The sequence below is a fragment of the Clostridium sp. CTA-1 genome, from assembly GCF_054768215.1.
The window spans coordinates 1-54,149 of record NZ_BAAAAP010000025.1; the positions used below are offsets into that span (position 1 = coordinate 1).

46 protein-coding genes and 1 pseudogene are annotated in these 54,149 nt (G+C 26.5%); 33 read left to right on the top strand and 14 right to left on the bottom strand.

Features of this window, described 5'->3' with window-relative positions; translation table 11 throughout:
- Positions 1-137 precede the first annotated feature (137 nt).
- The 7 genes from ACYUEW_RS15885 (at position 138) to ACYUEW_RS15915 (ending at position 7,131) form a co-directional block, all read left to right on the top strand.
- Positions 138-869 carry a polysaccharide deacetylase family protein gene (locus tag ACYUEW_RS15885; RefSeq protein WP_163201544.1) on the top strand — a complete coding sequence of 244 codons (732 nt, stop codon included), beginning with the start codon at positions 138-140 and terminating at the stop codon, positions 867-869.
- 358 nt (positions 870-1,227) lie between these two features.
- Positions 1,228-2,100 (top strand): pyridoxal 5'-phosphate synthase lyase subunit PdxS, encoded by an 873-nt coding sequence (pdxS, locus tag ACYUEW_RS15890; protein WP_003484240.1) that lies wholly within the window; start codon positions 1,228-1,230, stop codon positions 2,098-2,100.
- Positions 2,101-2,104: 4 nt separating this feature from the next.
- Positions 2,105-2,683: a pyridoxal 5'-phosphate synthase glutaminase subunit PdxT gene (pdxT, locus tag ACYUEW_RS15895; RefSeq protein WP_460277297.1), complete on the top strand. Its 579-nt coding sequence runs from the start codon at positions 2,105-2,107 to the stop codon at positions 2,681-2,683.
- A 260-nt stretch (positions 2,684-2,943) separates the two neighbouring features.
- A complete protein-coding gene (locus ACYUEW_RS15900; RefSeq protein ID WP_003484243.1) occupies positions 2,944-3,153 on the top strand; it encodes a hypothetical protein in 210 nt (69 codons plus the stop codon).
- Positions 3,154-3,421: 268 nt separating this feature from the next.
- Positions 3,422-4,909 (top strand): spore germination protein, encoded by a 1,488-nt coding sequence (locus ACYUEW_RS15905; protein ID WP_003484246.1) that lies wholly within the window; start codon positions 3,422-3,424, stop codon positions 4,907-4,909.
- Complete coding sequence (locus tag ACYUEW_RS15910) at positions 4,899-6,032, top strand: endospore germination permease (RefSeq protein WP_163201547.1); 1,134 nt, start codon at positions 4,899-4,901, stop codon at positions 6,030-6,032. The genes ACYUEW_RS15905 and ACYUEW_RS15910 overlap by 11 nt, the downstream gene beginning before the upstream one ends.
- Positions 5,986-7,131, top strand: coding sequence for a Ger(x)C family spore germination C-terminal domain-containing protein (locus ACYUEW_RS15915; RefSeq protein WP_052500390.1), 1,146 nt, complete (start codon positions 5,986-5,988; stop codon positions 7,129-7,131). The genes ACYUEW_RS15910 and ACYUEW_RS15915 overlap by 47 nt, the downstream gene beginning before the upstream one ends.
- A 379-nt stretch (positions 7,132-7,510) precedes the next feature.
- Here the strand turns inward: ACYUEW_RS15915 and ACYUEW_RS15920 are convergent, their stop codons facing one another.
- Positions 7,511-8,743 carry an aminopeptidase gene (locus tag ACYUEW_RS15920; RefSeq protein WP_460277265.1) on the bottom strand — a complete coding sequence of 411 codons (1,233 nt, stop codon included), beginning with the start codon at positions 8,741-8,743 and terminating at the stop codon, positions 7,511-7,513.
- Positions 8,744-9,072: 329 nt separating this feature from the next.
- Here ACYUEW_RS15920 and ACYUEW_RS15925 point away from each other — a divergent pair, with 329 nt between their 5' ends.
- The 4 genes and pseudogenes from ACYUEW_RS15925 to ACYUEW_RS15940 all read left to right on the top strand — a co-directional run.
- Positions 9,073-9,213, top strand: a complete 141-nt coding sequence (locus tag ACYUEW_RS15925; protein ID WP_242651466.1) for an MCP four helix bundle domain-containing protein — start codon at positions 9,073-9,075, stop codon at positions 9,211-9,213.
- Positions 9,200-9,355, top strand: coding sequence for a hypothetical protein (locus ACYUEW_RS15930; protein ID WP_003484257.1), 156 nt, complete (start codon positions 9,200-9,202; stop codon positions 9,353-9,355). The genes ACYUEW_RS15925 and ACYUEW_RS15930 overlap by 14 nt, the downstream gene beginning before the upstream one ends.
- A 60-nt stretch (positions 9,356-9,415) precedes the next feature.
- Entirely contained in the window at positions 9,416-9,637 is a 222-nt protein-coding gene (locus tag ACYUEW_RS15935; RefSeq protein WP_003484259.1) for a methyl-accepting chemotaxis protein, read from the top strand.
- A gap of 296 nt (positions 9,638-9,933) precedes the next feature.
- Positions 9,934-10,086: pseudogene (locus tag ACYUEW_RS15940) on the top strand (methyl-accepting chemotaxis protein); the annotation flags it as partial.
- 358 nt (positions 10,087-10,444) lie between these two features.
- Here ACYUEW_RS15940 and ACYUEW_RS15945 read toward each other — a convergent pair.
- Positions 10,445-11,035: a hypothetical protein gene (locus tag ACYUEW_RS15945; protein WP_042384493.1), complete on the bottom strand. Its 591-nt coding sequence runs from the start codon at positions 11,033-11,035 to the stop codon at positions 10,445-10,447.
- 257 nt (positions 11,036-11,292) lie between these two features.
- Here ACYUEW_RS15945 and ACYUEW_RS15950 point away from each other — a divergent pair, with 257 nt between their 5' ends.
- Positions 11,293-13,011 (top strand): methyl-accepting chemotaxis protein, encoded by a 1,719-nt coding sequence (locus tag ACYUEW_RS15950; protein ID WP_003484265.1) that lies wholly within the window; start codon positions 11,293-11,295, stop codon positions 13,009-13,011.
- 296 nt (positions 13,012-13,307) lie between these two features.
- Here the strand turns inward: ACYUEW_RS15950 and hcp are convergent, their stop codons facing one another.
- The gene (gene hcp, locus ACYUEW_RS15955; protein ID WP_045515573.1) at positions 13,308-15,020 is read right to left on the bottom strand and encodes a hydroxylamine reductase; all 1,713 of its coding nucleotides are present in this window, start codon (positions 15,018-15,020) and stop codon (positions 13,308-13,310) included.
- Between the two features lie 443 nt (positions 15,021-15,463).
- Here hcp and ACYUEW_RS15960 point away from each other — a divergent pair, with 443 nt between their 5' ends.
- The 5 genes from ACYUEW_RS15960 to ACYUEW_RS15980 all read left to right on the top strand — a co-directional run bounded on the left by ACYUEW_RS15960 (position 15,464) and on the right by ACYUEW_RS15980 (position 19,316).
- Entirely contained in the window at positions 15,464-15,979 is a 516-nt protein-coding gene (locus ACYUEW_RS15960) for a VanZ family protein (protein WP_003484270.1), read from the top strand.
- 173 nt (positions 15,980-16,152) lie between these two features.
- Positions 16,153-16,533, top strand: a complete 381-nt coding sequence (locus ACYUEW_RS15965; protein WP_003361249.1) for a GntR family transcriptional regulator — start codon at positions 16,153-16,155, stop codon at positions 16,531-16,533.
- A 5-nt stretch (positions 16,534-16,538) separates the two neighbouring features.
- Positions 16,539-17,435: an ABC transporter ATP-binding protein gene (locus tag ACYUEW_RS15970; RefSeq protein ID WP_042384504.1), complete on the top strand. Its 897-nt coding sequence runs from the start codon at positions 16,539-16,541 to the stop codon at positions 17,433-17,435.
- On the top strand, positions 17,419-18,495 hold the full coding sequence (locus tag ACYUEW_RS15975; protein WP_460277269.1) for an ABC transporter permease subunit: 1,077 nt from the start codon (positions 17,419-17,421) through the stop codon (positions 18,493-18,495). Before ACYUEW_RS15970 ends, ACYUEW_RS15975 begins: the two co-directional genes overlap by 17 nt.
- 134 nt (positions 18,496-18,629) lie before the next feature.
- A complete protein-coding gene (locus tag ACYUEW_RS15980; RefSeq protein WP_003484276.1) occupies positions 18,630-19,316 on the top strand; it encodes a VanZ family protein in 687 nt (228 codons plus the stop codon).
- 112 nt (positions 19,317-19,428) lie between these two features.
- On the opposite strand, the gene ACYUEW_RS15985 is transcribed toward ACYUEW_RS15980, so the two are convergent.
- Positions 19,429-19,749: a YbjQ family protein gene (locus tag ACYUEW_RS15985; protein ID WP_003484279.1), complete on the bottom strand. Its 321-nt coding sequence runs from the start codon at positions 19,747-19,749 to the stop codon at positions 19,429-19,431.
- A 543-nt stretch (positions 19,750-20,292) separates the two neighbouring features.
- On the opposite strand from ACYUEW_RS15985, the gene ACYUEW_RS15990 reads away from it, so the two are divergent.
- Positions 20,293-20,997, top strand: coding sequence for an MIP/aquaporin family protein (locus ACYUEW_RS15990; protein ID WP_042384507.1), 705 nt, complete (start codon positions 20,293-20,295; stop codon positions 20,995-20,997).
- 291 nt (positions 20,998-21,288) lie between these two features.
- Positions 21,289-22,785, top strand: coding sequence for a glycerol kinase GlpK (gene glpK, locus ACYUEW_RS15995; RefSeq protein WP_460277272.1), 1,497 nt, complete (start codon positions 21,289-21,291; stop codon positions 22,783-22,785).
- Between the two features lie 274 nt (positions 22,786-23,059).
- Here glpK and ACYUEW_RS16000 read toward each other — a convergent pair whose 3' ends face one another.
- Positions 23,060-24,097, bottom strand: a complete 1,038-nt coding sequence (locus tag ACYUEW_RS16000) for a S66 family peptidase (RefSeq protein ID WP_460277274.1) — start codon at positions 24,095-24,097, stop codon at positions 23,060-23,062.
- Between the two features lie 400 nt (positions 24,098-24,497).
- On the opposite strand from ACYUEW_RS16000, the gene ACYUEW_RS16005 reads away from it, so the two are divergent.
- From ACYUEW_RS16005 to ACYUEW_RS16030, 6 genes are all read left to right on the top strand, one after another.
- Positions 24,498-26,564: a helix-turn-helix domain-containing protein gene (locus ACYUEW_RS16005; RefSeq protein ID WP_003484289.1), complete on the top strand. Its 2,067-nt coding sequence runs from the start codon at positions 24,498-24,500 to the stop codon at positions 26,562-26,564.
- Positions 26,565-27,204: 640 nt separating this feature from the next.
- Positions 27,205-28,626, top strand: a complete 1,422-nt coding sequence (locus ACYUEW_RS16010) for an MATE family efflux transporter (protein WP_003484291.1) — start codon at positions 27,205-27,207, stop codon at positions 28,624-28,626.
- 263 nt (positions 28,627-28,889) lie between these two features.
- A complete protein-coding gene (locus tag ACYUEW_RS16015; RefSeq protein ID WP_003484293.1) occupies positions 28,890-29,306 on the top strand; it encodes a flavodoxin in 417 nt (138 codons plus the stop codon).
- 363 nt (positions 29,307-29,669) lie between these two features.
- Positions 29,670-30,650, top strand: coding sequence for a UDP-glucose 4-epimerase GalE (gene galE, locus ACYUEW_RS16020; protein WP_460277278.1), 981 nt, complete (start codon positions 29,670-29,672; stop codon positions 30,648-30,650).
- Between the two features lie 37 nt (positions 30,651-30,687).
- Entirely contained in the window at positions 30,688-31,977 is a 1,290-nt protein-coding gene (locus tag ACYUEW_RS16025) for a DUF5050 domain-containing protein (RefSeq protein ID WP_003484297.1), read from the top strand.
- A gap of 20 nt (positions 31,978-31,997) precedes the next feature.
- Positions 31,998-32,123: a hypothetical protein gene (locus ACYUEW_RS16030; protein WP_265203001.1), complete on the top strand. Its 126-nt coding sequence runs from the start codon at positions 31,998-32,000 to the stop codon at positions 32,121-32,123.
- A gap of 66 nt (positions 32,124-32,189) precedes the next feature.
- On the opposite strand, the gene ACYUEW_RS16035 is transcribed toward ACYUEW_RS16030, so the two are convergent.
- The 4 genes from ACYUEW_RS16035 to ACYUEW_RS16050 form a co-directional block, all read right to left on the bottom strand.
- Positions 32,190-33,083 (bottom strand): polysaccharide deacetylase family protein, encoded by an 894-nt coding sequence (locus ACYUEW_RS16035; protein ID WP_003484301.1) that lies wholly within the window; start codon positions 33,081-33,083, stop codon positions 32,190-32,192.
- A 19-nt stretch (positions 33,084-33,102) separates the two neighbouring features.
- Positions 33,103-33,339: a hypothetical protein gene (locus tag ACYUEW_RS16040; protein WP_042384512.1), complete on the bottom strand. Its 237-nt coding sequence runs from the start codon at positions 33,337-33,339 to the stop codon at positions 33,103-33,105.
- 263 nt (positions 33,340-33,602) lie between these two features.
- A complete protein-coding gene (locus tag ACYUEW_RS16045; protein WP_460277281.1) occupies positions 33,603-33,953 on the bottom strand; it encodes a hypothetical protein in 351 nt (116 codons plus the stop codon).
- 12 nt (positions 33,954-33,965) lie between these two features.
- On the bottom strand, positions 33,966-35,138 hold the full coding sequence (locus tag ACYUEW_RS16050) for a cation:proton antiporter (RefSeq protein ID WP_460277283.1): 1,173 nt from the start codon (positions 35,136-35,138) through the stop codon (positions 33,966-33,968).
- Positions 35,139-35,324: 186 nt separating this feature from the next.
- Here ACYUEW_RS16050 and ACYUEW_RS16055 point away from each other — a divergent pair, with 186 nt between their 5' ends.
- The 4 genes from ACYUEW_RS16055 to ACYUEW_RS16070 all read left to right on the top strand — a co-directional run bounded on the left by ACYUEW_RS16055 (position 35,325) and on the right by ACYUEW_RS16070 (position 41,828).
- Positions 35,325-35,702, top strand: coding sequence for a hypothetical protein (locus ACYUEW_RS16055; protein ID WP_460277285.1), 378 nt, complete (start codon positions 35,325-35,327; stop codon positions 35,700-35,702).
- A 612-nt stretch (positions 35,703-36,314) separates the two neighbouring features.
- Complete coding sequence (locus ACYUEW_RS16060) at positions 36,315-38,270, top strand: DNA gyrase/topoisomerase IV subunit B (protein WP_045517881.1); 1,956 nt, start codon at positions 36,315-36,317, stop codon at positions 38,268-38,270.
- 75 nt (positions 38,271-38,345) lie between these two features.
- Positions 38,346-41,216 carry a DNA topoisomerase IV subunit A gene (locus ACYUEW_RS16065; RefSeq protein WP_460277288.1) on the top strand — a complete coding sequence of 957 codons (2,871 nt, stop codon included), beginning with the start codon at positions 38,346-38,348 and terminating at the stop codon, positions 41,214-41,216.
- 48 nt (positions 41,217-41,264) lie between these two features.
- Positions 41,265-41,828 (top strand): glycerol-3-phosphate responsive antiterminator, encoded by a 564-nt coding sequence (locus ACYUEW_RS16070; RefSeq protein ID WP_003484313.1) that lies wholly within the window; start codon positions 41,265-41,267, stop codon positions 41,826-41,828.
- Between the two features lie 282 nt (positions 41,829-42,110).
- On the opposite strand, the gene ACYUEW_RS16075 is transcribed toward ACYUEW_RS16070, so the two are convergent.
- Positions 42,111-42,662, bottom strand: a complete 552-nt coding sequence (locus tag ACYUEW_RS16075) for a DJ-1 family glyoxalase III (RefSeq protein ID WP_265204050.1) — start codon at positions 42,660-42,662, stop codon at positions 42,111-42,113.
- 67 nt (positions 42,663-42,729) lie between these two features.
- Positions 42,730-43,140 (bottom strand): GtrA family protein, encoded by a 411-nt coding sequence (locus ACYUEW_RS16080; protein ID WP_043032219.1) that lies wholly within the window; start codon positions 43,138-43,140, stop codon positions 42,730-42,732.
- Between the two features lie 425 nt (positions 43,141-43,565).
- On the opposite strand from ACYUEW_RS16080, the gene ACYUEW_RS16085 reads away from it, so the two are divergent.
- The gene (locus tag ACYUEW_RS16085; protein ID WP_043032218.1) at positions 43,566-44,783 is read left to right on the top strand and encodes a M16 family metallopeptidase; all 1,218 of its coding nucleotides are present in this window, start codon (positions 43,566-43,568) and stop codon (positions 44,781-44,783) included.
- Positions 44,784-44,926: 143 nt separating this feature from the next.
- On the opposite strand, the gene uvsE is transcribed toward ACYUEW_RS16085, so the two are convergent.
- Entirely contained in the window at positions 44,927-46,198 is a 1,272-nt protein-coding gene (uvsE, locus tag ACYUEW_RS16090) for a UV DNA damage repair endonuclease UvsE (protein WP_460277292.1), read from the bottom strand.
- 486 nt (positions 46,199-46,684) lie between these two features.
- Between uvsE and ACYUEW_RS16095 the strand changes: the two genes are divergently transcribed.
- Positions 46,685-48,088, top strand: coding sequence for a thioredoxin-like domain-containing protein (locus ACYUEW_RS16095; protein WP_003484318.1), 1,404 nt, complete (start codon positions 46,685-46,687; stop codon positions 48,086-48,088).
- A gap of 21 nt (positions 48,089-48,109) precedes the next feature.
- Here the strand turns inward: ACYUEW_RS16095 and ACYUEW_RS16100 are convergent, their stop codons facing one another.
- Entirely contained in the window at positions 48,110-48,928 is an 819-nt protein-coding gene (locus ACYUEW_RS16100) for a TIM barrel protein (protein ID WP_042384514.1), read from the bottom strand.
- 190 nt (positions 48,929-49,118) lie between these two features.
- On the opposite strand from ACYUEW_RS16100, the gene recJ reads away from it, so the two are divergent.
- Together recJ and ACYUEW_RS16110 are read left to right on the top strand one after the other, a co-directional pair.
- Positions 49,119-50,900, top strand: coding sequence for a single-stranded-DNA-specific exonuclease RecJ (gene recJ, locus ACYUEW_RS16105; protein ID WP_265204047.1), 1,782 nt, complete (start codon positions 49,119-49,121; stop codon positions 50,898-50,900).
- Positions 50,901-51,708: 808 nt separating this feature from the next.
- Positions 51,709-53,817 (top strand): PAS domain-containing sensor histidine kinase, encoded by a 2,109-nt coding sequence (locus ACYUEW_RS16110; RefSeq protein ID WP_460277295.1) that lies wholly within the window; start codon positions 51,709-51,711, stop codon positions 53,815-53,817.
- A 113-nt stretch (positions 53,818-53,930) separates the two neighbouring features.
- Here the strand turns inward: ACYUEW_RS16110 and ACYUEW_RS16115 are convergent, their stop codons facing one another.
- Entirely contained in the window at positions 53,931-54,095 is a 165-nt protein-coding gene (locus ACYUEW_RS16115) for a hypothetical protein (RefSeq protein ID WP_003484322.1), read from the bottom strand.
- Between the last annotated feature and the right edge of the window lie 54 nt (positions 54,096-54,149).

A 54,149-nucleotide genomic window follows, 5' to 3' on the forward strand; every position in this document is an offset into this window, starting at 1 on the left:
ACATTTTACATAATATATAAGTTTTTTATTTATAATGAAAAATTAAAAGGGAATAATTTAATTAATAATACTAATACTAAAAAATAGAGTAATCCTAAATAACTAATATAACAAAAATTTAGGAGGTATATGTTTAAATGAATACTAAACTTAAAAGATCTATTTATTTACTCTTATTTTTAACTTTAATTTTTAGTGGATTCATTGCATTTAACTATAAAGTTAAGGCTGATAAGAAAGAAGATATAAGTGATAAAAAAGAAATTTATCTAACATTTGATGATGGTCCCAGTGATAAAACCACAGAAAATATACTTGACGTTTTAAAGGAAAATGATGTAAAAGCTACTTTTTTTATAATAGGAAAATATATTGAGGGTAGAGAGGATGTTCTAAAAAAAATAGTTAAAGAAGGCCATAGTTTAGGGTTACATACTTATAGTCATAATTACAAAACTATCTATGAGAATAATAAAATTTTTATAGATGAAATGTTAAAATGCCAAAATGAAATTTATAGAGCCACAGGAGTTAAAACTAATATAATTAGATTTCCTGGGGGAAGTGTAAAAAGGTTAGATGAAGAATTTAAACAGGAATTAGAAGAGAAAGGTTTTAAAATATACGACTGGAATATGGCATTAACAGATGGTATAAATCCTAAGGCACCTGTAAGTAAATTTTATAAAGAGGGAACTAAAAGAAAAAAACCATTATCTAAAATTATATTACTCATGCATTGTGATTATCTGAATAAAAATACTTGTAGAGCTTTACCAGATATAATTAATTTTTATAAAAATCAAGGCTATGAATTTAAAATTATTGATAAGAGTACTCCAGAATTCATATTTCCTTATAAAAAATAGAAATGTTTAGGTTTATCCATGTTTTATTTTTTGCAATTAATATTAATATGTATACTCAAGGTGTTAAAAAATAAATTTATTATGGATTCTAAATAATTATTTAAAAATACTTTTAGAAATTGATATAATTTCTAAAAGTATTTTTTATGTACACCTAGTAGTGAGAGGAATTTGGAGGTGAAATTCTATTTTGAATCTAGTAGTGAAAGATCCATAAGGGAAATCGTAAGAATAGTTTTAGCACTAAGTAGAAAAAAATAATCTCTATTTTAAATGTATGGATACAATTGAGGTGTTGCTAATCTTATGAAATAATGATATTGATTAATTTGAAAATGCATAAAAGGGGGATATATTTATGGAAAAGAGACATGAATTAAACAAAAATTTAGCTCAAATGCTTAAGGGTGGAGTTATAATGGATGTTGTGAACCCAGAGCAAGCAAAAATTGCAGAAGAAGCTGGGGCTGTAGCTGTTATGGCATTAGAAAGGGTTCCATCAGACATTAGAAAACAAGGGGGAGTAGCTAGAACTTCCGATCCTAAGATGATAAAAGAAATAATAAATGCAGTTTCAATACCGGTTATGGCAAAGGTTAGAATAGGTCATTTTGTAGAAGCTCAAATATTAGAAGCTATAGGAGTAGATTATATAGATGAAAGTGAAGTTTTAACACCAGCAGATGATTTGTTCCATATAAATAAAAAAGATTTTAAAGTTCCTTTTGTTTGTGGCGCAAGAAATTTGGGAGAAGCTTTAAGAAGAATAGGAGAAGGAGCTTCTATGATAAGAACTAAAGGGGAAGCAGGTACAGGAAATGTAGTGGAAGCGGTAAGACATATGAGAACTATAAGCTCAGAAATGAGAAAACTGCAACTTACGCCAAAAGAAGAGTTAATGACTGCAGCTAAAGAAATGGGAGCACCATTTAATTTAGTAGAATATGTGGCAGAAAAGGGTAAACTTCCAGTAATAAATTTTGCAGCAGGTGGTATAGCAACACCAGCAGATGCAGCTTTAATGATGCAGTTAGGGTGTGATGGAATATTTGTAGGTTCTGGAATATTTAAATCAGATAATCCAGAAAAAAGAGCAAAAGCTATAGTTAAAGCAACAGCTTATTTTAAAGATCCAGAGGTTTTAGCTAAGGTTTCAGAGAACTTAGGAGGAGCAATGTCAGGTTTAGAAATTAGTAAGCTAGAAACAGAATTTGCTGAAAGAGGCTGGTAAAATGATAAAAGTAGGGGTGTTAGACTTACAGGGCTCTGTGGCGGAACATATGAAAATATTAGAAAAAATAGAGAATGTAGAGCCTGTTAGAGTGAAGTATAAAGAGGATTTAGATGATATTCAAGGAATAATATTACCAGGGGGAGAAAGTATAACATTAGGTAAGCTTTTAAAAGATTTTAATATATATGATACGTTAAAAGAAAAAATAGAAAAGGGCTTGCCAGTTTGGGGAACCTGTGCAGGTATGATATTATTAGCAAAAGATATACAAGGACAAAAAGAGTCATACTTTAAAGTTATTGATATAAAAGTGAAGAGAAATGCCTATGGTAGTCAATTAAATAGTTTTTCTATAGAAGAAATGTTAGAAGATATAGATAAAGAACCTGTAGAATTGGTGTTTATAAGAGCACCTTATATAACAACCGTTGGTTCTAATGTAACTATATTAAAAAGGGTAAGAAAGAATATAGTTGCGGCGAAAGAGAAAAATGTTTTAGTAACATCTTTTCATCCAGAACTTACAGAGGATACAAGATTTCATAAATATTTTATAGATAAATTTATAAAAAATAAATAAAGTATTTTTTATACTTATTAGTATGTATTTTAAATAAATATAATTATATAAAATAAACTTATTTAAATATAAAAAACTCTTTTTAAGTGTGTACATCAAATATGCAACTTAAAAAGAGTTTCTTACTTGGAAAATTCCATAGCAATTTCAATAAAATTATTATAAAATGCATAATTAATTATAAATAATTGAAAAAAATTACCAAAAGATGTATAATATAAATATGATTTGGAATTTTATTCAAATGGAGGGTGTGCATTATGCTAGACAGGGGATTTATACAAAATGGATACGTTTATAATGAATACGGGGATAGAATGTATTTTATAGAAGATATTTATATTTATAATTTAAATAATATGCTTTGCGAATTTTATATTAAAGATAATTTAATTTGTGAAATGGAAGGCTCAGGGAAATACTGGTTAAATAATAACTCTATATATTTTTTAGGTAAACAAGCTATATAATAAAAGAACATGTTAAAAGAAAAATATTAAAGGATTTCTAATTCTAGATATGGTAGAATGCTTTACATTAAGTTTACTAGAATTTATAAAGTATAAAAGCACTATGAAAATTTAWTATTTAAATAAATTTTCATAGTGTTTTTTAGTAGAAATTTATTTAAATAATTATTTAAATAAATAGGTATTTTATGAATAATATAATTAAATTTGGTGATTCTGCACATAATATATGATAAGTATATACAAATCATATAAGAAAGGATAAAAAATGAGAGATAAATTAGATGATAAAATAAAACCTATTTTAGATAAACTTAATGCTCCGGATAAATTTAATGTAAAAAAAATAAATTTAGGTAAAGGAAACAATATAAAAATAGCATTAGTTTATGATAAGGATTTAATAGATAGAAATATAATAAGTGATTACATATTAAAACCATTAATGCTTCATGTGGAGGAAAGTTTTACAGGTAAAGAAAATATTACAGAAATTTTAATGGAAAAATATATATGTGTAGATGATACTATTTTAAAAACAGATAATGAAGAAATAACAGATCTTATAAAGAAGGGATCTACAGCAGTCTTTGTTCCTAATAGTGAAAATACTATAATTATTAACACTGTTAAAAAAGATTATAAACCTATACTTCCACCAGAAATAGAGACTTCTATAAGAGGGCCTAAGGAGGCTTTTACAGAAAGTATAGAAAGTAATTTATCTGTAATTAATAGAAGAATAAAAGACAAAAATTTAAGAATTGAAAGGTTTATAGTTGGAGAAAGATCACAAACAGAAGTAGCAATTATATATATAGAGGATATAGCAGATGAGAAATTAGTAAATAAGATAATGGAAAGAGTAAATTTAATAAAAGTAGATCATATAAAAAACGCAGGGTATATAGAGGAATATATAGAAAATAATTCCTATACTGTATTTCCCCAGTCTTTTACTACAGAAAGACCAGATGTAATGGCAGTTAATATCATGGAGGGGAAAATAGGCATATTAATGGAAGGATCTCAGCAAGGGATAACTTTACCAGCTATTTTTATAGAATTTTTTCAAACTGTAGAAGATTATAACCAAAAATTCATGTTATCCACAGTTATAAGATTTTTTAGAGTAATAGCTGTAGTTTTAGTATTAAGTTTAACCTCTATATATTTAACTCTCGTAAAATTCAATGTGGAATTACTGCCAGATAAATTATTGCAACCTATTGTTCAATCTAGGGTTGGGATTGCTTTCAGTCCAGTAATGGAGATAGTTTCAATGGAACTTATAATAGAATTTTTAAGAGAAGGAGGATTAAGATTACCTTCAAAGATAGGGCAAACTTTAAGCGTAGTTGGTGGTATTATAATTGGAGATGCGGCTATAAAATCTCATTTTGTAAGTTCTACCACCCTTTTAATGGTAGGTATTTCTACGGTGGCTACCTTTCTTATTCCAAATTTTGAAATGTCGTTGGCCATTAGGATATTAAAATTTCCTATATTGTTTCTTACTAATGCCTTAGGAATAATAGGAGTTTCCATAGGGTGGTTTTTTATATTGGTTGAATTATGTTCTTTAGATAGTATGGGGGTTCCATATCTTCAGTTTAAGAAATCTGATATGAAGGATACATTTATGAGAGCTCCTTTATGGAAAATGAATAAAAGACCAAAGGCTATACCAAATAAAAATCCTGTACGGCAAAAGGATTTTAGGAAAAAATTTAGGGGGAATGATAATGGAAAATAATAGAAATGATGTTTTAACTACGAGTCAAACTATGGTTATGATAGCGGGATCTATGATAGGGATAGGAATATTATCTCTTCCAGCTAATTTAACTAAGGTAGCTCACAATGATGGTTGGATCGGAGTAATTATAGGAAGCTTATATCCATTTTATATGGTGTTTTGTGCCCTTATAATATTTAAAGATAATTCTTACAAAAATACTAATATAATAGAAATAAGTAAAACATATTTTGGAAAGTTTTTTGGAAACTTGCTAGGACTTATATTCACTATTCAATTTTTAGCTTATATAATCATTACTGCTGCTAATATAAGCAATATGTTAAGAGTTTATTTAATTTTATTTTTAGAGCAATATAAATTAGCAATTCCAATACTATTAATTTCAGTATACACTGCTTCTAAGGGAATAAGAGCCTTAGGAAGAATAAATGAGGTTATTTTTTATGCATCCATTCCACTAATATTATTAACTGTATTGGCATTAAAACAAGGAAATATATTAAATATTAAACCTATATTGGGTACTCCTATTTCCACTATTTTAAAAGCTAGTATAGAACCTATATATTCTTTTGTAGGCATAGAGATTATTTTTTTAATAGTTCCCTTAATGAAGGATAAAACTAAGATAAAGAGCTCATTTTTAGAAGCCACTGCAATTATAGTTTTTTTGTATATATGGTTAAGTTTTGTATCTATATATTATTTAGGAGCAGATGTAGCAAAAAATTTATATTGGCCTACGTTATCTATTGCAGAAACAATTTCTATACCAGGCATAAGTAATTTTAAATTTGTATTTATGTTTTTATGGAGCAGTATAATTTTTAAAACTATAGCTAATCAGAATTATTTTTTTTATTATTCACTTTCTAGTATATTTAAAAAAATAAATTCCACCATTTTGTATATGATAGTATTTTTGTTTGCTACTATAATTGTTAGTAGGTTAGATAGTTTTATATTCCTTAAAAAAATTAATGAAGGTGTTAGTATATTTTATTTAGTATTCAATTTAATTTTTATAACTATCATAACTATTATAACCCTTATAAAGAATGGAGGAAAAAATGAAACAACTAGTACAAAAACTAATGAAAAGTTTAGAGAAGAATAGAATTAATATAATAATTATTATAATAATTACTTTAAATATATATTATTATAATCCCAATATAAAATATGCAGAGGAATTAGACATACCCGCTGGAATAGGTTATGATTTTCAAACCAAAATAGATGATATAAGATATTATAAAATACCTATAAGTACATATATTTTTAATTCAAATGGTACTACTACAAGTACTGTACACGAAGGAAAAGGAGAAACTCTCTTAAAAACTCGCCAATATAGACAAAGAAAATCTAATAGAAAATTCTTATTGGGTAATGAAAAAGTTTATTTAATTAGTGAAAAATCTGCTTATGATGGAATAAATGAAATTACTAATCTTTTGTTTTTTAATCCTTTAGCTAATTCGCAGGCAATTTCATTAGTTTGTGCTGGAAACCCAAAAGATATGTTAAATTATAAAATACAGGGATATCCTAATTCTGCAGATTACATATATGGATTGATTCAAAATTCACCACAATATAATTTTTTTCCTGTGAAAGCCTATACTACTAATGCAAATTATTACCATATGAAAACAGAGGGAAAAAGTTTAGTCCTTCCTTATATAGAAGCAACAAAGGATGGGATAGAAATCACAGGAATGGCACTTTTTAAGGGAGATAAAATGGAAAGAAAAATAGATGTAAATGAAATGCAAGTGCTAAATAGGCTAAGAGAAGACAAAACTAAAGGAATTATTAGTATTGAAAAAAATTATAAAAACTTTGCAGAAATGGACTGTTATATAAAAAGAAAGGTAGAATGTTATAAAGAAAAGGGTAAATATAGATTTGTAATAAAACTAGATATAAAAGGAGATATGATTAACTGTAAGTCTTGTAAGGATGAATTATGCAATCAAGAAGGAAAAGACGTTGTAGTAAAAAAATTTGAACAAAAAATATATAAAGAGTCTTATAAATTTATTAATAAAATGCAAAATGAATACAAGGTAGATGTTTTAAACCTAGGTAGTGTGGCAGCGGCTAAATATGGTAGAAACACTGGAGTAAATTGGGATGATGTGGTAAGTAATTCAGAAATAGAATTAGACATAAATATGAGACTAATTCGTGGGGCTAGAGGAACTTTCTAATTAATTAGTTTCAATGATAAAGCTAAATATTATTTAGTTAGTTTAAATTAATATATTTAATAAAAAGGTTAATTAAAAAAAATAAACTTTCAATTAAATATAATTAAATTGTTATAAAACATTTAATAATTAAAAACGGAAAAGATATGAATCTGGGATATAATATTACAAATTCATATCTTTTTCATTTGAAAATAAGGTGAAACCTAATTTAGATTAAGTTTTTATTCAAGATAAATTTTATTTGAATCACTTTAGAGACTAACAATTTTTATTTATCTAGCATAAAAGAGGGTTTTAAAATTGTTAGTTATAGGATAAGGTTTGTATCTTAATAAATCTTATATAGAGTTATTTTATAGAACATAATATTTTTTATTTAAAATGCCCAATCACCTTTTTTGAAAATTTCAATTTCTTCGCCCTTTTTATTTTCACCTATAATATCTAAATCAGAAGATCCTATCATAAAATCTACGTGGGTTAAAGAATTGTTAGCTCCAGCCTTTTCTAATTCTTCTTTTGTCATATTATCACCATTTTCAATACAAGTAGGATAAGCTTCTCCAAGGGCTAAATGGCAAGACGCATTCTCATCAAATAGTGTATTATAAAAAATTATATTTGAATCTGAAATAGGAGAATGAAAAGGTACCAGAGCCACTTCACCTAAATAGCAGGAACCCTCATCTGTTTCTATCAATTTTTTTAAAGTTTCATAACCTTCCTCAGCAGAAAAATCTATTATTTTTCCATTTTTAAATTTTAGAATGAAATTATTTATGAGATTTCCACTATAATTTAAAGGTTTTGTGCTTTTTACTATACCATTTACACCAGTTTTTAAAGGAAGAGTAAAAACTTCTTCCGTAGGCATATTAGCAACAAAATATCTTTTATTTTTATTATATTCTCCTCCACCGCACCATATATGTCCTTTAGGTAATTCTATAGTTAGATCTGTATCTTTTGACTTATAATGCAGTTTAGTTAATTTTTGATCATTTAAAAAATTAACTTTATCAGCTAAATTATTTAAATGTTCTTCCCAAGCTTTAACGGGATCTTCTTTATCTATTCTAACTATATTGAATATGTTTTCCCAAAGCTTTTCTACAGCCATATCTTCTTTTAAGTCTGGGAATACTTTTTTTGCCCAAGCTTTTGTAGGAACAGATAAAACGCACCAAGATACAAAACTATTCATTATATATTCATAGTATTTTTTTAATGCTTTACCTCTAGTTTTATTAGCAGTAGCAATTTTTTGAGGATCAACATTTTTTAACAATTCAGGATTTGAAGCAGATATAGATAGAAAAGCTGCATTTTCTTTTGCCAAGCTTTCTAATTCCTCTACTTCCCAAGTTGGAAATTCTTGGAAAGTTTCAAAGGGAGCTTTCATATATTTTATAAGGGATAGTTCCTCATCATTCCATTTTACGTGTACATTTTTTGCACCAGCATCATAAGCTTTATTAGCTATAATTCTTACAAACTCTGCGCACTCTATAGGTGAATTTATAACAAGTGTTTGGTTAGGTTCTATATTTATACCTATCTTAATGGCTATATCAGCATATTTCTCTAAAAGCTTTTTAAAATCATTCATAAAAACACTCTCCTTACAATATGTGCTTTGGCTTAGCACATATTTCTTTTATTATTAGTTTATACCAATAAACATATAAGTCAATAATATTTGTAAATTAATTAGGAATATATATCTATAATATATAAGTTGAATTATAAGTATAATTACATTATATAAAAAACATATAAAACCTTTGTAAACAGGTGAAATAGAATGGAAAAATATTATAAATAATGAAATTAAGTGAAAATATTTAACAAAAATATAACATTAAGTGAAAAATAATGTATAATATATGATATTTATACAAAATTTATCAATAATATAATTAATAGGGGGACAATATGTTGGATAAAGTAAAAATTAAAGGAAAAATGTTAATATTAACAATAATAATGTTAATGTCCATATTAATTGTTGGAGTTTTAGGTGTATTTAATATATGGAAGAATAATAGGGATATAAATTCTTTATATGAAAAAACTTAATATCTGTAAAGTTCTTAATGATAATAGGAATCAATCTAGGGCTTTAGAAGCGGACATATTATACATAATGCTTAACCAAAATAACAAAGAAGAGCAAAGTAAAAGAATAGAAGATATAAAAGTAAGGGAAAAAAAAGTTTAATGATAATTTTAAAACATTACAATCTACTAAATTGGATGAGCAGGAAATAAAACTGATAATTTGAATTTACTATCTGAAGGGGACTTTACTGAGGATATAACAGATGAATATTTAGATAGAAGTGATGAAATTGGTATAGTTTTTATCTCACTTAAAAAAATGCATAGCAATATAAAAGAAATGATATTTAAAGTAAAGGATGAAGTTGAAAAATCTATGGAGTTTAATGCTGATATATCAATTTTATTTAATGAATTAAATAAGAATATTGAAGAAGTATGATCCACCACAGAGCAGTTGTCCGCTGAAGTAGAAGAAACTGAAGCTTCGTCAGAAGAAATGAATTCTACATCAAATCAAATAGAAAGAGAGTTATAGAATCTGTTCCAGAACAGGCAAAGGAAGTATCAGATAGATCTATTACTATAAATAAAAGAGCTAAAGATCTTAAAATTGGGGTTGAAAATTGAAGAAAAAATACTTTGAATGTATATGAAATGAATAAAGGAAAATTATCAAAGGCCATAGAAGATACTAAATTTGTGGATGAAATAAATAAGTTATTAGAAACTATACTTGATATAACAGATCAAACAAATTTATTAGCACTAAATGCAGCTATTGAAGCAGCAAGAGCAGGGGAAGCTGGAAAAGGTTTTGCCGTAGTAGCAGAAGAAGTAAGGAAATTAGCAGAAGAATCCAGTAATACAGCGGGACAAATACAAAAAATAACAGAAACTGTAGTAAGTTCTGTAAAAGAACTTGCTAATAATTCATAACAGCTATTAGATTTTATGAATGTAAATTAAAGAAAAGTCAGAGCAATCTAAAGAAAGAGCTGAGCTTTTAATGGAGCTAGTTAATAAATTTAAAATATAAGTTTTGTTAAGCAAACTTTAAATAAAAATATTCAATATAAAAATCTTATAAATAAAGTAAAACACTATACAATTTTTTTATTTGATAAAACTTGCATAGTGTTTTATATTAAATTAATYTTTAAATCTAATAATTATATTATTATGAAAAAGATATAAATTTACCTAAATTATAATAAGTCTTAAGACGATAATATTAGTAATAAATTTTTTATTGTTTTTTATAAGTAAAACAATAAAAAATATAAGAAATTATAGATCCTACAAGATCTGCTATTAAATCTACCATGGTATCCGTAACACCACAACATTCTACTCCTTGCATATCTAAATTAAATAAAGTGTCAATGGTAAATTCGTAAATTTCCCATATAACACCACATAAGGCTGCAAAGGATAAGACAAAAATAAATACAAAAATTGGATTATAACTGTTCATGGAGTTGTGAGGATTATGCTTTTTTAATATAATAATAGCAAAAAATCCTATTATTATACCAGATACAACATGAAGCATAGTATCCCACCATTCATATCTATAAAAATTATTTAGGGTGCCTAAGTAAAGAGAAATGAATATAAAAAATATAATAGACAAGTATAAGCTTTTATCAGGTTTAATTTTCATTATTTTAAAAATTAAAGAAGGTATAAAAGTTAATACAAAAGCAGCAACTCCAATTAGTGTAAAATAGTAATCTTTTTTTGTAAAATTATTTATTACATTAATAAAAATAAGAATTCTTATAATATATTTACATAGATTATAAGTTAATGTTTTTATTTTATAATTAATGTTCAAAATATCACCTAACCTTTCATTTTGCATTATCTAATTTATAATATTATATGGTTATTAATAATTTATTATCATTAGGAAAATATTTCATAAATATTAGGAATATATTTTAAATTTAGAGGGGATTTATAAATTAAATGTGTAAAGCTAAACTTAATTTAGAGTGATTTTTTACTTTGCTTCAATTTTAGATGAAGGACACTTAGTATATTAGAATTGTGAAATTAACGGATAAAAATTAAATAATGAGGTGAGACATAGTGTTAAAAGACATAAAAATTAGAGGAAAAATTATAATTCTTACATTAATAATGATTTTAGTTTCAGTAATTATAGCTGCTACAGGATTTTATTATATAAGATCTGGTAACAAAGAAATGAGTAAGATGTATACTGATCAGTTAATGTCTGTAAAATTAATTAATGACAATAGAAATCAAACTAGAGGCATTGAAAATGATTTATTATATATGATAATTAAAAATAATGATAAATCTGTTTTAAATGAAAAAATTAAGAGTATTAATAATAGAAAAAAAGTATTTAAAGAAAATATGGACTATTTAAAAAAACAGGAGATGGAAGAGGAAGAAAAAAGTATATTTCAAAAGGTAGAAATAGGATTTTCAGAATATGAAAAAAATATAGCTAATATAATTTCATTAATAAATAATAATAAACTTAAAGAAGCTAATGAAGCTTATATAAGCACCAGTAAATCTTTAGAACAATTCCATAATGATTTAAGAACTTTATCAGAACAAAATTCTAAGGAAGCTGAAGAAACAAATACAAATAATGATAAAGATTATGGTAAAATAAAAATAATTTTTTTAACTGTTTTTTTATTAGCAATAGTAATAGCAATAATATTAGCATCTATTATATCTAGGTCTATAGTAGATCCTATAGGAAGAATGGTGAAATATTTAAATGATTTTTCAGAGGGAGATTTTACTGCAGAAATTCCTAAAGAAAGACTTAATAGAAAAGATGAAGTAGGTTATTTAGCTAAATCTCTTGTTAATATGCAAGAATCAATGAGGGGAATGGTTAATAGTGTAAAAAATGAATCTGAAAAATCACTAGAGTTTAGTGAGATTGCTGTAGGTTTAATAAATGAATTAAATATGAATATAGAAGAAGTTTCCTCAACTACAGAAGAATTATCTGCTGGAATGGAAGAGACAGCTGCTTCTGCAGAGGAAATAAATGCCACATCTATTGAGATAGAAAGAGCAATAGAAGGAGTAGCAAGAAAAGCAGAGGAAGTTGCTAATAGGTCTACAGATATAAGTAAGAAAGCAGAAGAGTTAAAAGTAAGTGGAGAAAATTCAAAAAATAATGCTATACATATGTATCAAAATAATGCAAAAGAATTATATTCTGCTATAGAACAATCTAAATCTGTAGAAAAGATAAATGAATTATCTGAAGCTATACTTGAAATAACAGATCAAACAAATTTATTAGCATTAAATGCCGCTATTGAAGCTGCTAGAGCAGGAGAAGCAGGAAAAGGATTTGCAGTAGTTGCAGATGAGGTAAGAAAATTAGCAGAAGAATCTAGTAACACAGCTTCACAAATAAAAGAGGTAATAGCCTTAGTTATAGATTCAGTAGGAAATCTTTCTGGTAGTGCTAAAAAATTACTAGAATTCATAAATGGACAAGTAATAAAAGATTATGAGAAGTTCGTTCAAACTGGGGATATGTATAGTGAAGATGCTAATTACTATAATGATGTTTCTCAAGGGATAAGTGCTACTTCAGAAGAGCTATTAGCTTCTATAAAAAATATAGTGGAAGTTATAAATACTGTAGCCCTAGCTGCCAATGAAGGTGCAGAGGGCGCTACTAATATAGCTAATAAATCTTCTATAGTAGTAGAGAAGGCTAATGAGGTAAAGGAAAAATCAGAAGAATCAGAACATAGGGCAGAGATTTTACAAGAATTAGTATCCAAATTCACTGTATAAAGAAATTACGACTTAAAAAGGAATTATACTGCCCATAGTTAAAAAAAGGATATATGGTTAGAAAGGCAGCTCACTTCGATAAGAGCTTCTAATTTATTTTTTTATTGTAGGTTTTCCTTTCAGTAGGAAATTATTATAACAACCTTTAAAGGTGTTAAAACAAGAAATACTTTTAGAGAAAATAGATATCTAGAAAAATAATCAGAATACTTTATTTTTATAGCTATCTATTGACTAAAAGTATTTTTTGTTTTAATTTTCAACATTTAAAGGCTGTTAAGTCGTAATTTAATTATTTAGTTCATGAACATTTTTATATCTTCATCTACTGAGGATATAGTTCCTATACCAAAGTTTTCTACTAATATTTTAGCCACATTTGGTGATAAGAAGGCTGGTAAAGTTGGTCCTAAGTGAATATTTTTAACACCTAAGTGAAGTAATGCAAGTAATACTATTACAGCTTTTTGTTCATACCATGCTATATTATAGGAAATTGGTAATTCGTTAATGTCTTCAAGTTCGAATACTTCTTTTAATTTAAGAGCTATTACAGCTAATGAATAAGAATCATTACATTGACCTGCATCTAATACTCTAGGTATTCCATTTATATCTCCTAAATCTAGTTTATTATATTTATATTTTGCACAACCTGCAGTTAATATAACTGTATCCTTTGGAAGTGCTTTAGCGAAATCTGTATAGTAATTTCTACTTTTCATTCTTCCATCACAACCTGCCATTACAAAGAATCTCTTTATGGCTCCAGTTTTTACTGCATCAACCACTTGAGGAGCTAAAGCTAAAACTTGGTTATGAGCAAATCCACCTATAATTTCACCTTTTTCTATTTCTTTAGGGGAGGCACATCTTTTCGCATGTTCAATTATTTCTGAAAAATCTTTTTTACCGTCTTTTGAAGGATTAATATGTTTAACTCCTTCAAAACCAGTTACACCAGTAGTGTACATTCTATCTTTGTAAGAAGCTTTAGGTGTAACAATACAGTTTGTAGTCATTAAAATCGGTCCATTGAAGGATTCAAATTCTTCGTTTTGTTTCCACCAAGCATTACCGTAGTTACCAACAAAATGTTTATATTTTTTGAATGCAGGATAGTAATTTGCAGGAAGCATTTCACTGTGAGTATATACATCTACTCCAGTACCTTCTGTTTGTTTTAAAAGTTCTTCCATATCCTTTAAGTCATGTCCACTTATTAATATACCAGGATTATTTCTAACACCTATATTAACCTTTGTTATTTCAGGATTTCCATAAGTTGATGTATTAGCTTTATCTAATAGAGCCATAACATCTACACCATATTTTCCACATTCTAAAACTAAAGCAGTCAATTCATCTGCAGAAAGGGTATCATCTAAAGTAGCTACTAAAGCTTTTGCCATAAAGGCATGGATACTATCTTCATCATAACCTAAATTGTTAGCATGTTCTAAATAAGCTGCCATTCCTTTTAATCCGTAAGTTAAAAGTTCTCTTAAAGATCTTATATCTTCATTTTCAGTAGCTAATACTCCTACTGTTTCAGCTTTCTTTTTAAAATCTTCAGGATTATTTGCAGCCCAAACTGCAGCATCGTGAATTTCTTTTTCATCTTTATCATTTTTTATTCCTAAAACACTTAAGAATTTAGAAGTCCAACTTTTATTTTCCTTAGAATTATAAGAACCACCAGCTTTTATAATAGCATCCTTTAAATCTTGTCTTATTTTTAGACCTTTTTGAACTCTAGCATTTAGAGCTTTACCATCAAAGTTAGCATTAGTTATAGTAGAGAAAAGACTTTCAACTATAAATTTATCAGCTTCATCAGTATTTAGACCTATTTCTCTAGCTTGAGAACTATATATTGCTATTCCTTTTACAACGTATATAATTAAATCTTGAGTTTTAGCTATATCCTCAGTTTTACCACATACACCTTTCACAGTGCAACCACGGCCACCAGCAGCTTCTTGACATTGATAACAAAACATACTCATTATTAATACCTCCATATATTTAAAATTATTTTTAGTTACTAATTTAGTAGAGTAAGTATATCACTTAACTCTGAATTAATTGTATAAAAAAAATATGATTAATTCTGTAACCTATGTTACAAGTAAAACAATTTCTAAAAATTTTATTAGAGATTATTTGTTATATAATTTTGAAAAAACAATATGAAGCAGTCCTTAATGTTAGTTGAAGAATGTTAGCTGAAGTTTGTTTAATAGTAAGAGCTTTTTAATTAAAGGTTAAAAATTTTATAAAGCAATATATAATAATTTTGTTGACAATAGTTAAAAGTTTTAGTATATTATAAGTGTATTAGTTGTAGTAGTACACTTAATACTTTATACACACCTTATTTTTTACAGATGGTAGATATAAGAGAAAATTAATAATTGTTTAAATTCTTAAAGAATGGGATGATTTCAGAATGAAGAAAAAAATAATTAACATTTTATTCACTATAGGATTTGTATTTTATATTTTATTCCTACTGTGGAATATTCCTTTTAAATATGTATCGCCATTAGAGGTATTTAGTACTAATAGATATTTTTCTAGAACACTTAATTTGATTCCTTTTTATGATATCTTTAATGGAAATTATAACAGTTTAGATATTTGGGGCAATATAATTTTATTTATTCCATTAGGAATTTATATGAATATAATCAATAAAAACAACGCTATATATAAGAGAATTTATAAAATTTTTGCAATAAGTTTAATCTTTGAAGCTAGTCAGTATATATTTGGCATAGGTGCCAGTGATATAACAGATGTTATTACTAATACTATTGGAGGAATTATTGGTATAGGTATATATATGGTAATTGAGAGAGTTTTCAAAGAGGATAAGAAAGTAAAAAATTTCATTACTATTTGTAGTATTGTAATTATGATACCAGTTGCAATTATATTAATAGCGCTATTTATATACAATTAGATTATAAACATAATCTATAGTAAATTTATAGAGTGATTTTAATGTTAGATAATATAGCATAGAAGAAAAGACAAATGTAATTTATATTTTAATTTTAAATATTATTAATAGTTTAAAACATAGATTAAAAAATAAATGTATTAGTAATAACAATAAAGTAAGGTGGTGAAGAAATGATAAATATAGATAGCAGAAGTAGCAAACCCATATATGAGCAAATAATAGACGGTATAAAAGAAAATGTTATAAGAGGAATATTGAAACCTGGAGATAAATTGCCTTCTGTAAGAGAACTAGCTGTAATGATAACTACAAATCCCAATACAGTTAGTAAAGCTTATAAAGAATTAGAAAGAGAAAAAATCATAGAGGTTTTAAGGGGAAAGGGAACTTATATATCAGATTTTAATCCTAGGGAGGATGAAGAAAAAATGAGTTTTTTAAGAAAAGAATTAAAGCAACTTTTGATAGAGGCACAATATATGGGAATAGATAAAAAGGAATTTTTAAAGTTAATAGAAGAAATTTATGAAGATTTAGATGGAAAGAGGTGATTAAGTTGATAAGTATAAGTAATGTATCAAAAATGTTAGGAGATAAAAAAGCTTTAAATAACATTAACTTAGATATAGAAAAAGGAAGTATATTTGGAGTTATAGGAGAAAATGGAGCGGGTAAAACTACCCTTATAAAATGCATGCTAGGAATATATAAACAGGATGAAGGAGAAATAAAGGTAGATGGAAAACCTGTTTTTGAAAATACTTTAGTAAAAGGCAAAATAGGTTATGTAGCATCAGAAATTCAATATTATTCATCTTTTAAAGTAAAGGAACTTGTAAAATTCTATACTTTAACCTATAGCACTTTTTCTTATGAACGTTTTAAAGAGCTTAATAAGATATTTAAAATACCAGAAAACAAGAGAATAAGAGAACTTTCAAAAGGGATGAAAATGAGAGTTTCTTTAATGTTAAATTTGAGTATATATCCAGAAATATTAATATTGGATGAACCTACTTCCGGATTAGATCCTATAATAAAAAGAAAATTAATTAACATATTATTAGAAGAGGTTTCAGAAAGAAATACTACTATATTTATAGCAAGTCATCATTTAGATGATTTAGAAAGAATATGTGATTCTGTAGCTATTATAGAAAACGGACAAATAAAATACACAAATAATATAGAGGATATGAAGAAATATATAAAGAAACTTCAAGTTTTATTTAAAGATGAAAATAAAATAGAGGAAATAAAAGCCTGGGATGAAATAATGACAGTAGAAAATGTAGGGAGAATAAATTATTTAATAACAAATAATTATTCAAACGAACTGCAAGAAAAATTAATAAAATCAGGAGCGGAGTTTGTAGAAGAAATAGATTTGAGTTTAGAAGATATGTTTATATACTCCATGGAAGGAGAAAAAGAGAATGAAAAGCTTATTTAGAAATCCTTTGTTTTATAAAGAATGGAAAAATAGTAAATGGATTTGTCTACTTATGACTTTAATTTTATTTTGGGATAAGCCTAATAATGTGCTTGAACAAATCAGCTATCAAAAATATAGCATGCTTATAGATAAAGATTTTGTATTGGATAAAATGTGGTTTAATCAATGTTTATTAGGTTGGAATAGCGGGAAACTGATACTTATATTAGGAGTAATAGCGTTATTTTCCATACTATTATTTAAAGGAGAAAAACAGAGTTCCACATGCGATTTATTACATTCTATGCCTTTTACAAGAAAGGATATTATATTATCTAAGATTAAAGTGGGTATATTAACTGTAGCTATACCATTTTTCATTAATTTTACAATAATGACGGTTCTTTATTTTAACAATAAACCCCATATAGGAACTTCTTATTTAGATATACCTAAGTTTTATTCTATAAATTTATTGTTTTGTTTATTTTTCTTTATATTTTTGACGTTTATGCAAAGTTTAGTAGGACAATATTTTGCAGCAACTATAGTTGCACCAATAACTTTATACGTACCATATATAGTAGTAGGATATGTAGTAGATTTAATAAGATTAAGTCAAAACTTACAGTATGAAAGTCCTAGGCTGATGGCATTAGAGAAATTTGTTAGGAATTTATATATATATGGAATAGTAGATACTAAAGGATTGGAAAGAATTGAAAAAGCGCCAAATGGAGAAGAGATAAGAAATACCTATAAATTTATATATGAAAATTTTGATATTAAAATAATGGTACTTATAGTTTTAATAGTTATTTTCTCTATTTTAGCAGTAATTATATATAACAAGGTCAAATTAGAAAGAATAAATCAATTAATTATATTTAAACCTGTTGAAACAGCATTTAAATTAGGGGTAGGCATATGTGTAGGAATGATTTTTTCACAAATGTTTGGATATCCAAAAGGACCAGAACCAGTTACTAATATGCTACTAATATATATAACCTTATTAATAGGTACAATTATAGGATATTTCATATCAAAATTGGTTATAAAATTTTGCAGTAAATAGAGTTTAAGGAAAGTGCTATGCATTTTCCTTAAATAATAAATTTCAAATATAAATTATAAAGAAATATACATGATAGTATTTAAATTAAATATTATTATGTTCAATGATACTTGTTTTGCAAGGAGATGATAACTATGCAGGGTATTGAAATTTTATTGAGAAATGTGATAATATCTATTATTATTATACTTATACTTTTAAAGATAAATAAAAAACAACAGAATAAGATAGGTCATATAATTGGAGTATTATTTTTTATATTTATAATGAATGTAATTTTTGGGTTAACAGGTATTTCTCCTATTAGTGGATTTCATACAGATATTCGAATTGATGAAATTTCATATATTCCAGTTGTAAGCACTTTGGGAATGGTTAAAGAGGTATTTAATATGGCAGTTGTTGAAAATATACCAAGAAATGAGACTATATTATATCTAGGGGCAAATATATTTGGAAACATTTTAATGTTTGGACCACTGGGGTTATTATTACCTTTACTATGGAAATATTTTAGAAAATTTTCGAAGACTGTTTTATTTGGTTTTTTAGTTTCTTTTACAATTGAGTTTTCTCAGTTATTTTTGGCACGTGGAACAGATATTGATGATTTAATATTAAATACTATAGGAACAATGCTTGGATACTTAACATTTGTTGTTTTTCACAAATTGTTTCCAAAATTTACCGAAAAATTCTCTTTAGAACATGGTGTGGAGAAACCATTATGGAATATATTACCTGTAATTTGTGTAATAATTCCATATTTAGTTACTGTAATATTAGGTTTTCATGACAGAGCTATTTTATTTTCAAGATAAATTGTTTTTACTAGTTATAATCTATTATCCTTAATAAATATAAAAATGCTAGTAATTAATAACTAAGTTAATATTACTAGCATTATTTTAATATTAAAAATTAAGTTAATTGCTATTCAGTTATAACTCCAGTACCAGAAGCTGTTACCATAAGCATTCCCCCACCCTGACCTAAAACCTCATAATCTATATCTACTCCTACTATTGCGTTACAACCTAATGAAGCAGCTCTATCCATCATTTCATCTATAGCTTCATTTCTTGCGCGAATTAACTCTTCTTCATAACCTTGAGATCTTCCACCTACTAAGTCTCTTATTCCAGCCATGAAATCTTTTAAAAAATTAACTCCTGTAATAACTTCACCACAGACTATTCCTTTATATTGTTTTATTTGTTTACCTTCTATGTTATTAGTAGTAGTAATTAGCATAATTAAAACCTCCTAAAAATTATTAATAGAAACAATTCTATATAGTTTATGTAAATCCTTTAAAATTAATATTAAAAATTTCTTAAAGTAATATTAGTTTTAAATTAGCCAGCATATACTAAAAGTGTAAAGTATATTAAATATAATTCAAAGTCAATATTAATTCTTTAATATATAAATTTAATTGAATAAGTTTAAATGGGGGGAGGGAAATTCTTAGTTATTTTTTATAGAAGAGCACATATTATAAATTTTGGTGAAAAACTCTATAGTGAATTAACATTTGGTTGTATTTAAACTAGTATGTAGTAAATTAAAAGTAAAATAATTACAATGTTTTCGAATTTTATATTTTTTGTATAATTAATTTTAAAAAAATGAAAAAATATATATTGAAAACGTAAACAAAAGATGATAAAATAAAATAAATTTAATATTTTAAGGCGGAGATAAGAGAGCCAATTCATTACATTTCAATAGGTGAATTGGCTCTATTTTTGTCTTTTCCAAAATTAAATAATTTTAACAGGGGGAGTAAAAATTATGTCAATTTATATGGCGGAGTTTTTGGGTACTATGATGTTAATTTGGTTAGGAGACGGTGTTGTAGCCAGTGTAGCTCTTAATAAAAGTAAGGGAAAAGATGGTGGTTGGATTGTTGTAACTGCAGCCTGGGGATTAGCTGTTGCTATACCTGCATATATTTTTGGAGGTATAAGTGGAGCTCATATGAATCCAGCAGTTACTATTGGTAATGCAATAGCAGGAAATTTTCCTTGGGCAAATGTAGCAGGTTATATTATAGCTCAAATGTTAGGGGGATTTGCAGGGGCAGTTTTAGTTTGGCTTACTTACCTTCCACATTGGAAAGCTACAGAAGATAAAGCTACCAAGTTAGGTGTATTTTGTACAGCTCCAGCAATAAGAGATACAAAGGCTAACTTTATAACTGAATTTTTAGCAACTGCATTTTTAGTATTTGGTTTAATGGGTTTTGGCCAGGCTAAAATGGTAGATGGTTTTGGTCCATTAACTGCAGGTGCATTTATATTTGTTTTAGGACTTTCTTTGGGTGGACCAACAGGATATGCTATAAATCCAGCCAGAGATTTAGCACCAAGAATAGCTCATGCAATTTTACCTATAGATGGTAAAGGAGATTCTGATTGGAAATATGCATGGATACCAGTATTAGGTCCAATACTAGGAGGAATAGCAGGAGCATTATTATTTATGTTAGTTTTTTAATCAAAACTTTATGAAGACATTTAATCAAATTATTTTATCATGATATAATAAAACAAAAATAATATTAATAAGTTATATATAGTAGAAAAATATTTAAAGAACTTTGTTGTTAATAAGGTTGCATATTATTTATAATTATTTTTACAGTTGAAAGTTTAAATATAAGAAAGTTATGTTTAAAAAGAATTATTTTACTAGTTTTTTATCTTAATATTTTTAAAAGAAATTTATATTATTAAAAAGCAATTTTAAATAGTATACATGATTTAAAAGGGGAAGGTGGAGTTTGTAATGGAAAAATATATAATGTCTTTAGATCAAGGAACTACTAGTTCAAGATGTATAATATTCAATAAAAAAGGTGAAGTAGTAAGCGTTGCTCAAAAGGAATTTACACAAATATATCCTAAAGCAGGATGGGTAGAACATGATCCACTAGAAATATGGGGAAAACAAGCAGGTGTAGCAGGAGAAGCATTAAATATAGCTAGAATTTCTCCAGAACAAATAGCAGGTATAGGTATAACTAATCAAAGAGAAACTACAGTAGTTTGGAATAAAAGAACAGGAATGCCAGTATATAATGCTATAGTATGGCAATGTAGAAGAACTGCTGGTTATTGTGATGAGCTAAGGGAAAAAAACATAGATAAGACTATAAAAGAAAAAACAGGGTTAATGTTAGATGCTTACTTCTCTGCTACAAAAATAAAATGGATATTAGATAATGTAGAAGGAGCTAGGGAATTAGCAGAAAAAGGTGATTTATTATTCGGAAATATAGATACTTGGCTAATATGGAATATGACTAAAGGTAAGGTTCATGTAACGGATTATACTAATGCTTCAAGAACTATGTTATTTAACATACATGAATTAAAATGGGATGAAGAATTATTGGAAATATTTGATATACCAAAATCTATGTTACCAGAAGTAAAACCATCTAGCTGTGTTTATGGTGAAACAGATGAAATATTATTTGGAGTATCAATTCCAATATCAGGAGATGCAGGAGATCAACAAGCAGCCTTATTTGGACAAACTTGCTTTAATGCGGGCATGGCTAAAAATACTTATGGTACAGGTTGTTTCCTATTAATGAATACAGGAGAAAAAGCAGTAGATTCTAAGAATGGACTGTTGACTACTATAGCTGTAGGTATAGATGGAAAAGTTGAATATGCTTTAGAAGGAAGTGTATTCATAGGAGGAGCAGTAATTCAATGGTTAAGAGATGAACTTAGAATGGTAAAAACTGCTCAAGAAACAGAAAAATATGCTACAGCAGTAGAAGATAATAATGGAGTTTATCTTGTACCAGCTTTTGTTGGAATAGGTGCACCATACTGGGATTCTTATGCAAGAGGAACTATATTAGGTCTTACAAGAGGAGCTAAAAAAGAACATATAATAAGAGCTGCATTAGAATCTATGGCATACCAAACTCATGATGTTTTAAAAGCTATGGAAGAGGATTCAGGCATAGAATTAAAAGCATTAAAAGTAGATGGAGGAGCCTGTCAAAATAATTTCTTAATGCAATTCCAATCAGATATACTAGGTGTACAAGTAGATAGGCCAGAGGTAGTAGAAACTACAGCATTAGGAGCAGCTTATCTTGCAGGGCTTGCAGTAGGATACTGGAAAGATAGAAATGAAGTATCACAAAATTGGGCAATCTCAAAAAGCTTTGATCCAGTAATGGAAGATGAAAAGAAAGAAAAACTTATAAAAGGATGGCATAAGGCAGTAACAAAATCAATGGATTGGGAAGAAAAAGAATAAGATAAAAAAGGAAAGTGCGTGGCACTTTCCTTTTTTAGAGTACAGAGTATAGATGAAAGAGTACAGATAAGGGATATGTGTCTAGAAAGACAGCTCAATTTGCTAATATATTATAAATTTGTTTTTGCAAAATATATTGGAAAAAATGATAACCCGCTAATGCTTAAATAATCAGTTTTTCTTAATATATTTTCAGAAAACAAATAATAGTATCTAAGCTTTTTCCAATGTGTTTTATAACACATATCCCAATTTTTAATTGTATAGCGTCAATTTAAATGACTCCTGATTCAAGTATAGAAAAACTTTTTTTATTACAATCAATTTGTGCTATTGCACCATAGGGTATACACATCATTGGCTCATTATGACCAAAGGACATATTATAGATGATAGGTATATGGTAAAGTTCTAATTCAGGTATTATTTTCATAATTACGTTCTTATATTCTTTATAATATTTTTCTTGGTATGGTTTGCCGAAAATTATTGCCTTTGAGTTTTGTAATATACCTTGACTACCATAATTTCTAAGCCAATATTCTACATAAGTAGGGGATGGCATATTTTCTGAGGTTTCAAAGAATAAAATAGTATCTTTAAATACATCATTTGATGGCCATAATGTAGTACCTTTTATCATTTCTAGTACTTCCATGCAACCACCTATTAATTGTCCTTGAATTATTCCATTGCCTTGCAAAAATTCATATCCTTGATTTTTCACCATGTTTTTTGCAATAGATGAGTTACTTTCAATCCATTCTATTCTTTCACCAGTCCATTCATTGGCTGCTGGTATTAATCCAATTGGAGAAGTTTCAAAAAGAACTTTTTTTAGCCAATGGGTAGTATAATCAAATATTTTAATGTTTTCAGCCAGTTCCGCAAGAACGGATGCGCCATAGAAACTAGAGAGATTTCCTTTAAGACATATAAAATGTGATACAGTTGTATCAGAATATCCTATAAATATTTTAGGATTATTTCTTATAATATTCAAATCAATATAGGGTAACATTCTTATACTTTCTTCACCGCCGATACAAGAAAAAATTCCTTTTATAGATGAATCAGAAAAAGCTGACATTAAGTCTTCTGCACGTTTTTCTGGATGATGATATAAATAATCTGATCCTTTTAAAGTGTTTGGCATTTCTACAACTTCTAGACCAAATTGTTCTTGTAATCTCTTTTTTCCTAATTTATATCTCCAAAGTAAGTCTGCATCACCAGCACCGCCCCATGAAAGACTTACTGTAGCTATTTTATCGCCAGGTTTTAATCTTTTTGGTTTCGCTAATTTTAGCATTTATTCCACCTCACAAATATAAATAAATTTTTTGGACTTAGATAAAGTTTTTATTCTTATTAAAGCTTAGTGAATGATTATATAGATACATACTTGCTCTTTAATATTAACTTTAAGAAAATTGAAGTATTAGAGTTAGTGGTTATTAGATAAATCATTTAGTTTAATAAAAATTTTTAATAAAAAGTTAGTGTGAATTTGGTAGATTAAAAATAATAATTAAAGTTGTAACCGAGTATAAACAATAATTTAATTGTAAATATTATACATTGTAGCTATGATAATTTCAACATAATATTATTTTGATATAATATTGTTGTAAGATTAAAACAGGAACATAAATAACTTTATTTAAATTATGATATAATAGACACAGTTAAAAACTGATAGGAGGAAGTTTATGCCAAGAGAATTTGTAGAGTATACAAATGATTTACCTATAAAAGTTTCTATGCAAAATATAAAAAAAAGTCCTATTCATTGGCACAATGCTATGGAAGTTATATATGTTTTAGAAGGTAGCATAAAAATAACTATAGAAACAGAAAGTCATAGGGTAAATAAGCAGGAAATAGGAATAATAAATCCAGAGGAAGCTCACAGTATAAAAAGTATAACTAATAACAATAAAGTCCTTATATTTCAAATAGATACTAGTTTTTTTAATAAATATTATGATATAGAGAATATGTTTTTTTATACGGATTTTTCTGCGCCAGAGGCTCAAAAGCATGAAAAGTATGATATATTAAGAAAATATCTTTCTATAATGCTTTGTGAAATAGCTCAAAAGGGTGATAATTATGAAGATGTAGTAGAGGAAATTTTAGTAGATCTTTTATATCATCTTATAAATAATTTTCACTATTTAATATATGATGAAGAGGAATTAAAAGAAAATGAGGTACAGTTTGAAAGATATGATAGAATAATAAAATATATATATTCTAATTATAACAATAAAATAAGTATTCAAGATATAGCTAGATTAGAATTCTTAAGCTCTCATTATTTATCTAATGAAATGAAAAATAAGGTAGGATATAGTTTTAACGATTTTGTAAATTTAACTAGAGTAGAAGAAGCTATAAAATTACTTTTAGATACAGATAAAACCATATCTGAAATATCCGAAGAACTAGGCTTTTCACACACCAGGTATTTTAATAAACATTTTAAGAAACATTATAAATGTACTCCAATGCAATATAGAAAAAAATATAAAGTAGATGAAGAAACCTATGAAAAACTAAAACTTTATGAAAAATTAAAATTAAAGGATGCATATGAGTATTTAATGCATTATTTAGAGGATTATCCACGATTTAATTATGAAGGTAAAATTATAAAAATTCATGTGGATTTATCCAAGGATACAGGAGAGTTAGATGAGAATTGGCATGACATTATTAATTTAGGCAGTGCTAAGGAAATATTAAAAGGTAATCATGTAAAGCTTATAAAAGAATTTCAAAAATATGTAGAATGTGAATATGCAATTATACAGAATATATTTTCAAAGGATATGAATGTTTTTTCAACAGAAAAGGACAGATTCTTTAATTGGTATGAGATAAGACAAGTATTTGAATTTATATATGATTTAGATTTAAAACCTGCTATACTAATAGATTTTCATAAGTATGAAGTAGAATTTTTCTTGACGCTTTTTAAGGATTTTATTGATTATTTCACAGATTTTTTTGGAGATAAAGAGATTAAAAAATGGAGATTTTATTTAAAAAATTCCTTAGATGAAAATAAGAAGAGTTTAGAAAGCTTCCTAAAAGAATATGAGGATATAGAATTTATAAATTGGGATTTAGATTATAAGGAAGTAAATAATATTTATGATACTGCCTACATGGTTCCCTACATATTAAACCAATACTTAAATAAAAAATCAAATGTAATTTTTTTAACTACTTTTGATGAAATATATGGAGGAGAGTATATAAATAATGAATTGTTTTATGGTGGTTCTGGAATAATAAATCGTCAAGGAATAAAAAAGCCTTCTTACTATGCTTATTATCTTTTATCTAAATTGGGTAATGAGGTAATAGAAAAGGGAGATGGATATATAATTACTAAAGAAGACGATGATATTCAAATTCTTGTTTATTCTCATAGTGAAGAATTAGAGTCCTTGATTTCTCTAGATGATTTGTATAAAAGAAGAGGTTTAAAAGAGACTGCAGAAAAGAAATTTTCTATAAATATAGCAGCACTACCTTATAATTATAAAATAGTTACTTATAAAATAGATGAAGGAAAAGGATCTTCTTATAATAACTGGTTATCTATGGGTAAGCCAAAGAGGATTGATGAATATGAGAGAGATTTATTAATAAAAAGTTCTGTACCCAATATAAAATTAGGTTTTGCTAAAAAATCTCCTATATATAATATAGTTTCAAAGATAGAAGGATATGGAGCATTTTTATTTATATTGCAAAGAGTATAAATATATTCTTAGATAAAACTTTCTTAAAAATAAAGAACTTTTCAAATGAAGAATAGTATGATAAAGGATATTATAAACACATGGTTCTCATCTATATAATGTTAAATATAAAAGTATAATATTAAAATAGTACTCAATTATATATACAAAAAGTACAAAAATACTCTTTTCAGTTTATTTATTTCAAAATTCAAATTAAATATAAAAAAATATGTACAAAAAGTACAAAAGCACCTTAAATAAGGTGTTTTTTTGTTTATTGATAATAAATGGAAAAAACTATAGTCCTTAATTATATACCTTATAGTCCTTAGCATAGTGAATGAAAATATATATTTAAAAGAATATAATATTAATATAAAGAAAATAAAAGTACAWTTAAAATTATGACCAATAATATATTTTAAAAATATAGAACATAGTAGGTTCTTCTTAATTTTAAGGATTTTTATATTAAATTTAATGTATTTTTTTATTAAATATTAGAAGATAGATATTTAAATAAATAAAATAATTTTTAATATGTGTAAATAATATGGTTAATTTATATAAGATTATAATTTTAAAAAGGAGTGGATAACAAAATGAGTGCAAAAATGTTACCTAAAAATACAAAATCTATTAGAACGGGGTGCTTAACATGGGAATTGACTATAAGTTATTTTCAAAGGAAAAGGTAGAAAAAGCTTTATTAAAATTTGCAGTTCCAGCTATGATTTCTTTATTAGTTATGGAATTATATAATATGGTAGATACATTTTTCGTAGGCTTAGCTATAGGGCCGAAAGCCATAGGCGCATTAACTATAGCCTTTCCAGTACAAAGACTTATGTCTTCACTGGGTATGATGATAGCAGTGGGTGCATCTACTGCCGTAGCTAGAAGTTTAGGCAAAAAAGATTATGATAATTTAAAATCAGTAATATTAAATGCTATAAATATTACCATAGTCATAATGGTAACTTTAACTTTTATAATTTCAATTTTTAAGAAAGACATGATTACAGGCCTATTAGGTGCTAGTCAATCTATTTATCCTTATGCGGAAAAATACATTTCTATAGTAGTACTTGGTGGACTATTTCAAGCCTTAACCTTAGTTATTTGTTATATAATGACATCTTTAGGTTATACAAATATAACATTAAAAGCTACTTCAGTAGGAGCTATATTAAATGTTATAATTGACTATTTCTTAGTTATGCATTTAAACTTTGGAGTAGCAGGAGCAGCTATAGCAACTGTGGTTTCACAAACAGTTGCATTAGTATATGCGATATATAAGTTTGATAAGGTTAAAAAGAAAACAGGATTAAATTTAAAATTAAATTTTCAACTTAAATTAGATATATTAAAGCCAATTTTAGCAGTAGGATTTTCAACTTTTATTATAGAAATATCTGATGCAGTGGTGGCAGTAATATTAAATAATATACTTTCTATTTACGGAGGAGATAAGGCTTTGATTATAGTAGGGGTAACTACTAAAATATCAATGTTCTTGTTCATAACAGTTATAGGTATAAGTTCGGCAATGCAACCTATAGCGGCATTTAACTATGGTGCAAAAGATTTAGTTCGTGTAAAAGAAGTAGTTGTAAAGACTATAGTAGCTGTAACAGGAGCAACTTTAATATTATGGGCAGTAATGCTTATATTTGCAAACCCTATAATAGGATTATTTTTAAAGGATAGAAGTCTTTTAGGTGAAACTGTAAAAGCTTTTAGAATAATAATATCCCTATTTCCGACTATAGGAATATATTATGTATCTATATATTATTATCAATCTATGGGGAAAGCAAGAACTTCACTTATACTATCTGTATATAGACAAATGATAATATTTATACCATTATTATTTATATTAGTTGGCAAATTTAATATTATGGGAGCTTGGATAGCTTACCCAATTTCAGATTTAATATCAGCTATTACAGGAGTAATATATGTAAGAGTAGCGTTAAAAGAAAAAGATAAGGCGATAGAAGCTCAAGAATATGAAAAAGAAAGAAAAGAGAAAGCATTCAAAGGAAGATCCGTAGAAGTAGGTGGTCTTTAAAGTCTATAATAAAGAAGATGAAACAGCTTAGATAAAGTATATAGTAACAATAGGAGTAAAAAATTTAATAATTAATTAAAACAAAAAGTATTTTTATTAAATAGATAGTTATAAAAACAAAGTATTTTAAATATTTTTATAACTATTTATTTTATTTAAAAATACTTTTTATTTTTTTATATTATCTGTTGACAAAAAATGAAAATGATATATAATATTAATTGTAAATGAAAATCGTTTTCGTTAAATAAGGGAGTGATATAATGGCAAAGGTAAATATAATTTATTGGAGCGGTACTGGTAACACAGAAAAAATGGCTGAAGCTATCAAAGAAGGACTAGCATCAGCAGAAGTAAAATTATTATCCGTATCTGATGCAACTACAAAGGATGTAGAAGAAACAGAAGTAGTAGTTTTAGGTTGCCCATCTATGGGAGACGAGGTATTAGAAGAAGGAGAAATGGAGCCTTTTGTAGATTCTATAAGCAATATAGTTAAAGGTAAAAAAGTAGCTTTATTTGGATCCTATGGCTGGGGAGATGGTCAATGGATGAGAGATTGGGAAGAAAGAATGGAAAGCTACGGTGCAGAAATAAAAGCTGAAAGTTTAATACATCAAGGGGAACCAGATGATTCAACAATAGAAGAATGCAAAGCTTTTGCACAAAAGTTAGTATAACAATACACAATAGGTAAAATTAATATTATTATATAAATAGTTTTTAATTAGTTGTTAAAACTAACATATATAACATATAGTTAAAATAAGTTAATAGTTCATAATTAAATTACACATAAAGTTTAAAACAGTGCATATTTTAATATTTTATATAGGATAACTGTCCTCCAGACAGAGTGTTGTATAGTTGAAAAATAGTTATCAAAATAACCCCTATATAAATATTAAAAATGCACTGATTTTTATTTTTTGTCAATAATTTTTAACTAATAAGTTACTTTTATTTAATAGAGTAATATTAAAATAATGTGTATAATTAATAATATATACTTTATTGTTAAATTTAGATTGGAGGGATATTAGGTGGCTGTATTAGTATGCGGAGGAGCAGGATATATAGGAAGCCATGCTGTGGCAGCTTTAATTGAGAAAAATGAAGAAGTAGTTATTGTAGATAATTTAGTTACAGGTCATGAACAAGCCATATGTGGTGGTAAATTTTATAAAGGTGATTTAAGAGATAAAGAATTTTTAAATAAGGTTTTTGTCCAAAATAAAATAGATGCAGTTATTCATTTTGCAGCTTTTTCTTTGGTTGGAGAAAGTATGGAGGAACCTTTTAAATATTATAATAATAATGTATGTGGAACATTAAGCCTATTAGAAACAATGAAAGAACATAATGTACAGAAAATAGTATTTTCATCTACAGCAGCAACTTATGGAGAGCCAGAAAATATACCCATATTAGAAGAAGATCTTACAGGACCTACTAATGCTTATGGTGAAACTAAACTTGCAGTAGAAAAAATGCTTAAATGGGCAGAAATGGCTTATAATATAAAATATGTTGTATTAAGATATTTTAATGTAGCAGGAGCTCACGAAAGCGGTAATATAGGGGAGGCTCATAAAGTAGAAAGTCATCTGATACCTATAATACTTCAAGTAGCATTAGGACGAAGAGAAAAAATAATGATATATGGAGATGATTATAATACTAAAGATGGTAGTTGTGTAAGAGATTATATTCATGTAATGGATTTAGTAGAAGCTCATATTCTAGCACTAGAAAAATTAAGAAGAGATAATACTAGTGCTACATATAATTTAGGTAATGGAGAGGGATTTAGTGTTAAAGAAGTTATAGAGATATGTAGGAAAGTTACAGGACATATTATACCATCAGAAATAGTTGCAAGAAGATCAGGAGATCCGGCTATACTTATAGCATCATCTGAAAAAATAATAAAAGAACTAGGTTGGAAGCCTAAGAAAGCTTCTTTAGAAAGGATAATTGATAGTGCTTGGAACTGGCATAAATCCCATCCAAATGGATATTAAAATATTAAAGAAATATAAGGGAGTGTAGTTTGAAATTATGGAAGATAAATTTGTAGATTTGAATTTAAAGTTTAATGAAGAAATAGATGAAAAATCCATACATTCAAATATTTTAGTTGTAAAAGACACTAGGGGAAATATAGTAACATCTCATATAAAAGTAGAACAAAAGAATATACTTAATATAAAGATAAAAGCAGATAAAGAGTATATTGATAATGAATATATGTTGGAATTTAAAGATTGTATATATTCAAAAAATGGAAATGCTTTTAAAGAATTAGATAATATAAAATTTTGTTTAAATAAAGGTAAAATCGAAAATAATGGTACAAGGGTAGTAAAAGAAGACAATTGGATTTATTATAGTGGCAATGAAAAAATTTATACTTACATGGATTATAATCCTCATGGAGAAATAAGAAAAGTTAATCTTGATGGGTCTTTAAATATAAAACTTTGTGATGACTTTGCAAGTAATATTTGGATAAATGGGCAGTGGCTGTATTACATAAATCATAGAGGAGGCAATGAAGAAAATTGTCTTTATAGAATAAAAAAGGATGGAAGTTCAAGAGAAAGGTTAACAGATACTACTGTATATTCTTTAGTCTTTTCAGATAATTATATTTTTTATTCACAATATATAAGTTCGTCTAGTAAGGATAATTATAAAATATACAGAATAAAAAAAGACGGATCTAATAAAATAGCTTTAAGTAATGTAAGAGGCACAAATCTTATAATACAAGGGCCTTTTTTATATTATTTAAATATAGAGGATAACTATTCTATATACAGAATTAGAGTAGACGGATTAGATATGAAGAAAATAAATAATTATTCTAGTAGAAATTTTATGAAAATAAAGGATGGATGGATATATTATATTAACGAAGAACTAGGAAATAATTTATATAGAATAACTTTAGATGGAAATTACGAAGAAAAATTAAATGATGATAGTTGTATAAATGCTGTGATGGACAATAGACATATTTATTATGGAAAGGATATAGATAGTTATAAAACTTATTTATATAGAATAAATATAGATGGATTAGAAAGAAAAAAAATATGTGAAGAAGACTGTTCAAGAGCTATAGTACTCACAAGAGATAACATATATTTTTCAGGAAATAGTAAGGAAGGAATATATAAAATAAGAAAAGAAGGAGGAGAGTTGTGTATTATAACAAAGGATAATGCTCTAGGATTAGATATAGTAGGGCCTTGGGTTTATTATTACAAACTTAATCTAGAGGAATTAAGTTTAAAGCTACATAGAATAAATTTATATGTTAACAAAAAGCAGGAAGTTTTATAATAATATAATATGTGTGTTGTGTGAAAAAAAGTTGTTTTAAAATTTTTACAGAGGCCTTATTAGAAGCCTTTGTTTTAAATTTACTAGTATACTGGGTAGTAGTACTATCCATCGCAGAAGAGTTAAGTAAATTTGTAATAGGATAAAAGAGACTAAAATCAAATAAATGGATAAGAAATATAACAGTTTAAGGAAAGTGCATAGCACTTTCCTTATTTTGTGAAGCTTATTTGTGGTGTATCTTTAGTTATTACATCAAATATAAAGCCTTGTTCTTTTAAGCCTTTTATTACCTCTGGTAAGGCCTGGACAGTTGTAGTCTTAGGATCAGTATCATGCATTAATATTACAGCCTTATGCTGACCACGACTTTCAGTTAAAACAGAATTTATAATTTTATCTTCTCTTTGACGAAAAGCTGAAGCATCAGTTGAATCTACATTCCAATCAAAATGCATGTAACCTAATTTATTCATATGAGGTATTATTTGTTTCATTACACCAGGTCCACCATAATTATGGCTTACTGTATTATTAGAACCACCAGGATATCTAATAATATGACTTGGTTTTTGTCCCACAGTTTCCTCAATATATTTATCTAATTTTTTTATATCTTTTTCAAAGTTTTCAGGAGACATATAAACTTTTTTATAGTCATGACTATAGGTATGATTAGCTATAACATGTCCATCTTTTGCTATAGCTTTATATAAGTCTTCTAAACCTGGATGTCCATTAACAAAAAATGTAGCCCTAACATTATTTTCTTTTAATATTTTTAATATTTCTCTAGTATTTTTAGATGGCCCATCGTCAAAGGTTAAATATGCTATTTTTATATGCTTCATTTTTTCTTTATATGTTTCATTTTCTTTATCTATATTAGACATAAGTTTTATATTTTCATTTTTGATATTTTTATTTTCTGAAGACATATTAGTAATTTTTTTTGCTAACATATTATTTTGAATTTTAACTTTTAAAAGCCTTCCACCGGTTATAAAAGTGCTTATGATTGAAAAGAATAATAAACATATAGTTACTGTATTTCTTAAATCATGATGTCTTTTTTTACTGTAAATATTTTTTCTAGAATTTCTCATAGCCAACCCCTCGTTTTTATTAAACTCCTTTTAAAGTAGAAACTTTATTTTTTATTTCTTTATGTTTTTTATCTAACTGTTCTTTTTCCGAACTTAATTTTTGGTTTTCTGTTTGTAAGATTTTTAAGTTATTATTTAAATTTTCATTTTTATTTTTATAGGTATTTACTCTGTTTATATTAATAAAAGAAAATATAAATAAAATAACCGTCACAGTTAGTAATAAAATTAGTTTAGATTGAGATTTTTCTCTCAAGGTCATCTCTTCCTTTCAACAAAATTTTTATAAATTAATTGTTTTTTACAACAATATATTCCTTTATTCCTTATATTTTATATTATACATATAAAATTTTGACATTTGTAACAATAAAGTAACAATGTAAAAAAATAAAAGAGGATATATCAAAATTAAATCTATTTTGATATACTCTCTTTTATATATGATATATTAAGTAATTATTTCTTTAAGATAGAGATACTTTTTAGGAAGTACTTAATGTTAAATACTTTAGTGTATTATTCATAATGATCAGTTTTAGCACCAAAGCATTCAATTACAGGAAGTATAAACATAAAACCTATACCAGGTTTATTATCTATATCTAAAGTCTTTCTTATTCTGTTAGTTATTATATTTTTCTTTTCCTCAGAGTTTATTACACTTATTATGGTTTTGTTATAAGGAACATCACCTTCTATAAGCTTTCTTAGACCAGCAAAAATAGGTACATCTAAATTGTTTTCTAATAGAATTTTTCCAAGACCTCTACTGTTTATATTAGTGGCTCCACAATTTTCTTCATAAAATATTTCGTTTACTTCGTGTAGTTTTTTTTCGTCATTAAGTATTAAAACAAGAGCGTACATAAAAAGCCTCCTTTATACATTTGCTTCTTTAGCTTTTATTATAGCAGTTTTTGTAGATAGTGGTCCTATTATTTCTGTAATAATCGTAGTTGCTAAAAGTATAGTTAAAACTTTTGTATCGAGACCAGTTCCTTTAAATTCTCTACTCACTATAATGGCTAAGCCTACAGCTACACCTATTTGCGAAAATAGACCATAGCCTATGTATTTTTGTACAGGTTTAGGAGCCTTAGAAATTGCAGCACCTAAAGAAGCACCAGATACTTTTCCTATCATCCTAAATATAAGATAACAGATACCTAACATACCTATTTTAGGTATCATTCTTATATCTAATCTAGCACCAGCTAAAACAAAAAATGCTGTTATAACAGGTGAAGCAAAATTTTCTATAGTAGCAAAGACGTCATCACTATGGGTAGATAAGTTTGCGACAGTTATACCTAAACACATAGAAGCCAAAAGAGAAGATAAATTAAATTTTATACATAGTCCTGTAAGTATTATAATAGCGCCTAATGTTAAAGTTTGAATTTCTGAATCTCTGGAGCATTTATTAAGTATATAAATTAAGATTATGCCTAAAACAAAACCCGCTAAAAGAGAAAAGAATATTTCTACAATGGGTGGAACTATTATAGAGTAGGCATTAATAGGTTTATTTGCAATAAAAACCTTTGCCAAAGAAGAGGCTACTGAGTATATCATAAGACATATAGCATCATCTACTGCGACTACTCCAAGTAAAGTAGTAGTTAAAGGCCCTTTAGCTTTAAGTTCCTTAAGTACCATTACTGTAGCTGCTGGAGCTGTTGCAGAGGCTACTGCTCCTAATATTAGTGCAGTATATATTTTTTCACCTAATATTAGTGTAATTATAGTAACTGCAGCAAAGGCTAAAGTAGCTTCGAAAAATGCAATTATAAAAATAGTCTTGCCCAATTTTTTCATGACAGATACTTCTAATTCACTACCTATATTAAAAGCTATAATTCCTAAAGCAAAATCTCCTATAAAGGATAATTTTTCAATCATTATATTATTTTCTAGATTAAAACCCGACACTCCAAGTACTAATCCAGCAATGATATAACCCGCTACTGCTGGAATTTTGAATCGATTCATTATCTTTCCAAAAAGTACACCAACAATAAGAGCAATACCAACTCCTATAAATGGATTCATTGAATATTCCTCCCTAAAATAAAATCTATTAATTTTAAAATTTATATAAAAATTTTAAAATTTTTGTTTTCATATTAAGTATACAACAAATGAATAGAATATATCAAATTTATAAAGAGTCCATATCCAAAAAAAATATGCAGCATATAAAGATAGTAAGAGGATTATTAAAGGAGCGTGGGTATTTTGAGATATATAGTAGCACAATATATATTAATAATTATATTAATAATAGCCATAGGTTATTTTTTATATTTAATTAAAAATAGAAGTGATGATTATTCAGAAAATTATTATGGACTTTCTGATATAATAATAAATACAGATTATGAAGAAGAAAAAAGTAGGGAAAATATAAAAATTATATTAAGAGCTATAGCTTCTTCTGTCTATTATGTAGAAAAGAATTTTAAAAAGGAATCTAACAATATAAAAGAAAATAAAGCTTTAGAAAAGGTAGAGGAGCTACTAAAAGAATATAAATTTAAAGGAAAAATAAATGAGGATACTTTAAGATATTTAATAAGAATAAATTGTGCTTTAATGAATGAATTATATAAATAATTTTATATAATTATAGATGAAATATTTAAAATTATTATTTTTTAATATATAATAACTAGGGTAAATATATATACTATTTTAATATGCAGATATTTATATATCAGCATATTATTTTTTAGGTTTGAAAATAAGAACGTTTGTTTTCAAAATCATTGTTTGTTATAATCAATATAATATTAGCAAGATAAATTTATAAGTTAATATTTTGCTCATATATTATTAAAACTACAATAAGTAGGTTTTTTAAGGTATAATAAACAGTAAAGAATTACATGGAATAAAATGTAAAAATAAGTTAATAACTATTTATGATTAATATAAAATCATGTTTAGACTTAGTAGCAGTTTATTTATCCGATGACTACCAGCTCTAATACTCCCATCTTCTTTAAAGTGGGAGTAAAGAGCGGGTACGTCCCTGGATAACGATTTCTAAACTTCAGATGGAGCAAAAACTCCATCTGAAGCCAAGAACTCTGTTTATGAGGAATACATTTATTAAGCTGAGGTTTACAGATATTTTTATTTAGACAGATAATAGTGGTTATTTCTTATTTAAATAGAAACTGTAAGTAATAAGATAAACATTAAGTATAGATTTGGAGGATAAAAATGGAGGAAAGAATAGATAACACAAAAGATTATGATGTTACCAAGTTAACCTCTTTGGAAAAATTAGAACCTGTAAGGGTAAGACCTGGAATGTATATAGGATCCACAGGAACCAAGGGGCTTCATCACTGTATTTGGGAGATATTAGACAATGCTATCGATGAAATTTCAAATGGATATGGAAATACTGCAGAGGTTATATTAAATAAAGATAAAAGTGTTACAGTTGTAGATAATGGAAGAGGAATTCCTACAGGTATACACCCCATAAAAAAGAAATCTGGTGTGGAGATGGTTTTTACAGAACTTCATACAGGAGGAAAGTTTAATAATTCAATATATAAAACTTCTGGAGGACTTCATGGTGTTGGAGCATCAGTAGTTAATGCTTTATCTGAGTGGACAGAGGTTGAAGTTTACCAAAATGGTAAAATATATAAACAAAGATTTGAATATGCCATAGATAAAAAATTAAATAAAAAAATGCCAGGAACTCCTGTAACAAAGCTTAAAGTTATACAAGATACAGATAAAACTGGTACAAAAGTTACTTTTAAACCAGATAAAGAAGTGTTCTCAACTATAGATTTTAAATTTGATGTTATAGATGAAAGACTACAAGAGTTAGCTTTTCAAAACAAAGGAATAACGTTAAAACTTATAGACAATAGAAAAGAAGAGCCTGAAATAAAAGAATATCATTCTGAAAGAGGACTTTTAGATTTCATAGATTATTTAAATGAAAGTAAGACTCCAATACATAATCCAGCAGTATTATTTGAGGGTGAGAAGGAAATAAATAACTTAAGAATGGAAGGAGAAATATGCTTCCAATTTACAGATTCTTCAACAGAAAATATAGCAAGTTATGTAAATAATATTCCAACTACAGAGGCGGGAACCCATGAAACAGGCTTTAAAACAGGTATGACTAGAGCTTTTAAAGAAGGAGCAAAAAAATTAAATCTTATAAAAGAAAAGGATAAAGAATTTGATGGTGATGATCTTAGAGAAGGAATTACAGCTATAGTTAGAATAAAAATAAGTAATCCTGTATTTGAAGGGCAAACAAAAACTAAGCTTGGCAACAACGAAGCTTATACCATGATGAATGATTTAGCTTATACTAAATTTTTAGAATGGATAGAAGATAATAAAGAAATTTCTACATTGATTATAAATAATGCTTTAGCTGCTGCAGCTAGAAGAGAAAAAATAAAAAAAATAAACGAAGCAGAAAAGAAAAAGATAGGTAAAGGACTAGCGCCATTAGCAGGTAAAATAGCTGTCTGTACTTTAAGAGATTCCAATGTGACAGAATTTATAGTAGTAGAAGGAGATTCTGCGGGAGGTTCCGCAAAACAAGCAAGAGATAGAAGATTTCAGAGCATAATGCCTTCTAAGGGTAAAATAATGAACACAGAAAAACAAAAAATAGAAAATGTATTAGGTAGCGAAGAATTAAAAATATTTAACACGGCTATAGGGACAGGAGTGTTAGATAATTACAAAGAGCAAGATTTAAAATATGATAAAATAATAATATTAAGTGATGCGGATGTAGATGGATATCATATTAGGACTCTATGGATGACTTATATATATAGATATATGAAATCTTTAGTGGCTAATGGACATCTTTATATAGCTATGCCACCTTTGTATAAAGTTTACAAAAAAGATAAAAAAGGTGAAAAATCAATTTACTGTTATAATGATGAAGAATTAGAAAAGGCTAAAAAGCAAATTGGAAAAGGATACTTAATTCAAAGATATAAAGGCTTAGGAGAGATGAATCCAGAACAATTATGGGAAACTACATTAAATCCTGAAACAAGAACTCTTCAAAGAATAACCATAGAAGATGCAGCAAAGGCTGAAAAGATGGTATCTTTACTTATGGGAGACGTAGTAGAACCACGAAAGAATTACTTATATAAATACGCAGAATTTTAGATAAAAGGGCTAAATAATTTATATATTTAGCCTTTGTCATGTAAATAAATATAAAAGCACAGGGAGGACTTTTGTATGGCTAAAAAAATAGTAATACCTAAAGACAACAATATAGTAGCATTTCCATTAGAAGAGGCTATGCCAGAGAATTATTTGCCTTATGCAGTAGAAGTAGCCAAGGAAAGAGCATTACCAGATGTTAGAGATGGATTAAAACCAGTACAAAGAAGAATAGTGTATGGCTCATATATGTTAAAAGCTTTTCCAGATAAACCTTATTATAAATCTGCCAGAATAGTAGGAGATATTTTGGGTAAATATCATCCTCATGGAGATTCTTCTGTTTATGATGCTATGGTAATATTAGCGCAAAGTTTTACCACAAGAATGCCAATTATAGATGGGCACGGAAATTGGGGAAGTCAAGATGGGGATAGTGCAGCAGCCATGCGTTATACAGAAGCAAGGCTTACCCCCATTGCCATGGAAATGATAAGAGATATAGATAAAGATGTAGTAAATATGGTAGATAACTATTCAAATTCAGAAAAAGAACCAGAAGTATTACCAGCAAAATTTCCAAATATACTTGTAAATGGGGCATTTGGAATAGCTGTAGGGCTAGCAACTAACATACCACCTCATAATTTAGGAGAAGTTATAGATGGAACTTTAGCTTACATAGATAAAAATGAAATAACTACTAAGGAGTTATTAAATTACATAAAGGGGCCGGATCTTCCAACAGGAGGAGTAATAATAGGTAAAAATTCCATGTTATCGGCCTATGAAACAGGAGAGGGAAGAGTAACATTAAGAGCTAAAACCACTATAGAAAAATTAGAAAATGGAAGACTAGCCATTGTAATTACAGAATTTCCTTTTAGAAAGAACAAAGCAAAACTTCTTCAATTTATATCAGAAATGACAGCAGATAAAAAACACTCTAAAGCTTTAGAAAATATTACAGATATAAGGGATGAATCTGATAGAAACGGAACAAGAGCTGTAATAGAATTCAAAAAAATAGTTACTGAGGATGTAGTAGAAAAAACTTTAAAATATTTATATAAAAAGACAGATCTACAGAGTAACATATCCTTTAACATGGTAGCCTTAGCAGAGGGAAAACCTAAAACTTTAGGTTTAAAAGCTATGTTAAAATATTATGTAGAACATCAAAAGGAAGTAGTTACAAGAAAAACTAAAAGAGAATTAGAAATAGCAGAAAAAAGATTTCATATAGTAGAAGGATTTATAAAAGCTATAGGAATAATGGATGAAATCATAAAAACCATAAGAGAATCAAAATCTAAAAAAAATGCAAGGGAAAATTTAATGGAAAAGTTCTCTTTTACAGATATTCAGGCAGAGGCTATATTAGAACTGATGTTGTATAAACTTACAGGTCTTGAAATAGTAGCTTTTGAAAAAGAATATAAAGAATTAGAAAAGCTAATAAATAAGCTTAAAAAAATATTAAGCAGCGAAAAAGAACTTTTAAAGGTTATAAAAAAAGAATTAATTGAAGTTAAAGAAACCTATAATGATAAGAGAAGAACATCTATAATAGAAGATGATGAAAAAGCAAAAATAGATATAGAAGAAATAATAGTGGAAGAAGATGTGGTAGTAACTTTATCTAATGAAGGATTTACAAAGAGAATAGCTCTTAAATCCTATAATAGATCTAGTGCTAATGTAGAAGATATAGAGTATAGGGAAGGGGACTTTAATAGGTTTTTAATTCAGTGTAATACAAAGGATACATTGTGTTTAGTAACTAAAGAGGGTAATATGTATCAAATAAAAGTTATAAATATACCAGAATTTAAGTGGAAAGAAAAAGGTGTTAAACTAGATGAAATAATTAAAACTATAGATTTATCTGAAACTATAATAGAAGCTTTTTCAATAGATGATTTTACTGCTCAAAAGGATATGTTATTTATAACAGATAGTGGATATATTAAGAAAACTACATTAGACAAATTTAATACAAATTATACCAAAATAATGGCTTTAAAGCTTAAAAAAGAAGAATCACTTCTTAAAGCCGATTTGGTAGACCGAACTAGAGAAGAGAAAATCTTTAATATAAAAACTCAAAAAGGACTAAGCTTTAATATAGAGGAACCTAGCTTAGAGGCAGTAGATAGAAATATAGTAGGATATAAATTGTTTGATATTTTACCTAATGATAGTATAAAACAGGTGGATTTTTGTGATAACTATGAATATAAGAGCTTTTATGTAAATATATCTAAAGATGGGTTAATAACTATATCAGATTTGAAAGAAAATAAATCACATGTAAGCTTATTTACAGATTCTTCTAAAACCATAGTTTTATTTGATAGTGAGGGTAAAGCATATTATATACCAGCCTTTATGCTTCAAAATATAAAAGAAGAGGGTATAAGTATTTCAGCCTTTACTGGGGATAAAATAAGTTTGCTAAATGCAATATCTACTTTTAGATTTGAAGAAGATATTAGTATCTATTTTATATCCAAAAAAGGATTAATAAAAAGAACAGTATTAAGTGAACTAAAGATAGAGGGGAATTCAACTCAAGTTTATAAATTTAAAGATAAAGGGGATGAATTAGTAAGTATACTTATAAAGGAACATGGGGAAGAAAAAAATATAATAATAATAACAGAAAAAGCAATGGTCATAAGATTTAAAAGTGAGGCTGTAAATCCTATGGGAAAAATGGCATCAGGAGTTACAGGTATAAGTTTAAAAGATCTAGATAAAGTAATATTAGCCTTAATAATAGATGAAAATGATACAGGAAAAATAAAAATAAAAACAAAGTCAAAGGATAAAGGAACTGTAGAAATAAATAAAATAAAAGTTCAAAATAGAGCTGGTATAGGAAACAGCTTGATGCCTCTTTTGTTAAATGATTTTGTGGAGGTAGTAGAATTAAAAAAATAATATTATAAAGTAATTATTAAAAAATTAATATAAGAAGGAGCATTATGTATGAATTTAACAGAAGTCTTCATTGAAAATCCTGTAATAGCAGCAGTAAGAGATGAAAAAGATCTAGAAAAAGCATTGGAAAGTAAGGCTAATATAGTATTTGTACTTTTTGGAAACATTATAAATATAAAAAGTAACTGTCATAAACTAAAAGAAAAAGAAAAGAAAATTTTCGTTCATGTGGATATGATAGATGGACTAAAAGGAGACTCAGCTGGGATAGAGTATTTAAAGGAATGTGTAGAATTAGATGGAATAATAAGCACAAAAACTTCTAATATAAAACATGCTACACAAGTAGGATTATATGCAATACAAAGAATTTTTATAATAGACTCATTATCCTTAAAAACAGGAATAAAAAATATATTAGAACATAGACCTACAGCGGTAGAAGTTATGCCTGGAATTGCTAGCAAAATAATAAATAAATTAGAGACTAAAGTAAAAAATATTCCTATAATAGCAGGAGGATTAATAAAAGAAAAAAAGGACGTAATAGAATCTTTATCTGCAGGAGCAGTAGCTATATCTACCACCTCTTGGGATCTTTGGGATCTTTAGATATATAATTTATATGAAGTATAGTAATAGGATAGATTGATCCATTTAATTTAGTTTATAATATATTAGATTTATTTATAGAATAAAACATATATAGAATTTCATAATTTAAATATAACATTATAATTAGAAAGATACAAAAAACATATGTGGTATAAAAGGTAGTTAAATTTGTTAGTATAGCCACATATGTTTTTCCATATTTCATCAAAAGTAAAGATAGCATGAAAATATTTTATTTAATTATTATACTTTTTTATCAGATATAAGATAAAAATAATTTTAAAGAAGGTGTAAAAGTATATCCTCTTTTATTTCTTTTACAGAATCTTTTTTTAAATTTTCTAGTATTCTAAAGGCAAAATACATTGCCGCGGAAGGTCCTCTACTGGTTATTATATTTCCATCTTGAACAACTAAGTCTTCCTTGTAAAGGCCTTCTTTTAAATCCTCTTCAAAACCAGGATAAGAAGTAACCTCTTTTCCTTTTATTATATTTGCCTTACTTAAAACTATTGGACCTGCACAGATAGCGGCTATTAATTTTTTATCTTTATTAAATTCTTTTACTAAATCTATTAATTTATTATTATCTCTTAAATTAGTAGCACCAGGCATACCACCAGGAATAACTAAGGCATTATATTCATCACTTTTGATTTCTTCCAAAGTTTTATCTACGTTAACTAAAATATTATGAGCTCCCTTTATTTTTTTATTAGAAGTAATACTGCACATATCACATTGAATATTAGCTCTTCTTAATACATCTACTACAGTTAGAGCTTCAATTTCTTCAAAGCCCTCTGCTATAAATACTAAAATCTTCGTCATAAATGTTCCTCCTTTAATCTTATTAAGTTACTATACTAATTTTATACAATTTATTAAAACAATAATATTAATTTTTTTTGAATATAAAAAATTTATTTATTAGAAATGACAAAATACCTGTACCCATTGAGGCTATAAGCGCAGATATATTGGACCAAAGAACTTGAGATACATTTAATAAATTGTAAGAAGATAGATTAGATAGTATCATACCATTTAGTATGGCAGCTATACCAATTACAGAGGCATATTGAATATAGGAGCTATCTTTTGTTTTAAATGTAAACTTTTTATTTAAAAAATATCCGTTTATAGAGTAAATCGAAAAAGAAATAAGTTTAAATAAATAATTAATATTTCCACTATACATACCAGTAAAAAACCATAACAAATTTAATACTAAAAAATCTATAAGTACATTTAAAGCTCCTATAGAGGCATATTTTATAAATTCTATAAAGCCTTTATTTTTAAACATAAAACCCCTTCTATTCTATATAAAGATAATTAATATTTTAAAATGAATCATATCATAATATTATACTTTAAAGTATAATATTTCAAGTTAATAAGGGAGTTTTATACAAAATAATAAATTTAAAAGGGATAATTCATACAAAATATATAAAACTTAAAATCTTATAAACCAAAGGAGGAAAACTTTCTTGATTAAAAGGTGAGTGAAAAAAGTAAAAATTAATTTAAAATTTTTTATTTTTTAGTATAATAGAATATATTATTTGTATTTATAGCGTACAAGCTATAATATGTAAATTTAAAATATTCATTTAAGGTAGAGTTATAAAATCTAATTAATTAAATAAAAAGTTAGATATATTTACTGAAATTAATATAAAATTAAAAGAGGTGAGAATATTTTAATTTTTGATTAAAATATAAATTATGGAAAAACTAAAATTAGAAAACGGAATAAAGGTAGTTTATGAAAAAACTTTAAGTAATATAAGCTCTATATCTATAGGTTTTAATGCAGGGGCTTTAGAAGAAAAAGATGAGTTCCCTTTTGGTACAGCTCATGCTGTGGAGCACATGGTGTCTAAGGGAACTTTTAATAGAACAGAGAAAGAAATAAATATTTTAGCAGATAGTATCTTTGGGTTTGAAAATGCTATGACTAATTATCCTTATGTAGTGTATTATGGATGTTTTTTGAAGGAGGATTTAAAAAAAGCCTTAGATTTTTATAGTGATATATTATTAAATCCAAAGTTTGAAGAAAAAGCTTTTCAGGAAGAAAAATCTATTATATTAGAGGAATTAAAAGAATGGAGAGAGGATCCTTATCAATTTTGTGAGGATCAAATGCTAAAAAATTCTTTTAGAGAAAGAAGAATAAAAGAATTGATTATAGGGAATGAGAAAAGTATTAGAAATATTACTTTAAATCATCTAAAAGATTTTTATAATGCCTACTATACCCCTGGAAATTGTGTAATTACCATAGTAACATCAATGGATAAAGAAGAAATTATAAAAAGTGTAAAGAAATTTTTTGAAAACTTTAATAAGCCCTACAGAAAAACAGAAAAAGTAAGATATGAAAATAGAAAAGAAAATATTTATACTAATTATAAAGAGGGGATGGAAGGAGCTAAAATAATATATAGCTATGATATTCATAGTCTAAATAAAGAAGAAATAATAGCTCTTAAAATATTTAATGAGATATTTGCGGAAGGTACAAGTAGCATTTTGTTCCATAATATTAGGACTAAAAATTCCTTAGCCTATGATGTAGGGAGCAATTTTAAAAATGAAAGAGGTATAAAGTTATTTGATTTTTATATGGGTACATCCAAAGAAAAAGTAAGTAAAGCTATTAATATAATGGACAAAATTTTAGAAGAAATAATAGATAACGAAGAATATTTTACAAAAGAAAATATACGTAGAGCCTTAAAAAGTATAAAGCTTAAAAAAGCTATACGCCATGAAATGTCTATAAGACTAGCTTTAGATATTACCACTTCTGAACTTATGTATAAGGACAGTTTAAATATAGATTATTCTATAGAAGATTTAAGTTTAATAAAAGAAGAAAATATAAAAAAAGTATTAAAAAAGGTTTTTAAAAATAAAGTCATACAAATATTACAATAATTATTAATATAAATTTATGTTAAAGTAAAGTTCTTCTAAGATCAGTTAAAGCTTTTTTAGCTTGAAATAGCTTTTTATTATTTTAGAAGGATCTATTAAAACTTGTAATTTGCTAAGAATTCTATAATCTTAATATTTTAATTTTAGTAAATAAAATAATAGGAATCCAGAATATAGTTCACACTATACTTTTTACATAATCTATATAAAAGTTTTTTGATTTTTTCGCCTAATTCTATGTTAGAATCTTTTTCAAAGTCTTTATATAGAGAATAAAAGTTAGCTTTTTCTTTTTCATTGACTTCATCTTTTACATAGCTATAAACATGAAGAAGGGTATTTTTATAATTTTTTTTATCAAAATCATTAAGTAAACTTTTATCTATAAAGTTATAAAATCTTATAGCTTTGTTTTCTATATTAGAATTAACTAAGTTGCTGCACTCTTTATAAAGAGTGTAGTTTTTCTCCATAACAGAATATTTATATTTAGCCCATTCATCATAAATAAAACTTTTTTTATGATTCTCTTTTAATGAATTTATGCATTTTATAGCAGATATTTCTTTATCTTTAACCTCCAGCATACTATCCGCATCAAACTTTTTTAAAAGATTATAGTATTTTAAGAAGTCATCTAAAAATATAAATTGAGAGTGAGCACCAGGTTTTTTGTAAGGATTTTGATTAGAATAATGAATCTTCATATTTCCGTCTTTTTTCATCCAAGTGAATCTAACCTGTTTTAGTATTTCTTTTATTTCTTCTAATTCATCAAAATTTTTATTCATTTTTACTCTATGATGAAGGTTATCAAAAACAGCAGGAACATGTATATTATTACACATAGAGAGTATGTCTTTTATATCATAATTTCTTTCATCATTTTCTAGTACCAATCTTTTTTTAGCTGAGTCTGAGAGATATTTAAAATTATTTTCGAATCGTTTCATAGCTTCTAGTTTATTATTATAAACTCCACCTAAATGAATAACTATTTTATTTGAATAATTTACTCCTAAAGAATCTAAAAATTTAGTGTGATATTCTATGTCTTTAATACTTTTTTTTACTATATCCTCTGAGGTTGAATTTAATACAGTGTATTGACCAGGATGCATAGATACTCTTATATTATTTTTCTTTATAAAATTACCACATTTATAAAACTCTTCTTTAAATAAATTCCACCACTCTATATTGTTAATAGAATGACTACCAAATGGAATAATATCAGAACTTATTCTAAACATGGAAATATCTTTAGAAATATTATAATTTAATATAGAATAAAGATCCTGTAAATTTAGTTTGCAGACTTCATAAAATTTTTCATAAGAAAACTTTTTAAGTATAAAACTTCTAGAATTTTTAGCATCTATAGTTATTGGAATACAAGCGTAACCTATTCTCATTTTTAATCTCCTTTTTATATAAGTAATTTAAAAAATAAATGGGTACGGTTCATATAAAAATACTTTAAAGAGAGGATCGTTTTATATATTATAGTGCCAAGCTTAAATAGGATGAACTATAACCCAATAATATATTTGTACATAGTATATACTAAACATTAAAATTAAATTTATATTTATATATTTTCGGAATATAATATTATAATATGTAAAAATTTGCGTATATTTAATGCTTATAATAAAATTTTTTGTTACTATCCTTGTAAAAAAGTCGGAAAATTACTATAATTAAAAAGTATGTGGATAGTTTTTAATTATAATAATTTTTTCACAACTAAAATAAACATAAATAAGAAGATAGTTTTATTAATATATAAAATTTAAAGAATATAAAAATGAATTTATATATATATAATAGTATACTATATAATAAAAATGAGGAAATTTGAGAGGAGGGAATAAGGATATAATTATCCTTATAAATATATGAGTAATTTGTATGAAAAGTATAAAAATGCTAGAGTTCATGCCCCTAATTTCCCAATGACTATTGAATGGATAGGTGCCAAAAAGACAAATTTGGATAAACTAAAAAATAGAGTTATAGTTTTAGATTTTTGGACTTTTTGTTGTATAAATTGCATACATGTAATAGAGGATCTAAAATATTTAGAAGAAAAATATAAGAATAAGTTACAGGTTATAGGAGTACATTCTCCTAAATTTAAATATGAAAAAAACAGTAAAGCTATATTAAATGCTATGAAAAAATATGGAATAAGTCATCCGGTAGTGAATGATAAAAATAAAAGTATATGGGATAGTTATACAGTAAATGCATGGCCAACATTTGTATTAATAGATCCAGAAGGATATGCCTTTGCTATGGTATCAGGAGAAGGTAATAGAGAATTATTGGATCAAATAATAGGTGACACAATAGAATACTTTGATAATATACATTGGTCAGAAGAAAACATAGTTTTGCAAAAGAAATGTGAAAAAGAAGAATATATATATCCATCAAAAATATCTATAAATGAAAATGGATTAATAGCCTTTTCAGAAAAAGGTAGGAATAGAATAGTAATATTAGATCAAAACTTAGAAAAAATAAAAACAATAGGTAGTAGTGAATATGGATTAAAGGATGGAGATTTTAAAGAAGCTCAATTTAAAGCTCCAGAAGGGCTAAGATTTATAGAAAATAAGATCTATGTTGCAGACACTGAAAACCATTCCATAAGAGAATGTGATTTAGAAAAGGAAATGGTTAAAACTATAGCAGGTAATGGACAAAAGGAATATAGTCCTATGGCAAAGGGAGATGCTTTGAATGTAAGTTTAAATTCTCCTTGGGATTTAGAAATATTAGAAGACTGTATATATATAGCTATGGCAGGAAATCATCAAATTTGGAAATATAATATGAAAGATAAAAGTATAGAAAGTCATATAGGTACAGGAGGAGAAAACATAAGAGATGGAAGCTTTGATAAATGTTTATTAGCGCAGACATCAGCTCTATGTTACGATGGAAAAAAAAGACTATACTTTGTAGATTCAGAAACCAGTTCTATAAGATATGCAGATTTAGAAGAACATAAAGTTCATACACTTATAGGAAAAGGATTGTTTTATTTTGGAAGCAAAGTAGGAAGTTTTGAAAATACCATGCTTCAGCATCCTTTAGACTTAAAATATAAAGACAATGTATTATATATAGCGGACACATACAACAATAGAATAATAAAAGCAGATATTTTAAATGAAAAAGTAGAAATAATAAAAAAAGGATTAAATGAGCCAAATGGAATAGCTATATATGAAGATAGTATATATATGTGTAATACAAATAATGGCAAAATTGAAAAAATAAACATGAAATAAGGAAAGTGCATAGCACTTTCCTTAAAGTTCGTAATAGGAATTTTTAAGAAGAAGGGCATCCTTTTCAAGTATTGGACTTTCACATATTATACAACCATTGATATTAAAATCTTTAAAAGCTTTAAGGCAAGCAATATAGTTAAAGTCGCTTTCCTCAAAAGGAAGATGGTTTCTTTCACCTTTTTCACTATAATGTATTCCAGAAAGATGGATATGCATATCATCTAAAGCAGATCTTCCTAGATTTTTTTCTACATAACTTAATATATTATAAAAATCCTTATAGGTTTTTAAACCACCATTAGACCTAGCATGTATATGAGAAAAGTCTATACATAATTTGCAAGTGGCAACTTCTTTACATAGGGCTACATTTTCTTCTAAAGAACCAAATTGAGTTCCTTTCCCAGTGGTTTCCAATCTATAATCTACTCCTAAATCTGGTAATTTTTTTAAGTTTTCTAAAATAGTTTTAAAAGTTTCTTCTTTGGAGTCCTTAAGATAAAATCCAGGATGAAATATTAAACTTCTTCCCTGAACTTTTTTTAAGCCCTCAGCACCTTTTATTATTCTTTCCAATGATTTTTCTTGCTTTTCTATTTCATCTGCGTTTAGATTTATAAAATAGGAACCATGGGCAGATAAATAAAAATTACTATTATTTTTTTCCTCTAATATGCCTTCTTTGTTTTTATCTGTAACATTAACAGATCTTACAAAGGGTAATTCCATGGCATCTAAGCCTATATTGTTTAAATATGTTATACCAGATTTATAATTAAATTTAGTAGTTCCATCACCTATGGGTAGGCCGGATATTCCAAAAAGTAATCTGTCCATAAATAAAACCTCCATTGCGTTAATTTAATATACATATTATTATGAAAAATATAATTTAAAACTAATTTGATAATGATTATTATATAATATTTATAAGAGTATGTAAAATCAGAATTAAAATTGAGATAAATAAAATGAATACAAAAGTATTAACCTTAATGGTATAATTAGCAAGGAAGAGGTGTGTGGCTTGAAGAAAAAGTGGATGTTAAGAAGAAGTAAATTGAATATAAAAGATATAGCCCATAAGTCAGGTATAAGTGAAACTTTATGTACTATATTAGTTAATAGAGAAATATATAATTTAGAAGATATAGAGAGTTTTTTGAATCCTTCTTTAAAAAAACTATATAATCCTTTATTAATGAAAGATATGGACAAAGGTACAGAAATAATAAAAAAGGCAATAATAGATAAAAAGAAAATAGCCATTTATGGAGATTATGATGCAGATGGTGTTACTAGTACCGTAATATTATACACTGCTTTAAAGGAATGCGAAGCTAATGTGACTTATTACATACCAGATAGAGAAACAGAAGGATACGGTATGTGTACAGACAGAGTTGAAAAATTAAAAGAAGAGGGTGTAGAGGTTATAATTACCTGTGATAATGGTATAGCTGCATTAGAGCAAGTGGAACGAGCAAAAGAGTTAGGTATGACAGTGGTAATTACAGACCATCATGAATTACCTTTTATAGAAAACGAAAATGGTGAAAGAGAATATGTAGTACCAAAAGCAGATGCTATCATAAATCCAAAACAAAAGGATTGTTATTATCCCTTTAAAATGCTTTGTGGAGCAGGCATAGCTTTTAAATTTTCAAAACTTTTATATGAAAAACTAAATATGAATCCTAATAAATATAAAGAATTATTAGAATTTGCAGCTATAGGAACCATATGTGATGTAGTAGATTTAAAGGATGAAAATAGAATAATAGCTAAATTGGGATTAAAAAACATAAATAATACAAATAACCTAGGGCTAAGAGCACTTATAAAAGAGACTTCATTAAATGGAAAAAATATAACTTCTTATAATGTAGGATTTATAATAGGGCCTTGTATAAATGCTACAGGAAGATTAGATACAGCGGCTCTTTCCGTGGAGTTATTTTTGACCAAAGATATAAAAAGAGCAGAGGAACTAGCAAAAGAGTTAAGAAACTTAAATGCCGAGAGACAAGAAATAACTATGGAAGGTGTAGAGGAAATAACATATACCATAGAAAATTCATCATTAAAGAATGATAAAGTATTAGTTATTTATAAAGAAGATATACACGAAAGTATAGCAGGTATAGTATCAGGAAGAATAAAGGATGCATATAATCGCCCAACAATAGTTTTAACTAAAGGAAAAGAAATGCCTAAAGGATCTGGAAGATCTATAGATGGATACAATCTTTTTGAAGAACTTATGAAATGCAAGGAATACATATATAAATTTGGTGGCCATCCAATGGCTGCAGGCCTTACTATAGAAGAAAAAAACATAGATAAAATAAGAGAAGAATTAAACAAAAATTGCAATTTAAAAGATGAAGATTTTATACCTAAAATAAGAATAGATAAAAGACTACCTTTAAAAGAAGTAAACTTAGAGTTAATAGATAGCTTACAGTGTTTAGAACCTTTTGGTAAAGGAAATAGTTCACCAATACTAGCAGAAAAAAATATAAAGATAGAAGGAATAAGAATGCTAGGCAAAGATCAAAACACATTAAAATTAACTTGTAGAATAGAAGATACAAATAGAAGAATAGATGCAATAGCCTTTGGAAAAGTGGATGAATTTAAAAGAGATTTAGAAAATATATATGGAGATGAAAGTATAGAAAATATTATAACTAACCCACTTATGGCAGGTTTAAAATTAGATTTAATATACTATCCAATGATTAATGAATACAACGGAAATGTGTACACCCAATTAAGAATAATAGACTACAGAATAAATAGATAAAATAAGGAAAGTGCGACGTATTTTCCTTAAAGAACAGAGTATAGATAATAGAGAACAGATATGGATGATTTTTCTCCGCTTTGCTACGTAAAATGTAAAATTATATTTTCTTTTTTTATAAAAAAGATTTAAGACCTCAAAAAAAATTTCGATAGAAAATTAATGCGTAGCATGGCCAAAGATTGAACTTTTCATAATCTTTATACGAATCTAAATTGCATTCAAAACTATTTGCGTTAGCAAACAAATTTAATATATAAAGCCACTAATTTCAGCTAGTTTTTATATAAACTTAATGTAATCAGTGGCTTTTATATATTTTTTTAGTTATACTCCTCTAATGAAGAAAATTTTTAATATTACTCTATATAAAATTCTTATAAATGTTTAGCTACAAAACTTCTGACTAAGCCGATAATTGTAAATCAAGCTTCTGCTTAATTCTTTGCATAAGTAAGCACCCATGTAAAAATTATAGGTTTGGGATATTTACTTAAATTTTTTATATTAATCTAAATATTAATTGCTATAGAAAGCCTGCGGACGCGCTATCACTTTTCTTAAAATATCTATATATGAAATGAAAATTTAATTTTATAATATTTAAACTACTTAATAATTTTAGTAAAAATATTTAAATTAAAGATTTTGTGTAGAGGCGCGGAACAAAATCATCTACAGCTGTTCTCTGTTCATTATACTCTGTACTCTACATAAGAAAAGTGAGTGGCACTTTCCTTAGAAGTTGACTAAGGGCGTAGAAAAAGAGTAAACTATATAAAGTGATATATAATAATAGGGGGGAAATATGGGACCAATAGGAAGTGTTTTTTTGGAAGATAAAAATACAATAAAAAGTATAATGGATAGCATTCCTTATTCATGTTATATTGTAAACGATAAATATGAATTGCTTTATGTAAATAGTATAGCTCTAAAGTTAAGCAAAGAACTAAAAAGAAAATCTAGTTCTAAGCTACGGCCTGGAGAAGAAAAAACATTGATGGATTGTTTAGATGAATACGAAATAAATTTTATCGATGGTGAACCTGTTACAGAAAAAAACTTTCCTGTTTTTATAGCTCTTAAAGAACAAAAGAAGATAAAAGAAGTTTCATTAATATTTACAAAAAACAATTGTGAAAAGGTATGTTTTAGTTTAACTGTAATACCTATAAATTTAGAAGGAACCAAAAAGGGAGCTTTAGTAAATTTAATGGATATTACTCAAGAGCACACCTATAAAGAAACCATAGAAAAAGATAAGGAAGAAATTTTAAATATTTCAGAACAAATAAAAAATAAGAGTGAAATTATAGACATATTAAGAAAAAAAGAATTGGATTACATAAAATATCTTAATAATGTAATTAATAATGTATCTGAAGGAATATTGGTTTTTGATAAGCATTCAAAATTAATTTTATGGAATAAAGCTATTGAACAAATAGGTGGAATGAAAATTAAAAAAATATTGGGCATTAAAGAAATAATTAATGAGTATGATATATACATACTAGATAATCATAAAAATATGAAATATAAAATTAAAAAAGTAAATCCAGATTATAATAGTAGTGTAAAAGACCTATTATTGAAATTGGTAAAAAAAGATAGTAATGAGATTAAGTATATAGAATATAATAGTAATCCTATTATAGATGAAAATARTGAGATACTATATACTATATCAAGTATAAAGAATGTTACAGATTTAATAGAAAGTCAAATAATATCTGAAGAAAGAGCAGAATTTATAAAATATGTAGTAGATTGTATAGAGCTACCATTAGCAGTATTAGATTATCCTGATTTAACATATAAATTAGTTAACGAAAGATATGAGGAATTAGTAGAACGATTATATACTAAAAAAATAAAGGGTAATTTACTTGGAAATACAGTGGAAGATGTTTTTAGAAAAGAAGAATTTAAAGAGCAGTTAGAAGTATTACAGAAAATGAAAGAGGGAACTATTAAAGAGTATACATTTTCACCTGAAAAATTTGTTCTACAGTCAGGAGAAGAAAGATTCTTTAAAGTAAAATATATTTATCATGAAACTAAAAATAAAAAAAGAGTTCATATACATGGTTCTGATGTAACAGAAGAATTTAAAAATAATTTGGAACTAGAAAAGGTAAATAAGCTTAAAGATGAGTTTTTTACTATAATATCTCATGAATTAAGAACTCCGTTGACCATAATATATTCTTCCCTACAATTAGCTTATGATATTTATTCAAAGGATATAAACCCAAGTATCGATAAGATTTTAAAAAGAATAAATCAAAATACAGCTAGACTTTTAAAACTTATAAATAATATACTAGATATATCAAAAGCAGAAGCGGGATTTTTAGCTTTAAATAATGAATATTTTGATGTAGTATGGGAAACAGAAAATATAGTTAATTCAATAACAAATTATGCTAATTCTAAAAATATAAATTTAATATTTGATACTACAAAAGAAGAAGAAAAGGTTTGGATTGATAAAGATAAATATGAAAGAATATTATTAAATTTATTATCTAATGCTGTAAAATTTACACCAGAAAACAAATCTATATATGTTACTCTTAAAATATATAAAAATAATTTTAAATTAATAGTAAAGGATGAAGGGGCAGGAATACCTAAAGAAAAAATAGATTGCATTTTTAATAGATTTGCTCAAGTGAATAGTTCATTATCAAGAAATGCAGAAGGAACAGGTATAGGACTTTCATTAGTTAAGAAAATTGTGGATCTTATGGGTGGAGAAATAAAAGTAAATAGTACTCTAGGAAAGGGAACTACATTTACTGTTAAAATAAATAAAAATATGGATAAATGTTATGAAAAGATAGAGAAAACTGTTATACACAATGATATTTCTAAAAAAATACATATAGAGTTTTCAGATATAAACTAGAAAATATATAAAGCCCTATTTAGGTAAATAAAATTTACAATTAAATAGGGCTTTTATTATTAATCTATAATAGAGTTTTAAAGAAATATTGTGAATTTTATATCATTATTCGTTTAAAATTTATATGGATTAAAAGATTCATCTGAATTAAGTTTTACTTTATTAGAAAAATTTTTAGGATTATTAAAATTTGTAGAACCTATTTCCATATCTTTTGAGCTTTCTATTCTAAATCTATTTAAAGCTTCTTTTACTTCTGGCACTAAATTTTTTGTCATTATTAGCACCTCCTAATATAATATAGAATATTTAAATATATAGAATTAATAATA

Bases quoted from the DNA above. Each gene is read 5' to 3' on its own strand.
- ACYUEW_RS15885 (WP_163201544.1), top strand. From the start codon at position 138: ATGAATACTAAACTTAAAAGATCTATTTATTTACTCTTATTTTTAACT.
- pdxS (WP_003484240.1), top strand. From the start codon at position 1,228: ATGGAAAAGAGACATGAATTAAACAAAAATTTAGCTCAAATGCTTAAG.
- ACYUEW_RS15900 (WP_003484243.1), top strand. From the start codon at position 2,944: ATGCTAGACAGGGGATTTATACAAAATGGATACGTTTATAATGAATAC.
- ACYUEW_RS15905 (WP_003484246.1), top strand. From the start codon at position 3,422: ATGAGAGATAAATTAGATGATAAAATAAAACCTATTTTAGATAAACTT.
- ACYUEW_RS15910 (WP_163201547.1), top strand. From the start codon at position 4,899: ATGGAAAATAATAGAAATGATGTTTTAACTACGAGTCAAACTATGGTT.
- ACYUEW_RS15915 (WP_052500390.1), top strand. From the start codon at position 5,986: ATGAAACAACTAGTACAAAAACTAATGAAAAGTTTAGAGAAGAATAGA.
- ACYUEW_RS15920 (WP_460277265.1), bottom strand. From the start codon at position 8,743: ATGAATGATTTTAAAAAGCTTTTAGAGAAATATGCTGATATAGCCATT.
- ACYUEW_RS15930 (WP_003484257.1), top strand. From the start codon at position 9,200: ATGAAAAAACTTAATATCTGTAAAGTTCTTAATGATAATAGGAATCAA.
- hcp (WP_045515573.1), bottom strand. From the start codon at position 15,020: ATGAGTATGTTTTGTTATCAATGTCAAGAAGCTGCTGGTGGCCGTGGT.
- ACYUEW_RS15960 (WP_003484270.1), top strand. From the start codon at position 15,464: ATGAAGAAAAAAATAATTAACATTTTATTCACTATAGGATTTGTATTT.
- ACYUEW_RS15965 (WP_003361249.1), top strand. From the start codon at position 16,153: ATGATAAATATAGATAGCAGAAGTAGCAAACCCATATATGAGCAAATA.
- ACYUEW_RS15975 (WP_460277269.1), top strand. From the start codon at position 17,419: ATGAAAAGCTTATTTAGAAATCCTTTGTTTTATAAAGAATGGAAAAAT.
- ACYUEW_RS15980 (WP_003484276.1), top strand. From the start codon at position 18,630: ATGCAGGGTATTGAAATTTTATTGAGAAATGTGATAATATCTATTATT.
- ACYUEW_RS15985 (WP_003484279.1), bottom strand. From the start codon at position 19,749: ATGCTAATTACTACTACTAATAACATAGAAGGTAAACAAATAAAACAA.
- ACYUEW_RS15990 (WP_042384507.1), top strand. From the start codon at position 20,293: ATGTCAATTTATATGGCGGAGTTTTTGGGTACTATGATGTTAATTTGG.
- glpK (WP_460277272.1), top strand. From the start codon at position 21,289: ATGGAAAAATATATAATGTCTTTAGATCAAGGAACTACTAGTTCAAGA.
- ACYUEW_RS16000 (WP_460277274.1), bottom strand. From the start codon at position 24,097: ATGCTAAAATTAGCGAAACCAAAAAGATTAAAACCTGGCGATAAAATA.
- ACYUEW_RS16005 (WP_003484289.1), top strand. From the start codon at position 24,498: ATGCCAAGAGAATTTGTAGAGTATACAAATGATTTACCTATAAAAGTT.
- ACYUEW_RS16010 (WP_003484291.1), top strand. From the start codon at position 27,205: ATGGGAATTGACTATAAGTTATTTTCAAAGGAAAAGGTAGAAAAAGCT.
- ACYUEW_RS16015 (WP_003484293.1), top strand. From the start codon at position 28,890: ATGGCAAAGGTAAATATAATTTATTGGAGCGGTACTGGTAACACAGAA.
- ACYUEW_RS16025 (WP_003484297.1), top strand. From the start codon at position 30,688: ATGGAAGATAAATTTGTAGATTTGAATTTAAAGTTTAATGAAGAAATA.
- ACYUEW_RS16035 (WP_003484301.1), bottom strand. From the start codon at position 33,083: ATGAGAAATTCTAGAAAAAATATTTACAGTAAAAAAAGACATCATGAT.
- ACYUEW_RS16045 (WP_460277281.1), bottom strand. From the start codon at position 33,953: ATGTACGCTCTTGTTTTAATACTTAATGACGAAAAAAAACTACACGAA.
- ACYUEW_RS16050 (WP_460277283.1), bottom strand. From the start codon at position 35,138: ATGAATCCATTTATAGGAGTTGGTATTGCTCTTATTGTTGGTGTACTT.
- ACYUEW_RS16060 (WP_045517881.1), top strand. From the start codon at position 36,315: ATGGAGGAAAGAATAGATAACACAAAAGATTATGATGTTACCAAGTTA.
- ACYUEW_RS16065 (WP_460277288.1), top strand. From the start codon at position 38,346: ATGGCTAAAAAAATAGTAATACCTAAAGACAACAATATAGTAGCATTT.
- ACYUEW_RS16070 (WP_003484313.1), top strand. From the start codon at position 41,265: ATGAATTTAACAGAAGTCTTCATTGAAAATCCTGTAATAGCAGCAGTA.
- ACYUEW_RS16075 (WP_265204050.1), bottom strand. From the start codon at position 42,662: ATGACGAAGATTTTAGTATTTATAGCAGAGGGCTTTGAAGAAATTGAA.
- ACYUEW_RS16080 (WP_043032219.1), bottom strand. From the start codon at position 43,140: ATGTTTAAAAATAAAGGCTTTATAGAATTTATAAAATATGCCTCTATA.
- ACYUEW_RS16085 (WP_043032218.1), top strand. From the start codon at position 43,566: ATGGAAAAACTAAAATTAGAAAACGGAATAAAGGTAGTTTATGAAAAA.
- uvsE (WP_460277292.1), bottom strand. From the start codon at position 46,198: ATGAGAATAGGTTACGCTTGTATTCCAATAACTATAGATGCTAAAAAT.
- ACYUEW_RS16095 (WP_003484318.1), top strand. From the start codon at position 46,685: ATGAGTAATTTGTATGAAAAGTATAAAAATGCTAGAGTTCATGCCCCT.
- ACYUEW_RS16100 (WP_042384514.1), bottom strand. From the start codon at position 48,928: ATGGACAGATTACTTTTTGGAATATCCGGCCTACCCATAGGTGATGGA.
- ACYUEW_RS16115 (WP_003484322.1), bottom strand. From the start codon at position 54,095: ATGACAAAAAATTTAGTGCCAGAAGTAAAAGAAGCTTTAAATAGATTT.